The organism is Streptomyces sp. NPDC002104, assembly GCF_053593795.1.
Genome location: NZ_JBSFDF010000050.1, coordinates 1 through 57,671 on the forward strand (window position 1 = coordinate 1; position 57,671 = coordinate 57,671).

At 71.0% G+C, this 57,671-nt stretch carries 43 protein-coding genes (1 of these 43 running past the window's edge); 34 read left to right on the plus strand and 9 right to left on the minus strand.

All coding sequences use genetic code 11. The annotated features are described in order from the left end of the window. The first annotated feature begins 287 nt into the window (after positions 1–287). The 12 genes from ACWCP2_RS30725 to ACWCP2_RS30780 all read left to right on the plus strand — a co-directional run bounded on the left by ACWCP2_RS30725 (position 288) and on the right by ACWCP2_RS30780 (position 12,894). The gene (locus ACWCP2_RS30725; protein WP_450911827.1) at positions 288–623 is read left to right on the plus strand and encodes a (2Fe-2S)-binding protein; all 336 of its coding nucleotides are present in this window, start codon (positions 288–290) and stop codon (positions 621–623) included. Further along, positions 604–2,001, plus strand: coding sequence for an FAD/NAD(P)-dependent oxidoreductase (locus ACWCP2_RS30730; protein ID WP_450911828.1), 1,398 nt, complete (start codon positions 604–606; stop codon positions 1,999–2,001). Before ACWCP2_RS30725 ends, ACWCP2_RS30730 begins: the two co-directional genes overlap by 20 nt. An 87-nt stretch (positions 2,002–2,088) precedes the next feature. Next, on the plus strand, positions 2,089–3,018 hold the full coding sequence (locus tag ACWCP2_RS30735) for a dihydrodipicolinate synthase family protein (protein WP_450911829.1): 930 nt from the start codon (positions 2,089–2,091) through the stop codon (positions 3,016–3,018). A gap of 52 nt (positions 3,019–3,070) precedes the next feature. Then, the gene (locus ACWCP2_RS30740; protein ID WP_450911830.1) at positions 3,071–4,075 is read left to right on the plus strand and encodes a proline racemase family protein; all 1,005 of its coding nucleotides are present in this window, start codon (positions 3,071–3,073) and stop codon (positions 4,073–4,075) included. Beyond that, positions 4,072–5,103: a proline racemase family protein gene (locus tag ACWCP2_RS30745; protein WP_450911831.1), complete on the plus strand. Its 1,032-nt coding sequence runs from the start codon at positions 4,072–4,074 to the stop codon at positions 5,101–5,103. Before ACWCP2_RS30740 ends, ACWCP2_RS30745 begins: the two co-directional genes overlap by 4 nt. A 23-nt stretch (positions 5,104–5,126) precedes the next feature. After that, the gene (locus tag ACWCP2_RS30750) at positions 5,127–6,059 is read left to right on the plus strand and encodes an ornithine cyclodeaminase family protein (RefSeq protein WP_450911870.1); all 933 of its coding nucleotides are present in this window, start codon (positions 5,127–5,129) and stop codon (positions 6,057–6,059) included. 74 nt (positions 6,060–6,133) lie between these two features. Next, complete coding sequence (locus ACWCP2_RS30755; RefSeq protein WP_450911832.1) at positions 6,134–6,865, plus strand: GntR family transcriptional regulator; 732 nt, start codon at positions 6,134–6,136, stop codon at positions 6,863–6,865. A gap of 228 nt (positions 6,866–7,093) precedes the next feature. Continuing rightward, positions 7,094–8,857, plus strand: coding sequence for an ABC transporter substrate-binding protein (locus ACWCP2_RS30760; RefSeq protein WP_450911833.1), 1,764 nt, complete (start codon positions 7,094–7,096; stop codon positions 8,855–8,857). A 2-nt stretch (positions 8,858–8,859) separates the two neighbouring features. Then, positions 8,860–9,825 carry an ABC transporter permease gene (locus ACWCP2_RS30765; RefSeq protein ID WP_450911834.1) on the plus strand — a complete coding sequence of 322 codons (966 nt, stop codon included), beginning with the start codon at positions 8,860–8,862 and terminating at the stop codon, positions 9,823–9,825. Further along, complete coding sequence (locus ACWCP2_RS30770; protein WP_450911835.1) at positions 9,822–10,808, plus strand: ABC transporter permease; 987 nt, start codon at positions 9,822–9,824, stop codon at positions 10,806–10,808. Before ACWCP2_RS30765 ends, ACWCP2_RS30770 begins: the two co-directional genes overlap by 4 nt. Beyond that, positions 10,808–11,884, plus strand: coding sequence for an ABC transporter ATP-binding protein (locus ACWCP2_RS30775; RefSeq protein ID WP_450911836.1), 1,077 nt, complete (start codon positions 10,808–10,810; stop codon positions 11,882–11,884). Before ACWCP2_RS30770 ends, ACWCP2_RS30775 begins: the two co-directional genes overlap by 1 nt. Next, entirely contained in the window at positions 11,881–12,894 is a 1,014-nt protein-coding gene (locus ACWCP2_RS30780; protein ID WP_450911837.1) for an ABC transporter ATP-binding protein, read from the plus strand. Before ACWCP2_RS30775 ends, ACWCP2_RS30780 begins: the two co-directional genes overlap by 4 nt. Before the next feature lie 96 nt (positions 12,895–12,990). Here ACWCP2_RS30780 and catA read toward each other — a convergent pair whose 3' ends face one another. Both catA and ACWCP2_RS30790 read right to left on the minus strand, forming a co-directional pair. Beyond that, on the minus strand, positions 12,991–13,650 hold the full coding sequence (catA, locus tag ACWCP2_RS30785) for a type A chloramphenicol O-acetyltransferase (protein WP_450911838.1): 660 nt from the start codon (positions 13,648–13,650) through the stop codon (positions 12,991–12,993). Positions 13,651–13,767: 117 nt separating this feature from the next. Further along, positions 13,768–15,888, minus strand: a complete 2,121-nt coding sequence (locus tag ACWCP2_RS30790) for a prolyl oligopeptidase family serine peptidase (protein WP_450911839.1) — start codon at positions 15,886–15,888, stop codon at positions 13,768–13,770. Between the two features lie 111 nt (positions 15,889–15,999). Between ACWCP2_RS30790 and ACWCP2_RS30795 the strand changes: the two genes are divergently transcribed. Further along, positions 16,000–17,559, plus strand: coding sequence for an MFS transporter (locus tag ACWCP2_RS30795; protein WP_450911840.1), 1,560 nt, complete (start codon positions 16,000–16,002; stop codon positions 17,557–17,559). A 15-nt stretch (positions 17,560–17,574) separates the two neighbouring features. Here the strand turns inward: ACWCP2_RS30795 and ACWCP2_RS30800 are convergent, their stop codons facing one another. Continuing rightward, positions 17,575–18,972 carry a cytochrome P450 gene (locus ACWCP2_RS30800; protein WP_450911841.1) on the minus strand — a complete coding sequence of 466 codons (1,398 nt, stop codon included), beginning with the start codon at positions 18,970–18,972 and terminating at the stop codon, positions 17,575–17,577. A gap of 322 nt (positions 18,973–19,294) precedes the next feature. Between ACWCP2_RS30800 and ACWCP2_RS30805 the strand changes: the two genes are divergently transcribed. After that, complete coding sequence (locus ACWCP2_RS30805; protein ID WP_450911842.1) at positions 19,295–19,927, plus strand: ADP-ribosyltransferase; 633 nt, start codon at positions 19,295–19,297, stop codon at positions 19,925–19,927. 151 nt (positions 19,928–20,078) lie between these two features. After that, the gene (locus ACWCP2_RS30810; RefSeq protein WP_450911843.1) at positions 20,079–20,597 is read left to right on the plus strand and encodes a proline dehydrogenase; all 519 of its coding nucleotides are present in this window, start codon (positions 20,079–20,081) and stop codon (positions 20,595–20,597) included. Positions 20,598–20,711: 114 nt separating this feature from the next. Here the strand turns inward: ACWCP2_RS30810 and ACWCP2_RS30815 are convergent, their stop codons facing one another. Together ACWCP2_RS30815 and ACWCP2_RS30820 are read right to left on the minus strand one after the other, a co-directional pair. Next, positions 20,712–22,241: a helix-turn-helix domain-containing protein gene (locus ACWCP2_RS30815; protein ID WP_356510236.1), complete on the minus strand. Its 1,530-nt coding sequence runs from the start codon at positions 22,239–22,241 to the stop codon at positions 20,712–20,714. Between the two features lie 89 nt (positions 22,242–22,330). Continuing rightward, the gene (locus tag ACWCP2_RS30820) at positions 22,331–22,825 is read right to left on the minus strand and encodes a MarR family winged helix-turn-helix transcriptional regulator (RefSeq protein WP_450911844.1); all 495 of its coding nucleotides are present in this window, start codon (positions 22,823–22,825) and stop codon (positions 22,331–22,333) included. Between the two features lie 101 nt (positions 22,826–22,926). Between ACWCP2_RS30820 and ACWCP2_RS30825 the strand changes: the two genes are divergently transcribed. Then, positions 22,927–23,796: a haloalkane dehalogenase gene (locus ACWCP2_RS30825; RefSeq protein ID WP_450911845.1), complete on the plus strand. Its 870-nt coding sequence runs from the start codon at positions 22,927–22,929 to the stop codon at positions 23,794–23,796. 79 nt (positions 23,797–23,875) lie between these two features. Here ACWCP2_RS30825 and ACWCP2_RS30830 read toward each other — a convergent pair whose 3' ends face one another. Next, positions 23,876–25,834: an amidohydrolase gene (locus ACWCP2_RS30830; RefSeq protein WP_450911846.1), complete on the minus strand. Its 1,959-nt coding sequence runs from the start codon at positions 25,832–25,834 to the stop codon at positions 23,876–23,878. A gap of 143 nt (positions 25,835–25,977) precedes the next feature. Between ACWCP2_RS30830 and ACWCP2_RS30835 the strand changes: the two genes are divergently transcribed. The 5 genes from ACWCP2_RS30835 (at position 25,978) to ACWCP2_RS30855 (ending at position 33,648) form a co-directional block, all read left to right on the plus strand. Next, positions 25,978–27,075, plus strand: coding sequence for a LacI family DNA-binding transcriptional regulator (locus ACWCP2_RS30835; RefSeq protein ID WP_450911847.1), 1,098 nt, complete (start codon positions 25,978–25,980; stop codon positions 27,073–27,075). 154 nt (positions 27,076–27,229) lie between these two features. After that, positions 27,230–29,944: an aconitate hydratase AcnA gene (acnA, locus tag ACWCP2_RS30840; RefSeq protein ID WP_450911848.1), complete on the plus strand. Its 2,715-nt coding sequence runs from the start codon at positions 27,230–27,232 to the stop codon at positions 29,942–29,944. Between the two features lie 319 nt (positions 29,945–30,263). After that, complete coding sequence (gene ngcE / locus ACWCP2_RS30845) at positions 30,264–31,715, plus strand: N-acetylglucosamine/diacetylchitobiose ABC transporter substrate-binding protein (RefSeq protein ID WP_450911849.1); 1,452 nt, start codon at positions 30,264–30,266, stop codon at positions 31,713–31,715. A 43-nt stretch (positions 31,716–31,758) separates the two neighbouring features. After that, positions 31,759–32,703, plus strand: coding sequence for a carbohydrate ABC transporter permease (locus tag ACWCP2_RS30850; RefSeq protein WP_450911850.1), 945 nt, complete (start codon positions 31,759–31,761; stop codon positions 32,701–32,703). Positions 32,704–32,715: 12 nt separating this feature from the next. Next, a complete protein-coding gene (locus ACWCP2_RS30855; RefSeq protein WP_450911851.1) occupies positions 32,716–33,648 on the plus strand; it encodes a carbohydrate ABC transporter permease in 933 nt (310 codons plus the stop codon). Here ACWCP2_RS30855 and ACWCP2_RS30860 read toward each other — a convergent pair. Next, positions 33,641–34,372 carry an MgtC/SapB family protein gene (locus tag ACWCP2_RS30860; RefSeq protein WP_450911852.1) on the minus strand — a complete coding sequence of 244 codons (732 nt, stop codon included), beginning with the start codon at positions 34,370–34,372 and terminating at the stop codon, positions 33,641–33,643. The two genes, ACWCP2_RS30855 and ACWCP2_RS30860, sit on opposite strands and share 8 nt — an antisense overlap. A gap of 33 nt (positions 34,373–34,405) precedes the next feature. Further along, positions 34,406–37,126 (minus strand): magnesium-translocating P-type ATPase, encoded by a 2,721-nt coding sequence (gene mgtA, locus ACWCP2_RS30865; RefSeq protein WP_450911853.1) that lies wholly within the window; start codon positions 37,124–37,126, stop codon positions 34,406–34,408. Between the two features lie 609 nt (positions 37,127–37,735). Between mgtA and ACWCP2_RS30870 the strand changes: the two genes are divergently transcribed. The 7 genes from ACWCP2_RS30870 to ACWCP2_RS30900 all read left to right on the plus strand — a co-directional run bounded on the left by ACWCP2_RS30870 (position 37,736) and on the right by ACWCP2_RS30900 (position 46,751). Continuing rightward, positions 37,736–38,950, plus strand: a complete 1,215-nt coding sequence (locus ACWCP2_RS30870) for an ROK family transcriptional regulator (RefSeq protein ID WP_450911854.1) — start codon at positions 37,736–37,738, stop codon at positions 38,948–38,950. 118 nt (positions 38,951–39,068) lie between these two features. Next, complete coding sequence (locus tag ACWCP2_RS30875) at positions 39,069–40,184, plus strand: substrate-binding domain-containing protein (RefSeq protein ID WP_450911855.1); 1,116 nt, start codon at positions 39,069–39,071, stop codon at positions 40,182–40,184. Between the two features lie 176 nt (positions 40,185–40,360). Beyond that, positions 40,361–41,149 (plus strand): ATP-binding cassette domain-containing protein, encoded by a 789-nt coding sequence (locus ACWCP2_RS30880; RefSeq protein WP_267752825.1) that lies wholly within the window; start codon positions 40,361–40,363, stop codon positions 41,147–41,149. Then, positions 41,146–42,417 (plus strand): sugar ABC transporter permease, encoded by a 1,272-nt coding sequence (locus ACWCP2_RS30885; protein ID WP_450911856.1) that lies wholly within the window; start codon positions 41,146–41,148, stop codon positions 42,415–42,417. The genes ACWCP2_RS30880 and ACWCP2_RS30885 overlap by 4 nt, the downstream gene beginning before the upstream one ends. 265 nt (positions 42,418–42,682) lie before the next feature. Continuing rightward, entirely contained in the window at positions 42,683–44,599 is a 1,917-nt protein-coding gene (dxs, locus tag ACWCP2_RS30890; protein WP_450911857.1) for a 1-deoxy-D-xylulose-5-phosphate synthase, read from the plus strand. Positions 44,600–44,700: 101 nt separating this feature from the next. Continuing rightward, complete coding sequence (locus tag ACWCP2_RS30895) at positions 44,701–46,215, plus strand: amino acid permease (protein WP_450911858.1); 1,515 nt, start codon at positions 44,701–44,703, stop codon at positions 46,213–46,215. Positions 46,216–46,235: 20 nt separating this feature from the next. Then, positions 46,236–46,751: a GNAT family N-acetyltransferase gene (locus ACWCP2_RS30900; RefSeq protein ID WP_450911859.1), complete on the plus strand. Its 516-nt coding sequence runs from the start codon at positions 46,236–46,238 to the stop codon at positions 46,749–46,751. Positions 46,752–46,823: 72 nt separating this feature from the next. Here the strand turns inward: ACWCP2_RS30900 and ACWCP2_RS30905 are convergent, their stop codons facing one another. After that, positions 46,824–47,900 (minus strand): LCP family protein, encoded by a 1,077-nt coding sequence (locus ACWCP2_RS30905; RefSeq protein ID WP_450911860.1) that lies wholly within the window; start codon positions 47,898–47,900, stop codon positions 46,824–46,826. 259 nt (positions 47,901–48,159) lie between these two features. Between ACWCP2_RS30905 and ACWCP2_RS30910 the strand changes: the two genes are divergently transcribed. From ACWCP2_RS30910 to ACWCP2_RS30935, 6 genes are all read left to right on the plus strand, one after another. Further along, complete coding sequence (locus ACWCP2_RS30910) at positions 48,160–49,662, plus strand: hypothetical protein (protein ID WP_450911861.1); 1,503 nt, start codon at positions 48,160–48,162, stop codon at positions 49,660–49,662. A 216-nt stretch (positions 49,663–49,878) separates the two neighbouring features. After that, positions 49,879–51,060 (plus strand): CDP-alcohol phosphatidyltransferase family protein, encoded by a 1,182-nt coding sequence (locus ACWCP2_RS30915; protein ID WP_450911862.1) that lies wholly within the window; start codon positions 49,879–49,881, stop codon positions 51,058–51,060. Next, positions 51,057–55,496, plus strand: a complete 4,440-nt coding sequence (locus ACWCP2_RS30920; RefSeq protein WP_450911863.1) for a bifunctional glycosyltransferase/CDP-glycerol:glycerophosphate glycerophosphotransferase — start codon at positions 51,057–51,059, stop codon at positions 55,494–55,496. Before ACWCP2_RS30915 ends, ACWCP2_RS30920 begins: the two co-directional genes overlap by 4 nt. Positions 55,497–55,515: 19 nt before the next feature. Continuing rightward, on the plus strand, positions 55,516–56,295 hold the full coding sequence (locus ACWCP2_RS30925) for a rhamnogalacturonan acetylesterase (protein ID WP_450911864.1): 780 nt from the start codon (positions 55,516–55,518) through the stop codon (positions 56,293–56,295). Between the two features lie 8 nt (positions 56,296–56,303). Then, positions 56,304–57,032, plus strand: coding sequence for a hypothetical protein (locus ACWCP2_RS30930; protein ID WP_450911865.1), 729 nt, complete (start codon positions 56,304–56,306; stop codon positions 57,030–57,032). Beyond that, positions 57,025–57,671, plus strand: partial view of a phosphodiester glycosidase family protein gene (locus tag ACWCP2_RS30935; protein WP_450911866.1) — the 5' portion only. Its footprint extends 613 nt past the window's final position; the window shows 647 of its 1,260 coding nt (coding positions 1–647); its start codon is at positions 57,025–57,027; the stop codon falls past the right edge of the window. Before ACWCP2_RS30930 ends, ACWCP2_RS30935 begins: the two co-directional genes overlap by 8 nt.

Genomic DNA, 57,671 nt, shown 5'->3' on the forward strand with positions numbered 1-57,671 from the left:
GTGGTCCCAGCCTCCGGCCCCGGGGGTCTTGAGTACCGGCCGGGGTGTGTCTTTTCAGCCGTCCGGCGTTTGAGGACCGGGGTCTGGGGCGGAGCCCCAGGTCTTTGGGGGTCCGGGCGCAGCCCGGTGCCCCCCCCATTCAGCCTCGCCGGCGTTTGAGGCGCGGGTCAGGGCGGAGCCCTGGGAACGGTGGAAGGGCGGGTAGGGGAACTCCGCCCCGCAGGGCAACCGGGCACCGTGGTGCGGAGCCTGTCAGAGGGTCAGTGGAACTGAGGAGGTCGGAAGCGATGAGTGAAGCGACGAGGGGGCGGCGAAGGTCGCCCCGCGGGCTGGTGGGCGGCGCCCCCGTGGAGACGTGGAGCCTCCGCTTCGACGACCGCGAGCTCCCGGCCCAGTCCGGGCAGAGCATCGCCGCCGTCCTCTGGTCCGCCGGCATCCTCGCCTGGCGCACGACCCGTGCGACCGCCGCCCCCCGCGGAGCGTTCTGCGGGATCGGGAGCTGTTACGACTGCCTCGTCACCGTCAACGGCCGCCCGAACCAGCGCGCGTGCCTCGTGCCCGCCCGCCCGGGCGACCGCGTCACCACCCAGGAAGGGACCGGCCGTGACGACCTCGCCGTGTGATCTCGCCGTCGTCGGCGCCGGCCCCGCCGGCCTCGCCGCCGCGGTCACGGCCGCCGGGCTGGGCCTGCGCGTCGTCCTGCTCGACGCGGGGGAGCGGCCCGGCGGGCAGTACTTCCGTCACCCCGCGCCCGGACTCGGCGCGGCCCGTCCCGAGGCGCTGCATCACGGATGGCCGGACTTCGCCTCGCGCGAAGCCGCCCTGCGCGGTCATGTGGCGGCCGGCCGGATCACTCATCTGCCGCAGCACCACGTCTGGACGGTGGTCCCGGAGGGTCCCGGCTGGGTCCTGCACGCCGTCGTCGGCCCCGACGAGGATCCCGCCGCGGTCCGGGCCCGGGCCGTTCTGCTCGCCACCGGTGCCTACGAGCGTCAGCTCCCCTTCCCCGGCTGGACCCTGCCCGGGGTCGTCGGGGCCGGCGGGGCCCAGGCGATGCTCAAGGGCGGGCTCGTGCTTCCGGGCAGCCGGGTGGTCGTCGCCGGGAGCGGGCCCCTGCTGCTCGCCGTGGCCGGCTCGCTCGCCGCCGCCGGAGCGCGGGTTCCGGCGGTCGTGGAGGCGGCCGCGTACACCGGCTACGCCGCCCATGTCCCCGCCCTGCTCCGCAACCCCGGGAAGCTCGCCGAAGGCGCCACGTACGGCGGGGCGTTGCTCCGGCACGGGGTGCGCGTGCTCATCCGGCACGCCGTCACCGAGGCCCACGGCACGGACCGGGTCGAGGCCGTCACCGTGGCCCGTCTCGACCGTGACTGGCGCCCGGTCCCCGGCACGGGCCGCCGCATCCCCTGCGACGCCGTGGCCGTCGGCCACGGGCTCGTGCCCCAGCTGGAACTGGCCACCGGTATCGGCTGCGCCACCCGCCTGGGGCAGGACGCCACCGTCGCTCTGGAGGTGGACGCCGGGCAGCGCACCTCCGTCCCCGGGATCTGGTCCGCCGGGGAGACCTGCGGCATCGGGGGCGCCCAGCTCGCGCTGGCCGAGGGGGAGATCGCCGCCCACTCGGTCGCGGGCCGGCCGGTTCCCGCGCGCCTCGCCCGTACCCGTACGAGGCTGCGCGCCTTCGCCGCCGCGATGGCCGGCGCGCACCGCCCGGGCCCCGGCTGGACCGGCTGGCTGCGCGAGGACACCGACGTGTGCCGCTGCGAGGAGGTGCCGGCGGGCCGGATCCGGGAGGCCGTCGAAGACCTGGGGGCACGGGACGCCCGTACGGTCAAACTCCTCACCCGGGCCGGGATGGGCTGGTGCCAGGGCCGGATGTGCGGCCCGGCCGTGGCGGCCCTCGCGGGGACCGGTCCGGCGCCCGACCGCAGGCCGCTGTCGTGCCCGGTTCCGCTCCGGCACCTCGCCGCGCTTCCCCCCGAGCCCGCCCCCGAACTTCCCTGACGGGACCGCCGACAGGGCGGCCGCACCTCTTGTGGCCACGTCGTACGCACTAGTAAAATGTCACACATCACTCTAGGGAGCCTTCACATGACCCACGCGCACACCCCCGCGCCCGCCGGTTCGGACCCCCGCACCCGCCCCTGGCACGGCATCATGGTCGCCACCACGCTGCCCCTGCGGGAAGACCTGAGCGTCGACCACGACGCGTACGCCGAGCACGTGGCCTGGCTGATCGCGGGCGGCTGCGACGGCGTCGTCCCCAACGGCTCCCTCGGCGAGTACCAGACCCTCACCGACGAGGAGCGCGCCGCCGTCGTCCGTACCGCCGTCGAGGCCGCCGGTGACGGCGCCCGCGTGATGCCCGGAGTCGCCGCCTACGGCAGCGCCGAATCCCGCCGCTGGGCCGAGCAGGCCGCCGAGGCCGGCTGCGGATCCGTGCTCCTGCTGCCGCCGAACGCCTTCCGGGCCGACGCGGACGCCGTGCGCGCCCACTACGCCGAGGTCGCCCGGGCCGGCGTGCCCGTGGTCGCGTACAACAACCCCATCGACACCAAGGTGGACCTCGTCCCGTCCCTGCTGGCCCGGCTGCACGCCGACGGCTCCATCGTCGCCGTCAAGGAGTTCAGCGGAGACGTGCGGCGCGCCTATGAGATCGCCGAACTCGCCCCGGGACTCGACCTGTTGATCGGCGCGGACGATGTGCTGCTCGAACTGGCCCTGGCCGGCGCCGTCGGCTGGATCGCCGGCTACCCCAACGCGCTCCCGCAGGCCTGCGCCACCCTCTACCGCGCCGCCGTCGCGGGAGACCTCGACACCGCCCTGCCGCTCTACAAGTCCCTGCACTCCCTGCTGCGCTGGGACTCCAAGACCGAGTTCGTCCAGGCCATCAAGCTCTCCATGGACCTCGCCGGCCGTCCCGGCGGTCCCGCCCGCCCGCCCCGCTTCCCGCTCACCGGCGAGACCGAGGCCGGCGTCCGGGCCGCCACCGAGAAGGCGCTCGCCGAGGGCCTCAGGTAACCCAGCCGAAAAGTCCGAGAGCCCGAGAGTCCGAGAGTCCGAGGGGGACTTGATGCGCACCCGAAACGTCTACCACGCGGTGGACTCGCACACCGAGGGCATGCCCACCCGGGTGATCACCGGGGGAGTCGGGGTGGTCCCCGGCGCCACCATGGCCGACAAGCGGCTCCACTTCATCGAGCACCTGGACCACCTGCGGACCCTGCTCATGTACGAGCCGCGCGGCCACTCCGCGATGAGCGGCGCCATCCTGCAGCCCCCCACCCGCCCCGACGCCGACTTCGGCGTGCTCTACATCGAGGTGTCGGGCCTGCTCCCCATGTGCGGGCACGGTACCATCGGGGTCGCCACCGTCCTGGTCGAGACGGGCATGGTGCCGGTCGTCGAGCCGGTCACCACCGTCCGCCTCGACACCCCGGCCGGGCTCGTCAGCGTCGACGTCCGGGTCGAGGACGGGGCGGCCACCGCCGCCACCTTCACCAACGTTCCCGCCTTCTGCGTGGGCCTCGACCTCAAGGCCGAGGTCCCCGGACACGGCACGGTCACCTACGACCTCGCCTACGGCGGCAACTTCTACGCCTTCGTCGAACTCGACTCCCTCGGGCTCCCCTTCGACCAGGAGCGCGGGGACGACCTGCTCGCCGCCGGCCTGGCCCTCATGGAGGCGGTCAACGCCTCCCCGGACCGGCCCGTCCACCCGGAGAACCCCTCCATCGCCGGCCTCAAGCACGTCTACCTCGCCGCCCCCGGCTCCGACGCCCGCCGCTCCCGGCACGCGATGGCCATCCACCCCGGCTGGTTCGACCGCTCGCCGTGCGGTACGGGAACCAGCGCGCGCATGGCGCAACTGCACGCCCGCGGACTCCTGCCCCTGGACACGGACTTCGTCAACGAGTCCTTCATCGGCACCGAGTTCACCGGCCGCCTCATCGGCGAGACCACCGTGGGCGGCCGCCCGGCCCTCGTGCCCACCGTCACCGGCCGGGCCTGGATCACCGGCACCGCCCAGTACTTCCTCGACCCGTCCGACCCGTTCCCCGGAGGGTTCCTGCTGTGACCGTCGTACGCACCGTGGACTACCACACCGCCGGCGAGCCCTTCCGCATCGTCGACCTCACCTCCGGGGAAGCGCCGCCCGTGCCCGGGGACACCGTCGCCGAGCGCTGCGCCACCCTCATCGGACCGGGGGGATCGGGCACGGCCCCCCGGCGCGGCCCCCTGGACGAGGTGCGGCGGCTCCTCGTGCAGGAGCCGCGCGGGCACGCCGGGATGTACGGGGGCTTCGTGGTCCCGCCCGACGACGACGGGGCCCACTTCGGGGTGCTGTTCTGGCACAAGGACGGCTACTCCACCGCCTGCGGCCACGGCACCATGGCGCTCGGCGCCTGGGCCGTGGACACCGGCCGGGTCGCCGCCCCGGACGACGGGGACGTCCAGGTACGGATCGACGTGCCCTCGGGGCGGGTCGCCGCGACCGTGCACCGCGCGGCGGGCCGCACCACCGGGGTCACCTTCCGCAACGTCCCGGCCCGCGCCACCGCCCGCAAGGTGCCCGTCGCCACCACCCTCGGCATGGCCGAGGTGGACATCGCGCACGCCGGGGCCTGCTACGCCTCCCTGCCCGCCCGGGACCTCGGCCTCGACGTCACCACCGCCTCGCTGCCCGCGCTCGTGCGGGCGGGCAGGGAGATCCGGGCCGCCCTCGCCACCCACCCCGGCACCTGGCACCCGGACGGGCCCCTCCTCTCCGGGGTGTACGGGGTGACCCTGTACGAGGAGCTCCCCGACACCCCCTTCGGGCCGCACCAGCGCAACGTCACCGTCTTCGCCGACGGGCAGACCGACCGCTCGCCCTGCGGTTCCGGCACCTCGGCGCGGCTCGCCCTGCTGGCCGAGGACGGGCGGCTGGGGGAGGGGGAGGACCTGCTGCACGAGTCGGTCGTGGGCACGGTGTTCACCGGCCGCGTCGCCGCGCGGGGACCGGCCGGCGTGGTCACGGAGGTCACCGGTACGGCGTACCGCACGGGCGAGCACCTCTTCAGCGTGGACCCGCAGGACGCGCTCGGCACCGGGTTCCTGCTGTGATCCCCCAGCTGTCGGGCGCCGAGATGGCCGGGCTGCTGACCCCGGCCGCCGCCGCGGACGCGCTGGCCGGCGTCCTGCGGGCCGGGCTGGACCCGGAGGCCTGCCCGCCGCGCAGCGCCCTGCCGGTGCCCGGCGGCGGGGAGCTGCTGCTGATGCCGGCCGCCACGGGGGCCTACGCCGGCGTGAAGGTGGCCGGGGTGGCCCCGGGGAACCCGGCGCTCGGGCTGCCCCGGATCACCGGGTCCTACCTCCTCCTGGACGGGCCCACCCTGCGCCCCCTCGCCCTGCTCGACGGGGCGGCGCTGACCACCCTGCGCACCCCGGCCGTGTCGGCGCTCGCGCTGCGCCACCTGGCCCCGGCCGGGCGGCCGCTGCGGCTGCTGCTCTTCGGATCGGGTCCACAGGCGTACGGGCACCTCGACGCGGTGCACGCGCTGCGGCAGCTGGCGGAGGTGGTGGTCGTGGCCCGTGCGGGGTCCGCGGCGGGCGCCGCCGGCGCGGAGAAGCTGGCGGCGCACGCGCGGGGGCTGGGCGTGCCCGCCCGGCCGGGGGTGGCGGCGGAGGTGGCCGACGCCGATCTGGTGATCTGCTGCACCACCTCCCGCGAACCCCTCTTCGACGGGCGGCTGATCGCGCCGGGAGCCACCGTGGTCGCGGTCGGCTCGCACGAGCCGGACGCCCGCGAGGTGGACACGGCGCTGGTCCGGCGGGCGGCCGTCTACGTGGAGTCGCGGGCGGCGGCCCTGCGCGAGGCGGGGGACCTGCTGGTCCCGGAGGCGGAAGGGGCCATCGGCGCCGGTCATATCAGCGGCACCCTGGCCGACCTGGTCGCGGGCCGGATGCCGGGTGCGGGGACGGCGAGTTGTCCACAGCTCTTCAAGAGTGTGGGCATGGCCTGGGAAGATCTCGCTGTGGCGGTGGCCTTGTTCGAGGCCGCGGGGAGCGGTGTCCACTGAGGAGCGAGCGCAACGTGACATTGTACGCTGTTCCTCCGCACGCCACTGGTGTGAGCGGTCTCGGAGGAAATGCAATGGGTGACCTGAAGCAGCACAGTCTCATCAAGGCTCAGGAACGGCTCCGCGACCAGGTCGGCCACGCCCTGCGGGCAGCCCTGATAGCGGGTGAACTGCGCCCCGGGAGCGTCTACTCCGCGCCCGGCCTCGCGGCCGAACTCGGCGTCTCGGCCACCCCGGTGCGCGAGGCCATGCTCGACCTGGCCCGCGAGGGCCTGGTGGAACCGGTCCGCAACAAGGGCTTCCGCATCACGGAGGTCAGCGAGCGCGATCTGGACCAGTACACCGAGCTGCGCACGATGATCGAGGTCCCGACCATCGGCCGGATCACGAAGATCGCCACGCCCGAGGCCCTGGAGGCCCTGCGCCCCATCGCGCAGGAGATCGTCACCAGCGCGCGCGAGCACAACCTCATCGGCTACCTGGAGGCCGACCGCCGCTTCCACCTCACCCTCCTCGGCCTCTCGGGCAACGACCGCCTGGTCGAAACGGTCGGCGACCTGCGCAAGCGCTCCCGGCTGTACGGCCTGACGGGCCTGGACGAGGCCGGCAAGCTGGTCTCCTCCGCCGAGGAGCACCTCGAGCTCCTGGACCTGATGCTCAGCGGCGACGCGGAGGCGGCCGAAGCCTGCATGACCCGCCACCTGGGCCACGTCCGCTCCCTCTGGGCCCAGGGCCGCGACGAACCGGTGGGCCGCCCGAAGGGCCGCCTGGGCGCGAACACCGGCACCCTGGGCACGACGGGCTGACCGCCCGCGCCCGGCCTGGGCAAGGCCGGGGCTCAGCGGCCCCGGCCGGAGCGGCGGGGCCGGCTCGGCCGTGGCGCCGGCGGAGGTAGAACACCCAGTCGGCCGCCGGGATTTGGACACGGCTGGATAACGGTGGATCTCGCCGGGGTCCAACCCCTTGTCAGTACAATTTCACATTACTATGTTACCGGTCACATCGTAGAGCGCGGCCCTTCACTGGAGTGACCCATGACCAAGCGCACCCAACTCGCCCTCGCCACCGCCCTGGTGGCCGCACTCGCACTCGGCGCCTCGGGCTGCTCCGACCCCAAGAAGGGCTCCGCGTCAGGGGCCGGCTCAGGGGCCGGCGCCTCCAACCCCGCCTCCGCCAACGACGGGAAGATCCTCGGCGGCACCCCCGTCAAGGGCGGCACGCTCACCGTCCTGTCCAACCAGGACTTCGCCCACCTCGACCCCGCCCGCAACTGGGTCATGCCGACCATGGACTTCGGCACCCGCCTCCTCTACCGCACCCTGGTCACCTTCAAGGCCGAGCCGGGCACGGCGGGCAGCGAGCTCGTCCCCGACCTCGCCACCGACCTCGGGACCCCCTCCAACGGCGGCAGGACCTGGACCTTCACCCTGAAGGAGGGCGTGAAGTACGAGGACGGATCGCCCATCAAGGCCCAGGACATCAAGTACAACGTCGAGCGCTCCATGGCCCCCGACCTCACCGGCGGCCCCGACTACGCCGCCCAGTACCTCGCCGGCGCCGAGGGCTACAAGGGCCCGCTCCAGGGCAAGCACCTCGACTCCGTCAAGACCCCCGACGACCGCACGATCGTCTTCGAACTGAAGCGGCCCGTCGCCGAGTTCTCCGCCACCGCGACCCTCCCCACCTTCGCCCCGGTCCCCGCGTCACAGGAGAAGGGCACGCAGTACGACGCCCGCCCGTTCTCCTCCGGCCCGTACAGGATCGAGTCGTACGACCGCGACAAGAAGCTCGTCCTGGTCCGCAACGAGCACTGGGACGCGAAGACCGACACCGTGCGCAAGGCCTACCCGGACAAGTTCGTGGTCGTCATGGGCCTCAAGGGCGGCCAGATCGACGACCGGATCATCGCCGGGGAGGGCGCCGACGCCTCCTCCGTCCAGTGGTCCGACATGCGGCCCGAGAGCGCCCCCAAGGTGCTGCCCAAGCCGGAGATCAAGTCGCGGCTGCTGGCCGAGTCCCAGGGCTGTACCGAGATGCTCCAGATGAACAACTCCCGCGCCCCCTTCGACGACCCGAAGGTCCGCGAGGCACTCCAGTACGCCGTCGACAAGGAGGCCGTGGTCACCGCGGGCGGCGGCCCGGCGCTCAACGAGGTCGCCACCGCCTACCTGCCGCCCGCCCTCTCCGGCGGCAAGCAGGCCGACACCCTGAAGATCGCACCGGCCGGCGACCCCGCCAAGGCCAAGGAACTCCTCAAGGCCGCGGGCAAGGAGACCCTGAAGGTCACCCTGGCCGTCTCCACCGGCGACAAGGGCAAGGCCGAGGCCGTCCAGCAGGGACTGGCCCGCGCGGGCGTCGAGGTCGTCATCGACACCGTCGACCCGGGCGCCTACTACGACGTCATCGGCGACACCACCACCGCCCCCGACCTCGTCCTGTCCGGCTGGTGCCCCGACTACCCCTCCGGCTCCACCTTCCTCCCCTTCGTCTTCGACGGCCGCACCATCAAGGCCAAGGGCAACTCGGGCAACTACTCCCAGTTCAAGGACGACGCGACGATCAAGCGCATCGACGAGATCAACGCCATGGCCGACGCCAAGCAGGCCAACCAGGCCTGGATCGACCTCGACGCCGAGATCATGAAGAAGTCCCCGGCCGTCCCCGTCCTGCTGGAACGCAAGCCGCTGCTCGTCGGCACCAACATCGCCGGAGCCTTCGGCCACCCCGTCTGGGTCGGCCAGCTCGACTACGCCACCATCGGCCTCAAGGACCCGGCCAAGAGCCAGGGCCAGGGCTGAAGATGACCGCCGCCAGCGCCGTCCCGCCCGCACCGGCGACGGACGCGGCGGCGGCCAAGGAGATCCCTCCCGGCAGCAGCCCCTGGCAGCTCGCCCGGCGGGAACTCCGCCGCCGCCCCGCCGTCCGCGTCAGTCTCTGCGTCGTCCTGCTCTTCGTCCTGATGGCCGCCACCGCCCCCTGGCTGGGCGCGCTGGGCGGCTGGTCCCCGGACGAGTTCGACAAGTCCGCCATCGACCCCTACCTCGGCGGCCAGCCGCTGGGCTCCTTCGGCGGGATCAGCCCCGACCACTGGCTCGGCGTGGAACCCGTCAGCGGCCGCGACCTGTTCGCCCGCGTCGTCCACGGCGCCCAGGTCTCGCTGCTCATCGCCTTCACCGCCACCGCCATCGTGGTCGTGGCGGGCACCGCCGCCGGAATCGCCGCCGGCTACTTCGGCGGCCGCACCGACGCCGTCCTGTCCCGGCTGATGGACCTGACGATGTCCTTCCCGTCCCTCATCTTCATGATCGCGATGCTGTCGGTGGCCAAGGACGTCAACCGCATCGTCCTCATGACCGTCGTCATCGGCGTGTTCGGCTGGCCCGGCGTCGCCCGCGTCGTCCGCGGCCAGGCCCTCTCCCTCAAACACCGCGAGTACGTGGACGCCGCCCGCGTCGGCGGGGCGAGCTCCTGGCGGATCCTGACCCGCGACATCCTGCCGGGGGTCTCCGGTCCGGTCATCGCCTACACCACCCTGCTCATCCCCGGCATGATCAGCACCGAGGCCGCGCTCAGCTACCTCGGCGTGGGCGTGCGCCCGCCCACCCCCTCCTGGGGCCAGATGATCGCCGAGTCCGTGGCCTTCTACGAGACCGACCCCATGTACTTCGTCATCCCCAGCCTCTTCCTCTTCCTCGCGGTCCTCGCCTTCACCCTGCTCGGCGACGCCCTGCGCGACATCCTCGATCCGAGGGGCGGCCGGACGTGATCCTCTACCTCGCGCGCCGGCTGCTCGCCCTGGCCGGCGTCCTCCTGGCCATCGCCGCCGTCACCTTCCTCATCTTCTACGTGCTCCCCTCCGACCCGGCCGCGGCCGCCTGCGGCAAGACCTGCAGCGCCGAGCGGCTGGCCGACGTACGCGCGTACCTCGGCCTCGACCGGCCGCTGTGGCGGCAGTTCGGCGATTTCCTCACCGGGATCTTCACCGGACGCACCCTCGGCACCGGCCAGTACGCCGTCCAGTGCGACTTCCCCTGCCTGGGCTACTCCTACGAGAACTCCCTGCCCGTGTGGGACCTGCTGATGGACCGGCTCCCGGTCTCCGCCTCCCTCGCCGTCGGCGCCGCCGCCCTCTGGCTCGTCCTCGGCCTCGGCGCGGGAGTCACCGCCGCCCTGCGCAAGGACACGGCCACCGACAAGGCCCTCATGGTCGGCGCGGTCGCCGCCGCCTCCCTGCCCGTCTACTTCACCTCCGTGATGCTCATCTACGGAGTCATCCGCATCGCCGGGCTCCTGCCCTACCCCACCTACCAGGCCTTCACCGACAACCCGCTCGCCTGGGCGAGCAACCTGCTCCTGCCCTGGACCGCGCTCGCCCTGCTCTACGCCGCCATGTACGCACGCCAGAGCCGCGGTTCGATGATCGAAGCGATGGCCGAGCCGTACATCCGCACCGCCCGCGCCAAGGGAATGCCCGAGCGCACCGTCGTGGTGAAACACGGACTGCGCTCCGGGATGACCCCGATCCTCACCCTCTTCGGCATGGACCTCGGTGGCCTGCTCGCCGGCGCCGTCATCACCGAGTCCATCTTCGGACTCCCGGGCATCGGGCGGCTGTTCTACGGGGCCCTGGTCAGCTCGGACCAGCCCGTGGTGCTCGGAGTCACCCTGCTGGCCGCCTTCTTCATCGTCGTCGCGAACCTCGCCGTCGACCTCCTGTACGCCGTCGTCGACCCGAGGGTGAGGTACTGATGGCTCCGTCTCCCGAAGCGCCACCGCTGCTCCAAGTCCGGGACCTGCACGTCATCTTCACCACCCCGCGCGGCACGGTGCGCGCCGTCGATTCCCTCGGCTTCACCGTCGAGGCCGGCCGCACGCTCGGCATCGTCGGAGAGTCCGGCTCGGGCAAGTCCGTCACCTCCCTCGCCGTCATGGGCCTGCACCGGGGCGCCGAGATCGGCGGCTCCATCGCCCTGGAGGGACAGGAGCTGACCACCAAGTCCGAGAAGGAGCTCTCCACGCTGCGCGGCCGCAAGATGGCCATGATCTTCCAGGACCCGCTGTCCAGCCTGCACCCCTACTACACGGTCGGCGAGCAGATCGCCGAGCACTTCCGGGTCCACTTCCGGGCCGGCCGGGCCGCCGCGAAACGCCGCGCCGTCGACATGCTCGGCGAGGTCGGCATCCCCGAACCCGCCCGCCGGGCGGGGGAGTACCCGCACCAGTACTCCGGCGGCATGCGCCAGCGCGCGATGATCGCCATGGCACTGGCCTGCGAGCCCGACCTGCTCATCGCCGACGAGCCCACCACCGCCCTCGACGTCACCGTGCAGGCCCAGATCCTGGAGCTGATCGCCGGGCTCCAGCAGGAGCGCGGACTCGGCGTCGTCATGATCACCCACGATCTGGGCGTGGTCGCCCGGGTCGCCCACGAGGTGCTCGTCATGTACGGCGGCCGGGCAGCCGAACAGGCCCCGGTGGACGCCCTGTTCGCAGACCCGGCGCACCCGTACACCCGCGGGCTCCTGGACTCCCTGCCCCGCCTGGACGACGCCGACGACGCGCCCCTGCGCGCCATCCCCGGCTCCCCGCCCTCCCTGCTCGCCCCCGCCCCCGGCTGCGCCTTCGCCCCGCGCTGCGGGGTCGCCGCCGCGGGCGGGGAGGCGGAGGGGGAGCGCTGCCGGACCGAGCGGCCCGAACTCGCGGCGTACGGGTCCGGCCGAAAGGCGGCGTGCCACTTCGCCGGCGGCGCGATCCCGTCCGCCGCGGGCCCGCCGGGGCCGCGGGCCACACCCGGCGAGAACGCTGCCCAGGGGGTGTCCCGATGAGCGGGACAGCGGCCCCGGCGCGGGGCCCCGCCATGGCGGCCCGAGAGGAACAACCTCTCCTGCGCGTGCGCGAGCTCACCATGACCTTCCCCGGCAAACGCACCGCGACCGGACGCCGGGGGGCGCCCGTGCGCGCCGTCGACGGAGTCTCCTTCGACCTGGAGCCGGGCCGGACCCTGGGCCTCGTGGGGGAGTCGGGCTGCGGGAAGTCCACCACCGGGCGGATGCTCGTCCGGCTGCTGGAACCGACTTCCGGAAGCGTGGAGTTCGACGGCACGGACATCAGCCGGCTCTCCCAGCGCGCCCTGCGCCCGCTGCGCCGCGACCTCCAGATGGTCTTCCAGGACCCGCATTCCTCCCTCAACCCCCGCCAGACGGTGGCCCGGATCATCTCCGACCCCCTGCTGGTGCGGGGGTCGGGCGCGGCGGACGCCCGCCGCCGGGCCGCCGGCCTGATGGAGCTCGTCGGGCTGATCCCGGAGCACATCGACCGCTATCCGCACGAGTTCTCCGGCGGTCAGGCCCAGCGCATCGGCATCGCCCGGTCGCTCGCCACCAACCCCCGGCTGATCGTCGCCGACGAACCGGTCTCGGCGCTCGACGTCTCCGTGCAGGCACAGATCGTCAACCTGATGGAGCGGCTGCGCGCCGAACTGGGCCTGGCCTACGTGTTCATCGCGCACGACCTCTCGGTCGTCAAACGGGTCAGCGACCGGGTCGCCGTCATGTACCTCGGCCGGATCGTGGAAATGGGCGACAAGAAGTCGCTCTACGAGAACCCCCAGCACCCGTACACCAGGGCGCTGTTGTCCGCCGTCCCGCTGCCCGACCCGGCGGCGGAACGGCGGCGCGAGCGGATCGTGCTGCTCGGCGACCCGCCGAGTCCGGCCGCCCCGCCCCCGGGCTGCACCTTCCACCCCAGGTGCCCCGTGGCGCAGGAGATCTGCCGCACCGAACGGCCGCTGCTGCGGACGGTCGCCTCCCGCGAGGTGGCCTGCCACCTGGCCTAGGCCGTCTCTTTCGGATCTAGCCGCGCACGCCCGGGGGACCGGCGGGGAACCCGGGTACGGGGGAGGGCCCCGGAGCGACGATCTCGCTCCGGGGCCCTACTCCACCCAGGCCGGGTCGTCGAAGAGGGCCTGCACCTCGCCGACCAGGCGCGCCGTGTGGAATCCGTCCGCGGCGGCGTGGTGCACCTGGACGGCGAGGGGGAGCAGGGTGCGGCCGTCCCGCTCGGTGTACCGGCCGAAGGTGAAGATCGGCGCCAGGTGGTCCCAGCCGTCGCCGATGGTGAGGTTGAACCCGGTGAAGGAGGCCCAGGGCAGGCTCGACACGTCGAACGCGTTGGCCGGAGGCTCCCCTTGGGGGAAGAACTCCGTGGCGCGACCGTGTTCCGCCAGCAGCGGGGCGGCGGCGTCGTGGAAGGCGCCGAAGTCGGGGTCGTGGGGTGCCCATACGTTCGCGAATGTCTCGCGTTCCGGGTTGAAGATGGTGAAGGCCGGGTGCACGACGGGCCAGACGGCCGGGTCGCCCGAGGCGGTCAGGCACATCCTGAACTCCTCGTGCCGGTTGACGACCGTCGAGAGCGCCCAGATCTGGGCGGGGTAGGTCTTGCGCCGCGAGGCGCGCAGCGCCGCCGCGAAGGCGGTGGCGTCGAGCTCCACCGTCATCGAGTACGTGCACGGAACGCGCCGGCGGTAGTGCTCGAAGTGCTGCCGGCGCGGCCACGTGTCGAGGTCGATCGGAATCGGAAGGGGAGCAGGCATCGGGCCAGCCTGGCAGAGGGGCCGGTGCCCACGGAATCGATTTCCGGGGGCCCGGGCGTGCGGCCCGGGGCGGGGCCGCACGGTCCTCCCGGGCCGGGCCATGCGGCACGGCTCGGCTCAGGCCAGGCCCAGCTCCTTGCGGAAGAACTCCAGCTCCAGCGCCATGATCTTCTCCCGCACCCCGCCCGGGGTCATGTGGGTGACCCCCGGCAGCGCGAGGAGCTGGTGCGGGCGGCCCGCGTCGGTCAGGGCCTGCGAGAGCCGCAGGGTGTGCGAGGGGTGGACGTTGTCGTCGGCCAGCCCCGTGACCAGCAGCAGCGGCCGGCGCAGCCCCGCCGCGTCGGCGAGCAGGCTGTCCCGTTCGTACGCGTCACCCGACCGCGGCTGGTCCTGGGGCAGCCCCAGGTACCGCTCGGTGTACGCCGTGTCGTACTGCCGGAAGTCGGTCGGCGCGGCCCCGGCGGCCGCCGCGTGGAAGACGTCCGGGCGGCGCAGCACCGCGAGCGCCGACAGGTACCCGCCGTAGGACCAGCCGCGGATGCCCACCCGGGTCAGGTCGAGGTCGCCGTGGCGCGCCCCGAGCGCCCGCAGGGCGGCGACCTGGTCCTCCAGGGTGACCTCGGAGAAGCCCCGGTGCATGGCGTGCGTGTGGCGCGGAGAGACGTAGGCCGTGCCGCGGTTGTCGACGGTGACCACGGCGAAGCCCTGGTCGGCCCACCACTGCCGGTGCTGCCAGCGGCGCGGCTCGGCGCTGACGTCCTGCATGCCGGGGCCGCCGTAGCTGTCCATCAGGACGGGCAGCCGGGTGCCGGGGACGTGCCCGCGCGGCAGGACCAGGGCGGTGGGCACCGCGTGTTCGGTGACCCGCTCCAGCACCGGGACCACCCGGTACGGCAGCGGCTGCGACAGGTCGCCGGGGACGAACTCGCGCCCGTCGGGGCTCCGCAGGACGCGCCGGATCCCGTCGGCGTCGGCGGAGGTGAGCAGCAGCGCCCCCGCCGCGGCCTGGACGGAGTGCACCCCGGGCCCGTCCGCGAGCGGGGTCAGGGCGCCCGTGTCCGGGTCCAGCAGGAGCACCTGCTGCTCGGAGGGGTCGCGCTGCCCGGCCTCGATCAGCAGGAGGTTCCCGTGGGCGCCGGCCACCCTGCGGACCTGGAGCCCGTCCCCGGTGAGGAGCGCGCCGTCCAGCGCCAGCGCGCGGGCGGCCCCGCCGGGGGTGTCGGCCGAGGTGAGCATCCGGCCGTCGGCCAGGCGCGCCGGGGTGCCGGGGAGCAGGGGGTCCACCCACTGGGGGTGCGTGGTGCGCGACAGCTCCCGGGTCCGGCCGGTGTCCGGGTCGGCGCGGAGCAGCAGGACGGTCTGCTGGAGCCGGTCCTGCACGGTGAGCAGGATCTCGTCGGGCCCGGTGTCACCCGGGTGCCATTGGGCGTCGGAGACGTACGGGTATGTCCCGGCGTCCCAGTCGAGCCGTACGGCGGCGTCCGGGCCCGGTCCGAGCACCCACAGCTGCACGTCGGCGTTGGGGCCGCCCGCTTCGGGGTACGCGAAGTCCTCGGCCGGCAGCTCCGGGTGCGCCGGGTCGGCGAACCAGCGCCGCTGGAGGGCGGATTCGTCGACGCGGGCGGCCAGCAGGCGCTCCCCGTCGGGGGACCACCAGTGCCCCCGGTGCCGGCCGAGTTCCTCGGCGGCGGCGAACTCCGCCACGCCCCAGCGGGCTTGGTCGTCGGGGCCGACCCGGCCGCCGGGCACGGTGTGCAGGGCGTCGCCGGTGACGTAGGCGACGCGCGAGCCGTCGGGGCTCGGGCGCGGATCGAAGACGGGCCCCGCGGTGGGGATCTCCTCGGGCCGCGCGGGCGCTCCGGCGTCGCCCGCGCGGGCGCCTTCGTACACGGTCCGGTACAGGCGGCCGTAGAGGGCGAACACGGCGGTGCGCCCGTCGGCGGAGAGCGCGTACGAGCCGATCCCGGCGGCGACGAGCCGCGAGCGTTCGCGCAGCCGGCGCTCGGCGGCGGGGAGGGGCGCGGGCTCGGGGGACAGCACGCGGGGGTCGGCGAGCAGGGTTTCGGCGCCGGTGGCGGTGTCCAGGACCCAGAGGCTGTCGAAGGGATCGGTGGGGCCGCTGGAGCGGAGGAACCACAGGAGCCGGCCTTCGTCGCCGAAGGAGAAGGCACGGGGGGCGCCGTGGGTGAACCGGGCGGTGCTCGCGGAGAGCCTGAGGAAGTCATCCATGCGATCCATGGAGACAGTGTGCCATGTGAAATACTACACGACATATATCACACAACACATGCCACATGGCCTAGGCCGTTCGAGTGGTGACACCCCCGGTACAGGTTTAGCGTCGAAAAAGTGGACCCGAACGCTACGCCCAGCACCAGCACCGGGACCGAAGGCACGGTCCGGGGCACCGAAGGCCGTCACGGACTAGCTCTGTTCGTGCTCGCCTCGTGCCAGCTCATGGTCGTTCTCGACATCACCATCGTGAACATCGCGCTGCCGCACATCCAGACCGCACTCGACTTCTCCACCGAGAGCCTGTCCTGGGTCGTCAACGCCTACACCCTCACCTTCGGCGGGCTGCTGCTCCTCGGCGGCCGCACCGGCGACATCCTCGGCCGGCGGCGCGTCTTCATCTTCGGTGTCCTGCTCTTCGGCCTGGCCTCGCTGCTGGGCGGATTCGCCCAGAACGCGGGCCAGTTGATGGGTGCCCGAGCCCTCCAGGGCGTCGGCGGCGCCATCGCCTCCCCGACCGCCCTCGCACTGATCACCACGACCTTCCGCGAAGGACCCGAACGCAACCGGGCCTTCGGCGTCTTCGCCGGCGTCTCCGCCGGCGGCGGCGCGATCGGACTGCTGGCCGGCGGGGTGCTCGTCGAATGGCTCAACTGGCGCTGGGTGCTCTTCGTCAACGTGCCGATCGCGCTGCTGATCGCGCTGGTCGCCCCGAGGGTGATCCGTGAATCCCCGCGCCGGCCCGGTCACTTCGACCTCGCGGGCGCCCTGCTCTCCACCATCGGCATGGTGGCCCTGGTCTACGGATTCATCCGCGCGTCCCAGGACGGCTGGCGGGACGGGCTGACGCTCGGCTCCTTCGCGGTGGCCGTGGTCCTGCTGAGCCTCTTCGTCGTCAACGAACGGCGCTCGCCCCAGCCCATCACCCCGCTGCACATGTTCGCCGACCGCAACCGGGCCGGTACGTACGCGATCATGCTCTTCTTCGCCTGCGCGATCTTCGGCATGTTCTTCTTCCTGACCCTCTTCGTGCAGAACGTGCTGGGCTTCAGCCCCCTGCGGGCCGGACTCGCCTTCCTGCCGGTCAGCGCGATGATCGCGGTGACGGCGGGGATCACCTCCCAGGGGCTGCCGAAGTTCGGGCCCAAACCGTTCATGGTGACCGGCTCCCTGCTCGCCGCCGCCGGCCTGGCCTGGCTCACGCAGACCGACATCCACTCGACGTACCTCGGCAGCATCCTGGGACCCATGCTGCTGTTCGCCGCGGGCATGGGCATGCAGTTCGTGTCCCTGACCCTGATGGCGCTCTCGAACGTCCCCGACCGGGAATCGGGCGCGGCCTCCGGACTCCTGAACGCGATGCAGCAGATCGGCGGTTCCCTGGGCCTGTCGATCCTGGTCACGGTGTTCGGCACGGCCAGCCGCAACGAGGCCAGGGACCAGGCGGGCAGCTTCCTGCGCACCGCCACACCCGAGCAGAAGCTCTTCTTCGCCAGGACCAAGCAGTACCCCAAGCCCTGGAGCGACCAGGTCCTCACCTCCGGCGTCAGCGCCGCCTTCGTGGCGGCAGCCGCGTTCACCCTGGTCACGGCGCTGATCGCCCTGTTCGTCATCCAGGTCCGGCCCTCGGACCTCGCCCGCCTCCAGGGCAACCACACACCGGCGGCGGGCGCCTGACCCCTCCGGGGCCCCTCAGCTGCCCAGGCGGCGGATGCGGCAGCGCGCCGGACCGGTGGCGCGCAGGGTGATCCCGGCGACGACGGGGATCTCGGTGTCCACCGCCTCGAACTCGTAGGCCCGGAGCAGCATCGCCAGCGCGATCACCGACTCCAGCATGGAGAAGTGCTGGCCGATGCAGGCGCGCGGGCCGCCGCCGAAGGGCAGCCAGGCGTAGCGCGGCCGCGCCGCCTCCGCCTCCGGGGTGAACCGGTCCGGATCGAAGCGCTCCGGGTCCGGCCAGTAGCCGGGGTGGCGGTGGATCACCCACGGCGCGACGATCACATCGGCGCCGGCCGGGATGGTGTGCCCGTCCACCTCGGCCGCGGCGACCGAGCGGCGGCCGAGGACGGGGGCGGCCGGGTAGAGCCGCATGGCCTCCTTGAGCACCTGGGTGAGGTACGGGAGCCGGTCGAGGTCGGCGGCCCCGGGCGTACGGTCGCCCAGCACCTCGGCGATCTCGGCGCGGGCCCGGTCCTGGAACCCGGGATGGCGGGCCAGCAGGTGGAGGGAGAAGGCGAGCGAGGTGGCGGTCGTCTCGTGCCCGGCGAGCAGGAAGATCAGCACCTGTTCGCGCAGCTCGGTCGCGTCGAACTCCCCGTCGTCCTCGCTGCTCGCGGCGGCGAGCAGCGACAGCAGATCCTCCCCTTCACCACTGCTGCTGCCACTGCGGCGCTCGGCGATGATTCCGTCGCAGACCGCGTACAGCTCGTCCATCGCGGCGGCCGCCCGCTTGTTGCCCGGAGTGGGCCAGTCCCGGGGGACGTTGACGGGGGAGTAGCCGCGGCGCATCACATAGGCGGTGATGACCGGGAAGGACCGGTCCACGACGTCGGCGGTGGCGTCCACGTCCGTCCCGAAGAGGATCCGGGACACGGCGCGCAGCGCGAGCGTCATCATCTCGTCCGCGACGTCGACGACCCCGCCCGGGGCCGCCTCCCAGGCGGCGAGGGTGGACGCGGTCTCGGTCGCCACCGCGTCCGCGTACCCGTCCACCCGGCGCTTGGTGAACAGCGGCTGCACCAGCCGCCGCTGGCGCAGGTAGTCCTCGTCCTGGCTGGTGAGCAGCCCGTTGCCGAGGGCGTCGCGCACCTCCTGGTAGAGGGCGTTGTCCTTGCGGAAGTTGGCCGCCTGCGAGGCCAGGACCTGCTGCGCCCCCTCCGCCGAGAACACGCAGTGCAGCTCGGTGCGCAGCCCCGGCGGACCGGCCGTGATCCGCACGACGTCGCCGTGCCGCTGCTGCGCCCGCCGGTACGTACCGAGGGCGTCCGACTTCAGGTCGGCGAGCGACCCGAGGAGCGGGGCGCCTTCCAGGCGGGGTGTCCCCGTACGGTCGCTGATACCTGCCCGTGGTGCTCGCGCTGCTGATGCCATGGCTCCGCCCTCAGAACTGTGCCGAACTGTGCCGAACTCCGCCGACAGGCCGATTCTGAGGGCGGCGGCCCACGGGGCGGGAGGCCCGCCGGAGCATCAGGCCGAATATCGCCCCCGCCGGACCGGGGCGGCGCCGGCGCGGCGGCCCCGGCGCCGCATGGTGGGGGCGCCGAGGTCCCCGGGGCCGCGGACGGGCCGCCGCCGAAGGATCGTTACGCCACCAACTCGCCCTCCCGTCAAGCCAGTCGGACCTCCAGAGCGACACGCTCACCATCGGGTGAGGATGCCCGTGCGGCCGGCGCGGGGCCGCGACAGTGGGCGCATGATCATCTCTGCCCTGCGCCGTCGAGCCGCCGTCCTCGCGACGGCCCTCGCCGCCGCCCTGCTCCCCCCGGCCTCCGCGTCCGCCGCCGCCCCGGCCGCCGCCCCCGGATCGCTCCACGCGGCGGCTCCCGCGAACTCCTGCCCCCGGGTCCAGAACCACCTCTTCGCCGCCGCCGACGAACGCGTGGAGGTGGAGCGCATCACCCCCTCCCCGTCCTGGAGGATCAACTGCAAGCAGCTCTACCGCTCGGACGGCCGCCCGCCGTCGGTGGTCTTCGAGGAGGGCTTCCTCCCGAGGGACACCCTGAACGGCCAGTACGACATCGAGAGTTACGTCCTGGTCAACCAGCCCTCCCCGTACGTCTCCACCACCTACAACCACGACCTCTACAAGTCCTGGAAGAGCGGCTGGAACTACTACATCGACGCCCCGGGCGGGGTGGACGTCAACCAGACCATCGGCGACACCCACAAGTACGCCTCCCAGGTCGAGGTGGCCTTCCCGGGCGGCATCGCCCGCGCGTTCATCGTGGCCGTCTGCCCGGTGGACACGGTGAAGAAGGTGGAGATCATGGACCGCTGCGAGGACAACCCGTACTACGAACCCTGGCGCACCAACTACCCCGGCTGATGGCCCCCTTGCCGGTGCGGCCGGCCGGAGGGCCGGCTTTCGGGCCGCCGCGGCCGTGGCCGGCCGCACCGGCTCGCACACCGGTCCGTCCCGCCCGGTCGGCGAGACCCCCGCCGACGGGGCGAACGGCGAGAACGGCAGACTGGGGCCCATGGACTCAGGACTTGCCGCCCTGCTGGGTGCCGCCGTTGGTTCCGTCACCACCCTCGGGGCCGCGATCGTCAACGGCCGTGCTCAGGCCCGGTCCCAGCACGCCCAGTGGAGCCGTCAGCATCGCCGCGACGCGTATGCGGGCTACCTCGGCGCCCTCCATGACCGCGACATGGCCATGGACGCCGTTCTCGACGCGCTGCGTGCGGATCGGCCCGACCTCCCCGATGTGGACGAGAAAACGGGCCGCTTCGTCACCCTGGCCCGGGAGGTCCACCGCGCCGGCGAACTCGTCATCCTCGAAGGCCCGGCGTCGCTCGCGCAGGCCGCCGAACGCGTGGCCCAGGCCTCCAGTGCTCTCTCGCACGTCGTGCGGCGCATGGCTGAGAACGCCCACGCGGGAATCACCGCGCACAAGGCCGAGGACACCGCCCTTGCCGCCGAACGGGAGCGGGCCCTCTACCAAGCGGTCAAGGACTTCCGCCTCGCGGCCCGCGGCAGCATCGACGGAACCCGCTGACCCGGCGTTCCAGGCGGTCCCGGGCAGGTCCCGGGAGCATGACGAAGGCCCCGCCGCGGAGTTCACGGCGAGGCCTTCCTCGTGTGCGGGTGCGTGGAGGGCCGGGACCGGGACCTAGATGTCCCTGAAGATCTCGATCTGGGCGCCCACCGAGTTGAGGCGCTCCGCCAGTTCCTCGTAGCCGCGGTTGATGACGTAGACGTTGCGCAGGACCGAGGTGCCCTCGGCCGCCATCATCGCCAGGAGGACGACCACCGCCGGGCGCAGGGCCGGCGGGCACATCATCTCCGCCGCGCGCCAGCGGGTGGGGCCCTCGACCAGGACGCGGTGGGGGTCCAGGAGCTGGAGGCGGCCGCCGAGGCGGTTGAGGTCCGTGAGGTAGATCGCGCGGTTGTCGTACACCCAGTCGTGGATCAGGGTCTGGCCCTGGGCCACGGCCGCGATGGCGGCGAAGAAGGGGACGTTGTCGATGTTCAGCCCGGGGAAGGGCATCGGGTGGATCTTGTCGATCGGCGCTTCGAGCTTCGACGGGCGGACGGTGAGGTCCACCAGGCGGGTGCGGCCGTTGTCGGCGGTGTACTCGGGGGAGCGGTCGTGGTCGAGGCCCATCTCCTCCAGGACCGCGAGCTCGATCTCCATGAACTCGATCGGGACCCGGCGGATGGTGAGTTCGGATTCCGTGACGACCGCCGCGGCCAGCAGGCTCATCGCCTCGACCGGGTCCTCCGAGGGGGAGTAGTCCACGTCCACGTCGATGTTCGGGACGCCGTGGACGGTGAGGGTCGTGGTGCCGACGCCGTCGACCCGGACGCCGAGCGCCTCCAGGAAGAAGCACAGGTCCTGGACCATGTAGTTGGAGGAGGCGTTGCGGATGACGGTGGTGCCGTCGTGCCGGGCGGCGGCCAGCAGCGCGTTCTCGGTGACGGTGTCCCCGCGCTCGGTCAGCACGATCGGGCGGTCCGGGGAGACCCCGGACTCGACCTGGGCGTGGTAGATGCCCTCGGTCGCGGTGATGTCCAGGCCGAAGCGGCGCAGGGCGATCATGTGCGGCTCGATGGTGCGGGTGCCGAGGTCGCAGCCGCCCGCGTAGGGCAGCTTGAAGTGGTCCATCCGGTGGAGGAGGGGACCGAGGAACATGATGATGCTGCGGGTCCGGCGGGCCGCGTCCGCGTCCATGGCGTCCATGTCGAGGCGGGCCGGCGGTACGAGTTCCAGGTCGACGCCGTCGTTGATCCAGCGCGTGCGGACGCCGATGGAGTTCAGGACCTCCAGGAGGCGGTAGACCTCCTCGATGCGGGCGACCCGGCGAAGGACCGTACGGCCCTTGTTGAGCAGGGAGGCGCACAGCAGGGCCACGCACGCGTTCTTGCTCGTCTTGACGTCGATGGCGCCGGACAGGCGGCGGCCGCCGACCACGCGCAGGTGCATCGGGCCGGCGTAGCCGAGGGAGACGATCTCGCTGTCGAGGGCTTCCCCGATGCGCGCGATCATCTCAAGGCTGATGTTCTGGTTGCCGCGCTCGATCCGGTTCACGGCGCTCTGGCTGGTGCCGAGGGCGTCCGCGAGCTGACTCTGTGTCCAGCCCCGGTGTTGCCGGGCGTCACGGATGAGCTTGCCGATGCGTACGAGGTAGTCGTCTGCCATGGGTGCACCGTATCTCAGATATGAGATGTTGATCGAGTCGGGTGTGGCAGACGGGTGGCGGTGGGGCGCGGGTGGGCCGCCGACGGGGGTTACCGGTCGTCAGCTTCCATCGTGGGGCCGCCGGGTGCGTGGTGCGCGACGAGCCGGACGAGCAGCTCGACGAGCTGCTCGCGCTCCTGTGGGGACAAAGGGGACAGAAACTCCTCCTGGGCCGCGGCGAGCAACTGCTCCAGCCTGCGCAGCCGGCGCCTCCCGGCGGTCGTGAGGGTGATGACGTTGCGCCGCCGGTCGGCGGGGTCGGGGGTGCGCTCGACCAGTTCGCGCGCGGCGAGTTCGTTGATGACGGCGACCAGGTCGCTGCGGTGGATGGTGGTGCGGCCGCTCAGGGCCGCCTGGCTGGCGGGTCCGAACTCGTCCAGGGCGACCAGGGTGGCGTAGTGCCATTTGTGCGCGTCTGCCCCGCCCAGTTCCTCGGTGACGAGCCGGGAGGCGTGCGCCGAGGCCTGTGAGAGCAGTCGGCTGGGCTGTTCGCGCAGTCGCGCCGGGAGGGCGGGGGCGTCCCGGCCTTCTTCTTCCGTGGTCATGCCGGGATCGTACCCCTTGCGTTCGTGGCACTAACGATTTATTTTCGTTGGTGTCACGAACGTTAGTCACGCCAACGAATGACGAAACGGATGGTCCCGCCATGCCCGTCACCCGCGTACTCGACTCGACGATGTACTACGAGGAGCTCGGCGCCCCCGACGGCGTCCCCTTCGTCTTCCTGCACGGCAACCCGACCTCCTCCCACCTGTGGCGGCGCGTGCTGCCCCGGATCGGGGGCGGGGTCCGCGTCCTCGCCCCCGACCTCATCGGGATGGGCCGCTCCGGCAAGCCCGGCGGCGCGTACCGCTTCGCCGACCACGCCCGCTACCTCGACGCCTGGTTCGAGGCCCTGGGGATCGGGGAGGCCGTCCTCGTGGGCCAGGACTGGGGCGGCGCGCTCGCCTTCGACCGGGCCGCCCGCCACCCCGGGACGGTCCGCGGCCTCGCCTTCATGGAGACGATCCTGCGGCCGGTGGGCTGGTCGGAGTTCCCGGCCCCCGCCCGCCCCCGCTTCGAGGCGCTGCGCACCCCGGACGTGGGGGAGGAACTGGCCCTCGACCAGAACCTCTTCATCGAGGACAGCCTGCACAGGACGGTCCTGACCCCGCTCTCCGCCGCCGACCACGCCGTCTACGCCGCCCCCTACCCCACCCCCGACAGCCGGCGGCCCCTGCTGCAGTGGGGGCGCTCCATGCCGATCGACGGGGAACCGGCCGACGTCACCGCCCGGGTGGAGGCCTACGGCGACTGGCTCGCCGGCAGCCCCGGAGTGCCCAAGCTGCTGCTGACCTTCGACGGCTCACCCACGCTGATGATCACCCCGGAGCTGGTGAAGTGGAGCGAGGAGAACATCTCCGCGCTGGAGACCGAGTACTGCGGCGCCGCCGCCCACCTCTGCCCGGAGGACCGGCCCGAGGAGATCGCCGCCGCCGTCACGGCCTGGGCCGCCCGCCACGGCCTGTCGGGCTGAGCGGCCGGGGCCCGGGGGCGGGGCACCCGGGGCGGGCGCCCGGGGCGGGGGCCCGGAAGGACCCCCGCCCCGGGCCCCCTCAGTGCCCGCAGGCGTGGTGCCGGCCCTTGCCGCCACCGCCGCCGCCACCGTCACCGCCGTGGACCGAGGCGTACGAGGCCGGGCGCGCGCCCGCCGCCGCGGCGCGGGCCAGCCGGGCCGCGGCCGCCCGGCCCGCCGCCGAATCCGCCTCGTGCACCACGCGGCCGCCGGCCAGGGTCATCCGTACGCCCGTCCCGCTGATGTCGGCCACCGGACAGCGCGTCACGTCCCGGTCCAGGAGCACCAGGTCGGCCGCCTTGCCCGGCTCCACGGTGCCGGTCAGCTCCTCCTGGCGCAGCTGCCACGCCGTCCCCGAGGTGTGCATCCGCAGGGCGGTGTCCCGGCTCAGGGCCTCTTTCTCCCGGTACAGCTCGCCGGCGCCCGCCGCGCCCTGCCGGTCGATCGCGGTCCGGAGCTGGTTCCACACCTGGAGCGCGTCCACCGGCCAGTCCGAACCGCCCGTCAGCCGTGCGCCCGCCTTCTCCAGGCTGCGCGCCGGGTACAGCCACCGGTGCCGCTCGGCCCCGATGTAGGGGAGCAGCGCCTCCACCGTCCAGGTGTCCCGGGTGGCCCACTGGAGCTGCATGCACGCCGCGACCCCCAGTTGCGCGAAGCGCCGCAGGTCGGCCGGGTCGACGATCTGCAGGTGCGCCACCGCGTTGCGGGCGTCGCGCTGCCCGGTGACCCGCCGGGCGTACGCGTACCCGTCCAGAGCGGTGCGCACCGCCCGGTCCCCGAGCCCGTGGGCGTGCATCTGCCAGCCCGCCCGGTTGAAAGCGGCGCTGAGCCGGCCGTAGTCCGCCGCCGAGGTGTAGAGCTCGCCCCGGTTCGCGGTCGGCCTGCCGTTCCCGTCGAGGTACGGCTCCAGCAGGGCGGCCGTCTGTGCCGGGTACTCGATGACCCCGTCCAGGAACACCTTGATCATCCCGAACCGGAGCCCCCGTACGCCCCCGAACTCCCGGCGCAGGCCCCGCGCGTACGCCAGTGAGCCCGCCGGGTCCCTGGCCTGGTCGGCGTCGAGCCGGATCGCGGGGACGATCCGCTGCGGCAGCCTGCCCGCCGCGGAGAGCGCCTGGTACAGCTCCAGCTCGTGCCGCCCCACCAGGGCGTCCATCATCGTGGTGACCCCGGACGCGGCGGCCAGCCCCAGCACCTCGGCGCAGGCCGCGACGAGTTCGGCGCGGGTGTGCTCGGGTATCAGGTGCCTCACCAGGTCCTGGGCGTCGTCCTTGAGCACGCCCGTCGGCTTCCCGTCGGCGCCCTTGACCACCTTGCCGCCGACCGGGTCGGGCGTGGCCGCCGTGATCCCGGCGATGTCCAGAGCCCGCTGGTTGGCCCACAGGTTGTGCCCGTCGCCGCCGATCAGGGCCACCGGACGCCGGGTCGGGAGCTTGTCCAGGACCGAGTGGTGCGGGGCGGTGCCCGTGGGGAGCAGCCCGACCGGGTTCCAGTCCTCCACCACCAGCCAGCCGTCGGGCTCGGCGCCCGCGCCGCCGGTGTCGGCGAGGAAGCCGGTCAGGATCTCCAGGAGCTCGGCCGCGGTGGTCTCCGCGCTCTCCAGCGAGGGGGACAGCGAGCGTTCGCCGGCCCCGAGCGGGTGGACGTGGCCGTCGTGGATCCCGCTCATCACGGTGGTGCCGCGGGCGTCGACCACCTCGGTGTCCCGGCCCACGTACCGGCGCAGCGCGGCGTCGGTCCCGGTGGCCAGGATCTTGCCGTCCCGGCCGACCGCGACGGCCCGTACGGGCGCCCGGTGGCCGGTCCCGGTGACCCCCGTGAAAACCGAGGCGTTACGGATCACCAGCGCGGCCGAGTTCCGCCCGCCGGCGTGCGGGGCGGAGGCGGCCGAGGCGGGCCCCGCGCCCAGCAGACCCGCGGCGCCCGCGGCCCCGGCGGCCGCGAGGAGCCCGCGGCGCGACAGCGGGGACGACGACGGGGACGACGACGGGGACGGCAACGGGGACGACGACGGGGAAGACAGGGGCCGGGGGGAAGGAGAAGACCGCATGCACACTCCAAAGGTTGGCGTGGCCAGGACGTTGTGTGATTAAGGGCTTAACCAGAAGCCGCCTCCGGCGACGAAATCCGTACGATGGCGCCGTGCCCGACCCCCTGCACGCATTCGGCCACGTCCCGATGCCCCTGCCCCCGCCCCCGCCGGTCCCCGGTCCGACCCTCGCCGACATCGCCCGCGCCGCCGAGGTCTCCACCGCGACCGTCTCCCACGCGCTCAACGGCACCGGCCGCCTCGGCGAGTCCACCCGCCGCCGGGTGCGCGAGGTCGCCGGCGCCCTCGGCTACGGAGGCCGGCGCGGCCCGCACAACCGCAGCCTGGGCATCGCGGTGACCACGTACGCCGGCTTCGCCTGGGACTTCGCGGGGATCGCCTACTACGCCCGGCTGCTCATCGCCGCCACCTCGGCGGCGCACTCCCACGGCTACGCCCTGACCACGCTGCCCGCCGACCGCGGCGCCGAGCCGCTGTGGCACACCCTGGCGGTGGACGGGATGCTGCTGCTCGACAGTCCGGCCGACGACCCGGTGCTGCGCGCCCTGCGGGCGCGTGGGCTCCCGGTGGTCTTCGACGGGCCCCCGGCCGATCCGCGGCCGGACGACGTGTGGGTGGACAACGACCACACCGCCACCACCCACGAGGTGCTCGACCACCTGACGGCCTCCGGCGCCCGGCGGATCGCACTGCACGCGGGCTACGGCCGGGAGTTCTACACGGGGGCCGTCACGTCAGCCTATGAACACTGGTGCGCCGAGCGGGGCCGGACTCCGCTCGTGATCCCCTTCGCCCCCGATGACGAGCCGGGGCACGCCTTCGACCCGGCTTTCGCGGGGCCGGACCGGCCCGACGCGGTGTACTGCGTGTACGACCCGGGGGGCCGGCAGGTGCTGGCCGCCGCCGCCCGCCACGGGATCCGCATACCCGGCGGCGCTGCGGGCACAGAACCGGACGGAGGACCGGGGGACGGGGGCCTGCTGCTGGTCTGCGCCAGCGAGGATCCGGCGTACGCCGAGAACGAACCTTCCGTGACCACCGTCACCTTCGATCCGGAGCGGATCGCCGAAACGGCGGTTTCGTCCCTGGTCAAGCTCATCGAATCCGGACATGCGCCGTCCCCCGGGCGACGCGTCGTTCCGGCGGGGCTGAGGGTGCGTGCCTCGTCCCGCCCCCCTGGCATGTACTAGAGTTATCTCGACATCGAGATATCTGCCCCGGACGTGCCGCAGCCGCCCCGCTGGTAAGGGTTACCTAACTTAGCCTCACCTTAGCGGAAAGGCCAGAGTGCCTCGCGGCAGGATTGCGGCAATACGCGCGAATTCATGCATGAAGGAGACTGTCGTGTCGGCGAACAGCTTCGACGCCCGCAGCACGCTGCAGGTGGGCGACGAGTCGTACGAGATCTTCAAGCTGGACAAGGTCGAGGGCTCCGCCCGCCTTCCCTACAGCCTGAAGGTCCTGCTGGAGAACCTGCTCCGTACCGAGGACGGCGCGAACATCACCGCCGACCACATCCGGTCGCTCGGAAACTGGGACTCGCAGGCCCAGCCCAGCGAGGAGATCCAGTTCACGCCGGCCCGCGTGATCATGCAGGACTTCACCGGCGTCCCCTGCGTCGTGGACCTCGCCACCATGCGCGAGGCCGTGAAGGCCCTCGGCGGCGACCCGGCGAAGATCAACCCGCTCTCGCCCGCCGAGATGGTCATCGACCACTCGGTCATCGCCGACAAGTTCGGCACGGCCGACGCGTTCGCCCAGAACGTGGAGCTGGAGTACGGCCGCAACAAGGAGCGCTACCAGTTCCTGCGCTGGGGCCAGACCGCCTTCGACGACTTCAAGGTCGTCCCCCCGGGCACCGGCATCGTCCACCAGGTCAACATCGAGCACCTGGCCCGCACGGTCATGGTCCGCAACGGCCAGGCGTACCCCGACACCCTCGTCGGCACCGACTCGCACACCACCATGGTCAACGGCCTGGGCGTGCTGGGCTGGGGCGTCGGCGGCATCGAGGCCGAGGCCGCGATGCTCGGCCAGCCGGTCTCCATGCTGATCCCGCGCGTCGTGGGCTTCAAGCTGACCGGCGAGCTGCCGGCCGGCACCACCGCCACCGACCTGGTGCTCACGATCACCGAGATGCTGCGCAAGCACGGCGTCGTCGGCAAGTTCGTCGAGTTCTACGGTGAGGGCGTCGCCGCCACCTCGCTGGCGAACCGCGCCACCATCGGCAACATGTCGCCGGAGTTCGGTTCCACCGCCGCCATCTTCCCGATCGACGGCGAGACCCTGAAGTACCTGCGCCTGACCGGCCGCGACGCCCAGCAGGTCGCGCTCGTCGAGGCCTACGCCAAGGCCCAGGGCCTGTGGCTGGACCCGGCCGCCGAGCCGGACTTCTCCGAGAAGCTGGAGCTCGACCTCTCCACGGTCGTCCCCTCCATCGCCGGCCCCAAGCGCCCGCAGGACCGCATCATCCTCGCGAACGCCTCGCAGCAGTTCGCGCAGGACGTGCGCAACTACGTCAACGACGACGAGGAGTCCGGCAAGGAGTCCTTCCCGGCGTCCGACTCCCCGGCCACGTCCAACGGTGTGCCCACCAAGCCCACCCCGGTGACCCTGGCCGACGGCACCTCCTTCGAGATCGACCACGGCGCCGTCACCGTCGCCGCGATCACCTCGTGCACCAACACCTCGAACCCCTACGTCATGGTCGCCGCGGCGCTCGTGGCGAAGAAGGCCGTCGAGAAGGGCCTGACCCGCAAGCCGTGGGTCAAGACCACCCTGGCCCCGGGCTCGAAGGTCGTCACCGACTACTTCGACAAGGCCGGCCTGACCCCGTACCTCGACAAGATGGGCTTCAACCTCGTCGGGTACGGCTGCACCACCTGCATCGGCAACTCGGGTCCGCTGGAGGAGGAGATCTCCAAGGCGATCAACGACGCCGACCTCGCGGTCACCTCGGTCCTCTCGGGCAACCGCAACTTCGAGGGCCGCATCAACCCCGACGTCAAGATGAACTACCTGGCCTCCCCGCCGCTGGTCGTCGCGTACGCCATCGCGGGCTCCATGAAGGTGGACATCACCCGGGACGCCATCGCGACCGACTCCGAGGGCAAGCCGGTCTTCCTGAAGGACATCTGGCCCACCGAGGCCGAGGTCAACGACGTCGTCGCGAACGCGATCGGCGAAGACATGTTCAGCAAGTCCTACCAGGACGTCTTCGCGGGCGACGCCCAGTGGCAGGCGCTGTCCATCCCGACGGGCAACACCTTCGAGTGGGACCCGCAGTCCACCTACGTGCGCAAGCCCCCCTACTTCGAGGGCATGACGATGGAGACCACCCCGGTCTCCGACATCGCCGGCGCCCGTGTGCTGGCCAAGCTGGGCGACTCGGTCACCACCGACCACATCTCCCCGGCCGGCGCCATCAAGGCCGACACCCCGGCCGGCAAGTACCTCACGGAGCACGGCGTCGAGCGCCGCGACTTCAACTCGTACGGTTCCCGCCGCGGCAACCACGAGGTCATGATCCGCGGTACGTTCGCCAACATTCGCCTCCGCAACCAGATCGCGGCGGGCACCGAGGGCGGCTTCACCCGCGACTTCACCGTCGAGGGCGCCCCGGTCGCCTTCATCTACGACGCCTCGCAGAACTACCAGGCCGCCGGCATCCCGCTGGTCATCCTGGCGGGCAAGGAGTACGGCTCCGGCTCTTCGCGCGACTGGGCGGCCAAGGGCACCGCGCTGCTCGGCGTCAAGGCCGTCATCGCCGAGTCCTACGAGCGCATCCACCGCTCCAACCTGATCGGCATGGGCGTCCTGCCCCTGCAGTACCCCGAGGGCGTCACGGCGGCCTCGCTGGGCCTCACCGGCGAGGAGACCTTCTCCTTCACCGGTGTGGAGGAGCTGAACAACGGCACCACCCCGCGCACGGTCAAGGTGACCACCGGCACCGGCGTGGAGTTCGACGCGGTCGTCCGCATCGACACCCCGGGCGAGGCGGACTACTACCGCAACGGCGGCATCATGCAGTACGTGCTCCGCAACCTCATCCGCGGCTGAGCACTGAGCACATAGCGCATACCGGCACCAAAGGGCCGTACCTCCGTTAAGGGGGTACGGCCCTTCCGTTTCTGCGGGCGGCTCCGACGGTCCAGGTCAGGTGACGGTGAGGTCTCAACTCGGAAAAGCCGGGGACGATACCGGTACATGATCTTGCTCACAGGAGCGGAAGTGGACTATACCTGTGCCCGTCCGGGTCACCGCGAAACGAGCGGCTCCGGACGGGGGGATGGCGGGGACCTGCGGTGATGTCCGCTGGGCGGCAGCAGTCGCACTTTCCGTCCTCCTTCACACTCCTGACGAAGGCGAGGACTTGAGCATGGGATCCACCTCCGCCCACGGCGAGAACAGCAACGGTGAGGGCTTCGGCCGCCGGGACCTGATCAAGCGCTCCGCGGCACTCGGCCTCATCGCGGTTCCGACGATGAGCTTCCTGTCCGCCTGCGCCTCCGGCTCCGACGAGACGACCAAGGGCAACGGGTCCAAGGTGGCCGTCACCAAGGAGAACCCGTTCGGCGTCGCCAAGGGCGGCAAGCTCGACGTGGTCGTCTTCAAGGGCGGTTACGGCGACGACTACGCCAAGGCCTGGGAAGCTGCGTTCGACAAGAAGTGGGGCACCACTTCCTCGCACCTCTCCACCCAGGAGATCACCTCCAAGCTGCAGCCGCGCTTCAACGGCGGCAACCCGCCGGACGTCGTCGACGACTCCGGCGCCCAGCAGATCAAGCTGGACGTGCTCGCCAAGGGCAACCAGCTCGCCGACCTCACCGTGGTGCTCGACGCCCCGTCGCTCGACGACCCGTCCAAGAAGGTCCGGGACACGCTGATGCCCGGGACCATCGAAGGCGGCATGATCGGCGGCAAGTTCGTCGCCCTGCAGTACGTCTACACCGTCTGGGGCCTGTGGTACTCGGGCAAGCTCTTCAAGGAGAAGGGCTGGACCGCGCCGAAGACCTGGCCCGAGTTCATGGACATCTGTCAGAAGGCCAAGGCGGCCGGCATCGGCGGTCTGGCCCACCAGGGCAAGTACCCGTACTACATCAACGTCGCCATCATGGACCTGATCGCCAAGAAGGGCGGCCTGGATGCCATGAAGGCGATCGACAACCTGGAGCCGAACGCCTTCGCGAACAACCCGGTGGCGCTGGAGGCCGTCGAGGCGATCTACGAGATCGTCGAGAAGGACCTGCTGATGCCGGGTACCAACGGCCTGACGCACACCGAGTCCCAGACCCAGTGGAACCAGGGCAAGGCCGCCTTCATCACCTCCGGCTCCTGGCTGGAGAACGAGCAGCTCAAGCAGACCCCGGAAGACTTCGACATGCAGTTCCTGCCGATGCCGGTGCTGCCCGGCTCGAAGCTGCCCTTCGAGGCCATCCGCGCCGGTGCCGGCGAGCCCTTCATCGTCCCGGAGAAGGCGGCCAACAAGCCCGGCGGCCTGGAGTTCCTCCGCTCGATGCTGTCCCGCGAGTGGTCGACCCTGTTCGCCCAGCAGGCCAACTCCCTCACGGTCCTCAAGGACGGCGTGGACCCGGCGGTCAAGCTCCGCCCGGGCACCCAGTCGGCCGTCACCGCCCTCAAGGCGGCCGGGGACAACACCTTCAACTACCGCTACGCGGACTGGTACAGCGAGATGGGCACGGAGCTCGAGAACGCGTCCAATGAGCTGATGGCCAAGCGCATCCAGCCCAAGGAATGGATCAAGCGGGCCCAGGCTGCGGTAGACAAGGCCACGAAGGACCCGAACGCCAAGAACAACAAGCGCAGCTGACACCGCGTCCACCGGGCACCCGGAAACATCAGGGACGGACACCATGAGCCACGTAGCGAACAGCAAGGGGCGGGGCGGCTTCATCGCCGGCTTCCTCATCCTGCCCCTCGCGTTGTACCTGACCTTTGTCATCTGGCCGTACATTCAGACGTTCGGCTATTCCTTCACCAACTGGACGGGTCAGTCACCGACCTTCGACTTCGTCGGGCTGGACAACTACTCGGCCCTGCTGAAGGACGAGGTCTTCCGCGGCGCACTGCTGCACAATCTGCTGCTCCTGGTGTTCGTCCCGACGATCACCATCCTGATCTCCCTGTTCTTCGCCTTCATGCTGAACGCCGGCGGGCGCGGCGGAGCCGGCGGGGTCCAGGGTGTGGCGGGCTCCGCCCTGTACAAGGTGATCTACTTCTTCCCGCAGGTCCTCTCCCTCGCCATCCTCGCGGTGCTCTTCGGAGCCGTGTACCGCAGCGACGAGGGAGGGCTGCTGAATGGATTCCTCACCAAACTGGGCCTGGTCGACCCGGCCCACCCCATCGAATGGCTCAACGAGCCCAGCTTCGTCCTCTGGTGCATGCTGCTCGTCGTGGTCTGGCACGGGGTCGGCTTCTACCTCGTCCTCTTCTCGGCCGCCATGCAGTCGGTCCCCAAGGACATCTACGAAGCCGCGCTGCTCGACGGCGCGAAGCGCGCCCAGACCTTCTTCAAGGTCACGCTGCCTCTCCTGTGGGATTCTGTACAGACTTCCGCGGTCTATCTGGGCATCGCCGCGATGGACATGTTCGTCCTCGTGTCGACCATGACCTCGGGCCAGTTCGGCGGCGGACCGGACCACCACAGCGAGGTCATGGCGACGGTGCTGATGCGTAACTTCCTCTACTTCGGCAAGGCCGGCTACGCCTGCGCCATGGGGGTCGTGATGCTCGTCCTCACCCTGATCCTCTCCGCCATCACGCTGCGGGCCACTCGCCGCGAGCACGTCGAGTTCTAGCGGGAGACCACGATGACCACAGTTGTCAAAGCACCGGGCGAGGCGGCAGCCGAGAAGAAGCGCTCCGCCGCCACCGGGCACCCCCGCGGGAAGAACAAGAGCGGTTCCGACGGCATGGTGCTCAACGTCTTCTCGCACGGGTTCCTCGCCGTGTGGGCGATATTGATCATCCTGCCCCTCGTCTGGCTGGTGCTCGGTTCGTTCAAGACCGATGTGCAGATCGGCGAATCGGCCCTGAGCTGGCCGGCCAACTGGCACTTCGACGCCTTCCCCCGCGCCTGGAACAAGGGCATCGGGGACTACTTCGCCAACACGCTGATCGTGATGGTGTTCTCGGTCCCGCTGACGATGCTGCTCGGCTCGATGGCCGCGTACGTCCTGGCCCGCTACCCCTTCCGGGGGAACCGGCCGATCTACTACTTCTTCGTCAGCGGGGCCATGTTCCCGGTCTTCCTGGCGCTCGTCCCGCTGTTCTTCATGGTGAAGCGGCTGGACATGCTCAACACCTTCCAGGGCCTGATCCTGGTCTACGTGGCGTACTCCATGCCGTTCACCGTCTTCTTCATGCACTCGTTCTTCCGGACGCTGCCGACGGCCGTGCACGAGGCGGCGGTGATCGACGGGGCCTCGCACACCCGGATCTTCTTCCAGGTGATGATGCCGATGGCCAAGCCCGGCCTGATCAGCGTCGGGATATTCAATGTCCTGGGCCAGTGGAACCAGTACATCCTGCCCTCCGTGCTGATGCAGCCGCAGACCGGCTCGGACCCCGAGCGCTACATGCTCACCCAGGGCCTGATCCAGCTGCAGTACCAGATGGGATACGAGACGGACCTGCCGGTGCTGTTCGCCGGTGTGACCATCGCGATGATCCCGATGCTGGTGGTCTACCTGTCCTTCCAGCGGCAGATCCAGGCCGGACTGACGTCCGCCACGCTCAAGTAGCGCCGGCGGAGGGGTCGGGAACCACCGACCAGCTGACCGCCGAGACGGAGGGGTCGAGAGAGAGGTTGCTGACGGCTTCCTCGAGCATCCGGCCCCCCTCGCCCTCGGCGGTCAGCAACGCCGACACCGTCACCAGGCCGGCCTCCGGGCCGTCCTGGCTGCGGATCGAGCGCAGCTGGTAGCCCGGCCGGCCCAGCGCGTCGACCAGCCGGTGGCGGATGTGGGCCTCCTCCGCCTCCAGGCACACGGCCTCGAAGTGGAAGTCGGTGGCGACCTCGGCCCCGCCCCCCGGCTCGCGGTCCATCCGCCGGCCCAGCGGGCGCAGCAGGAGGTTCGCCCCCACCACGCCCACCGTGCCGCAGGCCGCCAGGACGAACATCCCGGTGCCCGCCAGGCAGCCCACGGCCGCCGAACACCACAGGGTGGCGGCCGTGTTCAGGCCCCGCACGCTCAGCCCGTCGCGCATGATCACGCCGGCGCCCAGGAAGCCGATCCCCGAGACGATCTGGGCGGCGACCCGCGAGCCGTCGTACTGGACCTGCGAGACCTCGCTCATGAACCCGTACTGCGAGAGCAGCACGAACAGCGCGGCTCCGCCCGCCACCAGGGCATTGGTCCGCAGGCCCGCCATCCGGGCCCGCCACTGCCGTTCCAGGCCGATGGCCGACCCGAATCCGAGCGCCGCGACCAGGTGCCCGGCCATCTCCCATTCGGTGAGCATCATCGGCCTTCTCCCCTCTTTCCTGTCCGCCGGCCCTCAGAGCCAGGTGCCGAACCTGCGGATGTACACGGTCTTGAGCAGCTGCGTGAGCGTGCAGTACGCCAGCAGGACGCCGATCAGCCACGGGAAGTAGCTCGCCGGCAGGGCCACGAAGCCCAGCGAGGGGGCCAGCGGCGAGAAGGGCAGGAACAGCCCCGTCAGGACACCGAGGACGGTCATCACCATCACCGGCCAGGACGCGCGGGACTGGATGAAGGGGATCCTGCGGGTACGGATCATGTGGACGATCAGGGTCTGCGAGAGCAGGCCCTCGATGAACCAGCCGGACTGGAAGAGCGCCTCGTGCTCCTTGCTGTTGGCGCCGAACACGTGCCACATGACCACGAACATCGTGATGTCGAAGACGGAGCTGATCGGGCCGATGCAGACCATGAAGCGGCCGATGCCCTTGGCGTCCCAGTTGCGGGGCTTGCGCAGGTACTCCTCGTCCATCCGGTCCCAGGGCGTGGCCAGCTGGGAGATGTCGTAGACCAGGTTCTGGACCAGCAGCATGATCGCCATCATCGGCTGGAAGGGGATGAAGGCGCTCGCCACCAGCACCGAGAAGACGTTGCCGAAGTTGGAACTGGCCGTCATCTTGATGTACTTGATCGTGTTGCCGAAGGTGGTCCGGCCCTGGACCACGCCCTGTTCCAGAACGGTCAGGTCCTTCTCCAGCAGGATGATGTCGGCGGACTCCTTGGCGATGTCCACGGCGGTGTCCACCGAGATGCCGACGTCCGCGTCGCGCAGCGCCGCCGCGTCGTTGATGCCGTCCCCGAGGAATCCGACCGTGTGGCCGTCGGCCTGCAGGGCCCGCACGATGCGGGCCTTCTGGACCGGGTTCACCTTGGCGAAGACCGTCGTACGGGCGGCCAGCGCGCGCAGCTGCGCGTCGTCGAGGGGGTCGGTCTCGGCGCCGCCGACCACGTGGCCGACGGTGAGGCCGACGTCGGCGCAGACGCGGGCGGCGACGAGCTCGTTGTCGCCGGTGATCACCTTGACCGCGATGCCCTTGTCGGCCAGGCCCTGCAGGGCCCGGGCGGCGTCGGCCTTCGGCGGGTCGAGGAAGGCGAGGAATCCGACCAGGGTCAGCCGGTCCTCGTCGGCGACGGTGTAGGTGTCGCGCGGCGAGTCGATCGTGCGGGTCGCGACGGCGAGGACCCGCAGGCCCTGGCGGTTGTTGTCCTCGGCGATGCGGCCGACGTGCCACCGCAGCTGCTCGGTCAGCTCGACCTTGCGCCCGCGGTCCGTCATGTGGGTGCAGAGGTCCAGGACTTCCTCGACCGCGCCCTTGGTGATCATGACGTGCTCGGCGCGGCCCGACCCGTTCAGGAGGCTGTTGCGGTTCAGGATCACGGACATCCGGCGGCGGGCGAAGTCGAAGGGGATCTCGTCGACCATCGAGAAACGGGCATCGACGACAACCTCCTCGGCCTCGCCCACGCGGTCGATGACCGCCTGGTCCATCAGGTTCTTCAGGCCGGTCTGGAAGTGCGAGTTGAGGTACCCGTACTCCAGGACCTCGTTGTCCTCGTCGCCGTGCACGTCGAGGTAGCGGTCCAGGACGATGCGGTCCTCGGTGAGGGTGCCGGTCTTGTCCGTGCAGAGCACGTCCATGGCGCCCAGGTTCTGGATCGCGTTGAGCCGCTTGACGACGACCTTGCGCTTGGACATCGCGACGGCGCCGCGGGCCAGGTTGGCCGAGACCACCATCGGCAGCATCTCGGGGGTCAGGCCGACCGCGACGGCGATGCCGAAGAGCAGGGCCTCGTTCCAGTCGCCCTTGGTGACGCCGTTGAGGACGAACACCACCGGGACCATGACGAGCATGAAGCGGATCAGCAGGAAGCTGACCTTGCGCACGCCGGTGTCGAAGTTCGTCTCCGGGCGTTCGCCGACCAGGGAGCCGGCCATCGAGCCGAAGTAGGTGCCGGCCCCGGTGGCGACGACGACTCCGGTCGCGGTCCCGGAGGTCACCGAGGTGCCCATCAGGCAGATGTTGTCGGCCTCGACGGGATCGGAGGTCTCGCACTGGCCCAGGTCGTCCGTGCGGGTGTCGGCCTTGGCGACGGGCAGGGACTCGCCCGACAGGGCGGCCTGGCTGACCATCAGGTCCTTGGAGGTGATCAGGCGCAGATCGGCCGGGATCAGGTCGCCGGCGGCCAGCTTGACCACGTCACCGGGGACGACCCGGTCCATCGGGATCTCGAAGGTGGTGGGCCCCGAGCCGCTGCCGGCCCGGCGCTGCACCGCGCAGGTGGTGGTGACGAGTTGCTTCAGGGCGTCGGCGGCACGGCCCGAGCGGTACTCCTGCCAGAAGCGCAGCAGTCCGCTGACCGTGATCATGACCGAGAGGATGATGACGCTCGGCGACTCGGGGTCCTGCCAGTGGATGAGGCAGGCGAGGAAGACGAGGACCCCGATGAAGGGGTTCCAGTACGCCTTCGCCAGCTGGACGAACCACAGGGGCGCGCGCTCCTGGGCGACGGCGTTCGCGCCGTGGCGCTCGAGGCGCAGCGCGGCCTCGTCGTGGGTGAGGCCGTTGCGGGAGGCGTCCACGTCCTGGAGGACCTGGACGGCCGGGCGGGCGCTGATCCCGGCGAGCCGCTCGCCGACGGTCCGGGTGCGGGCCTCCAGCTCGGCGGCCTTGCGCTCGCGGCGGGCCCGGCCCGGCGGTGCGAGCTTCGTGGGGGTACGGGGGGTGAGCATGGTCATGACGAAAACCTCCCTCCACGGTGTCCGGGCAGCACGGAGCCGCACGGTCACGTGGAGTGATCATGGGTCGGCGCGAGGCGGCGCGTACGGCCGCGGGGCACGCCGGTGGGCATGGATGACGCGCGCCCGACGGAGACGTCAGGACGTGCGGAAGGGGTTACCGGGGTGGCGAAGATGAATGCAGAAACGCACGGAGGCGGCTCGGGGCCGCGGGCGTGCACACTCGAAGAGAGACCGGCCGCTCAGGGAGCTCAGCCGAAGAGAGCGCTGCAAGGACTTCGATCGGGACTCATCCCGAACACCTCCTCGCGTCGCGCTTCACGTACAGAGGGCGCCCGGACCCGGCCGTGAAGGCCGTGGAAGGTCCTGAAGACCAGCGCCACGGCGACCGTAGCACGATCAGGATGGAGGTTTCTCTCATACTTATGACCGGTAGTGGCCGATTCGTGCTGAGGCGGCCTCTTGACGTCACGAGGCGCAAAGGCTCGACTTAAGGTTCACAAGTTGGAGAGACGCCGGGGTCTCGTGTCAGCCGGAGCGCGCAGCCGCTGACGGCCCCGGCCGGGGGGCGACGGCTTGCCGTTGCTTATGGGCAGGAGTGGATGAGTCGTGCAGACTCCCGGATCGCAGTCTTCGCTGCATCGAGCCAACCTGGAGCGCGTCGTACGGGCGGTGCGGCTCGCCGGTTCGCTGACCCAGGCGGAGATCGCCCGGAGCACCGGACTGTCGGCGGCCACGGTCTCGAACATCGTCCGGGAGCTCAAGGAGGCCGGGACCGTCGAGGTCACGGACACCTCCGCCGGGGGCAGGCGGGCCCGCAGCGTCTCGCTCAGCGGTGACGCCGGCATCGTGATCGGCGTCGACTTCGGCCACACCCACCTGAGGGTGGCCGTGGGGAACCTGGCCCACCAGGTGCTGGCCGAGGAGTCCGAGCCGCTGGACGTGGACGCCTCCTGGGTCGACGGTTTCGACCGGGCGGAATCCCTGGTGGGACGGCTCGTCGAGGGTATCGGGATCGGCCGGGACAAGGTCATCGGGGTCGGGCTCGGCGTGCCGGGCCCCATCGACCTGGAATCCGGCACCCTGGGGTCCACCGCGATCCTGCCGGGGTGGGCCGGGATCAACCCGCGGCGCGAGCTCTCGCAGCGCCTGGGCGTACCCGTCTACGTGGACAACGACGCGAACCTCGGGGCGCTGGGGGAGCTGGTCTGGGGGAGCGGGCGCGGGGTCAAGGACCTGGCGTACATCAAGGTGGCGAGCGGTGTGGGCGCCGGTCTCGTGATCAACGGGCAGATCTACCGCGGACCCGGCGGCACGGCCGGCGAGATCGGGCACATCACGCTGGACGAATCGGGCCCGGTCTGCCGCTGCGGCAACCGCGGCTGCCTGGAGACCTTCGCCGCGGCCCGGTACGTGCTGCCGCTCCTGCAGAGCAGTCACGGACCGGAGTTGACGATGGAGCGGGTGGTGGAGCTGGCCCGTGACGGGGACCCCGGCTGCCGCCGGGTCATCACGGACGTGGGCCGCCACATCGGCAGCGGGGTGGCCAGTCTGTGCAACCTCCTGAACCCGAGCCGGGTGGTCCTGGGCGGCTCGCTCGCGGACGCCGGTGAACTGGTCCTGGCCCCCATCCGTGAATCCGTGGGGAGGTACGCGATCCCCAGTGCCGCCCGGCAACTGTCGGTGCTCACGGGGTCCCTGGGCGGGCGGGCCGAGGTGCTGGGAGCGCTGGCCCTCGTACTGAGTGAGATGGGCGATTCGACGCTTTTGGCGGAAAATGGGAGTGGGGTGCGAGCTCCCGCCGTCATGTCTTCAGTTAGATAACGGATGGCACCGTTGTCATCTCGTTAAGGATTCACTCCTTGACGGCAAACTTGCGGCCGGGGTTGACTCACATCCACCTCGGCCGCAGTGCTGCGGCCTCGTCAGGGAGGTTCAAGTAATGAACACGCGTATGCGCAGAGTTGCCGTCGCCGTCGCCGCCGGCACCATGGCCGTCTCGCTCGCCGCTTGTGGCAGCGCGAAGGAGTCCGGGGACAAGAAGGACAACGCCTCCGGAGCCGTCAAGGGCGGCGCGGTCAAGGTCGGGCTGCTCCTGCCGGAGAACCAGACCGCGCGTTACGAGAAGTTCGACAAGCCGCTCATCGAGAAGGCGGTCAAGGACCTCACCGCGGGCAAGGGCGAGGTCGTCTACGCCAACGCGAAGCAGGACGCGACCACGCAGAACTCGCAGGTCGACACGATGATCACCAACAAGGTGAACGTCCTGATCATCGACGCGGTGGACTCCAAGGCCATCGCCGGCTCGGTCAAGAAGGCCAAGGAGGCCGGCATCCCGGTCGTGGCCTACGACCGCCTCGCCGAGGGCCCGATCGACGCCTACACCTCCTTCGACAACGAAGAGGTCGGCAAGGTCCAGGGCAAGGCGCTCCTGGAGGCTCTGGGCACCAAGGCCAAGGACGGCCAGATCGTCATGATGAACGGCTCGGTCACCGACCCGAACGCCGCGCTGTTCAAGAAGGGCGCGCACTCCGTCCTCGACGGCCAGGTGAACGTCGGCAAGGAGTACGACACCGTCGAGTGGAAGCCGGAGAACGCCAACACCAACATGGCGGCCGCCCTCTCGGCGCTCGGCAAGGACAAGGTCATCGGCGTCTACTCCGCCAACGACGGCATGGCCGGCGGCATCATCACCGCCCTCAAGGCGGCCGGCGTCAACCCCCTGCCCCCGGTCACCGGCCAGGACGCCGAACTCGCGGGTGTGCAGCGGATCGTCGCGGGCGAGCAGTTCATGAGCGTCTACAAGCCGTACGCCCCCGAGGCCGAGGCCGCCGCGAAGATGGCCGTCGCCCTCGCCCAGGGCGAGTCGATCGCCACCACCGCCACGGCCAAGGTCGACAGCCCCACCACCAAGGGCGTCCCGTCCCTGCTGATCCCGGTCGTCTCGCTGACCAAGGCGAACGTCAAGGACACCGTCATCCGTGACAACGTCTACTCGGTCGACGAGATCTGCACCGACAAGTACGCGGCGGCCTGCGCCACCGCCGGCCTGAAGTAGGGCCCCCGCCGCTCGGTCCGCCGAGCGGCCCCCATGCCTGTCCGGCGCTCCCGCCTCCATCCCGCCACCGGCGGGGCGCCGGACAGAAACGTTTCTCTCAAGCACCTTCGTTTCACTCAAATCCCCCGTGGTCCTGCTCTTTTGCACGACATCCCCGCCGGTCAGGCGGCAAGGAGATGGTTCATGTGTCCGCTGCGCCCGTACTGGCGTTGCGCGGGGTCTCGAAGCGGTTCGGCGCCGTTCAGGCCCTCACCGACGTAGAACTCGAGATCCACTCCGGCGAGGTGGTCGCCCTCGTCGGCGACAACGGCGCCGGTAAGTCCACGCTGGTCAAGACGATCGCCGGCGTGCACCCCATCGATGACGGAGTCATCGAGTGGCAGGGCCGTCCGGTCTCGATCACCAAGCCCCACGACGCCCAGAACCTGGGCATCGCGACGGTCTACCAGGACCTCGCGCTGTGCGACAACATCGACGTCGTCGGCAACCTCTTCCTGGGACGCGAGCTCAAGCGCCGCGGCATCCTCGACGAGGTGGAGATGGAGCGGCGCGCACGCGAGCTCCTGACCACCCTGTCCATCCGGATACCCAGCGTCCGCATCCCCATCGCCTCGCTCTCCGGCGGCCAGCGCCAGACCGTGGCGATCGCCCGCTCCATGCTGGGCGAGCCCCAGCTCGTGATCCTCGACGAGCCCACCGCCGCCCTCGGCGTCGAGCAGACCGCACAGGTGCTCGACCTCGTCGAGCGGCTGCGCGAGCGCGGTCACGCCGTCATCCTCATCAGCCACAACATGGCCGATGTGAAGGCCGTGGCCGACAAGGTGGCCGTCCTGCGGCTGGGCCGCAACAACGGCGTCTTCTCCGTGAAGGACACGTCGCAGGAAGAGATCATCTCCGCCATCACCGGTGCCACGGACAACGCCGTGACCCGCCGGGCGGCCCGCACCGGGGAGGCCCGCAAGTGAGCACCCAGCACATAGACCCCGTCAATCCGGCCGCCGCCCACGACGCCATCCCGGCCGTGGACCCCCGCCTGCTCGTACGCGAGCAGGGTTTCGCCGGGTACGTGAACGAGTTCGGCCGCAAGCTCAAGGCGGGCGACCTGGGCTCCGTGCCCGTCGTCCTGGGCCTGATCATCATCTGGAGCATCTTCCAGGGGCTGAACTCGAACTTCCTCGGCCCCGAGAACCTCACCAACATCGCGATCACGATGACGGCCACCGGCATGATGGCGGTCGGCATCATCTTCGTCCTGCTGCTCGGCGAGATCGACCTCTCGGTCGGCTCGGTCAGCGGAGTCTCCGGCGCCATCGTGGCCGTCCTGTCGGTCACCCACGGCGTCAACGAGTGGCTGTCCATCCTCGCGGCGATCGTCGGAGGCGCCCTGATCGGCTCCCTCCACGGCTTCTTCTTCGCCAAGATCGGCGCCCCGGCCTTCGCCGTCACCCTGTCGGGCCTGCTCTTCTGGTCCGGCGCCATGCTCCAGATCCTCGGCAGCAACGGCACGATCAACCTCGACTCCGAGGGCGTGGTCGGGCAGCTGACCACGTACTTCTTCTCGGACGTGGCCGTCGGTTACGGGCTCGCCGCCCTCGCCGTGGTGGGCTATTTCCTCGCCACGTACTCCGACAACCGGCGCCGCGCCGCCGCGGGGGTCCCCTCCCGGCCGCTGGGCGAGCTCCTGCTGCGCACCGGGCTCCTCGCCGTGTTCACCTTCGGCCCGGCCGTGGTGTTCAACCAGTACAAGGGCCTGCCGCTGGCGGTCGTGCTCTTCGTGCTGGCCCTGGTCGCCACGGACTTCGTCCTGCGGCGCACCACCTTCGGCCGCCAGGTCTTCGCCCTCGGCGGCAGCGTCGAGGCCTCCCGGCGCGCCGGCATCAACGTCAACCGGGTCCGGATCACGGTCTTCGCGATCGCCGGCACCTTCGCGGCGATCGGTGGCCTCTTCTGGGCCTCCAAGATCGCGGCGGCCAACCAGAGCGCCGGCGCCGGCGACCTGCTGATGAACGTGATCGCGGCGGCCGTCATCGGCGGCACCAGCCTCTTCGGCGGCCGCGGCCGGACCTGGAACGCCCTCCTCGGCGTCATGGTCATCACCTCCATCCAGTACGGTCTGGCACTGGAGGGAATCGCGACGCCGATCCAGTACATGATCACCGGCGCGGTCCTCCTGGCCACCGTGGTGATCGACTCGGTCACCCGCAAGACGCAGAAGACGGCCGGGCGCGCCTGACCGGCGTGCACGGAGCGTGCCGCGGCGGTGAGACGCGGCGGTAAGAACCGTCACAGTGCCCGGTGCCACTTCGTGTGGCGCCGGGCACCTGTGCGTAGGCATGTCCGTACACATGTGCGGGTATAGCCCCGTTTGGGGGGTGTGACTCCGTGCTGATGTGTACAGGTATGACAAAGGTGTGACCTGACCGGGACCGCGCTTCACTGTCGCCCAAGCAGCGAACATTAGACTCGGCAGACCAGCAAGCGACTGCAAGGAGGCACGGGTGCTGCTGACCCGCATCAAGGGACCGCGCGATCTGGACCGGCTCAGCCAGGAGGAGCTCGAGCGGCTCGCCGCCGAGATCAGGACCTTCCTCGTCGACGCCGTCTCCAAGACCGGCGGGCACCTCGGCCCCAACCTCGGTGTCGTAGAGCTGACGATCGCTCTGCACAGGGTCTTCGACTCGCCCAAGGACAAGGTCCTCTTCGACACCGGCCACCAGGCCTACGTGCACAAGCTGCTCACCGGCCGCCAGGACTTCGGCGGCCTGCGCACCAAGGGCGGCCTGTCGGGCTACCCCTCGCGCGCCGAGTCCGAGCACGACGTGATCGAGAACTCGCACGCGTCCACCGTGCTCGGCTGGGCCGACGGCTTCGCGAAGGCCAACGAGGTGCTCGGCAAGGAGGACCACCACGTCGCCGCGGTGATCGGCGACGGGGCCCTCACGGGCGGCATGGCCTGGGAGGCGCTGAACAACATCGCCGCCGCCAAGGACCGCCCCCTGGTGATCGTCGTCAACGACAACGAGCGCTCGTACGGCCCCACCATCGGCGGCCTCGCGAACCACTTGGCGACCCTGCGCACCACGGACGGCTACGAGCGCTTCCTGGCCCGCGGCAAGGACCTCCTGGAGCGCACCCCGGTCGTCGGGAAGCCCCTCTACGAGACCCTGCACGGGGCCAAGAAGGGCCTCAAGGACTTCATCGCCCCGCAGGGCATGTTCGAGGACCTGGGCCTGAAGTACATCGGCCCCATCGACGGCCACGACATCGAGGCCCTGGAGTCGGCCCTGCAGCGCGCCAAGCGCTTCAGCGGCCCGGTCATCGTGCACTGCCTCACCCAGAAGGGCCGGGGCTACGAGCCGGCCGTCCAGGACGAGGCGGACCGTTTCCACGCGGTCGGCGTGATCCACCCGGACACCGGCCTGCCGGTCTCCACCGACGCCGCCAGCTGGACCTCCGTCTTCGCCGACGAGATGGTCAAGCTCGGCAGGGAGCGCAAGGACATCGTCGCGATCACCGCGGCCATGCTCCAGCCCGTCGGCCTGAAGAAGTTCGCCGACGCCTACCCGGACCGGATCTTCGACGTCGGCATCGCCGAGCAGCACGGTGCCACCTCGGCGGCGGGCCTGGCCTCCGGCGGCGCCCACCCGGTCTTCGCGGTGTACGCGACCTTCCTCAACCGCGCCTTCGACCAGGTCCTGATGGACGTCGCCCTGCACAAGTGCGGGGTCACCTTCGTCCTGGACCGCGCCGGTGTCACCGGCACCGACGGCGCCTCCCACAACGGCATGTGGGACATGTCCATCCTCCAGGTGGTCCCGGGCCTGCGCCTGGCCGCCCCGCGCGACGCGGAGCAGCTGCGCGCCCAGCTCAACGAGGCCGTCCTGGTCAAGGACGCGCCGACCGTGGTGCGCTTCTCCAAGGGCGTCGTCGGCCCGGCCGTCCCGGCCGTCGGGCGGATCGGCGGCATGGACGTGCTGCGCCGTCCGGCCGACGAGGTCACCCGGCCGGACGTACTGCTCGTCTCGGTCGGCGCGCTGGCCCCCATGTGCCTGGAGATCGCGGATCTGCTCGACAAGCAGGGGATCTCCACGACCGTGGTCGACCCCCGCTGGGTCAAGCCGGTGGACGAGGCCCTGGCCCCGCTCGCCGACCGCCACCGCGTGGTCGTGACCGTCGAGGACAACAGCCGCAGCGGCGGTGTGGGCTCCGCCGTCGCGCAGGCACTGCGGGACGCGGGGGTCGACGTACCGCTGCGTGACTTCGGCATTCCGCAGCGCTTCCTGGACCACGCGACGCGCAAGGAGGTCATGGCCGAGATCGGTCTGACCGCCCCGGACATCGCGCGGCAGGTCACCGGCCTGGTGGCCAAGCTGGACGGGCGCTACGACAGCGAGCCGGCCGCCACCGTCGACTGATCATCTGCGGTTGCACGTCACGGGCCGGGAGGTTCACCCTGGGAGGGTGGGCCTTCCGGCCCGTTTCGTTTCGATGCGGTCTGCCCTGCGGAGGTGCGTCGGTGAGCAGGAACCTGAACGGTCCCTTCCGTACGAAGTCTGTCGAGCAGTCGATCCTCGACACGGAAGAGCCGGAACACGCGCTCAAGAAGTCGCTCTCCTCCTGGGACCTGACCGTCTTCGGCGTCGGCGTGATCATCGGCACCGGCATCTTCGTCCTCACGGGCAAGGTCGCCAAGGAGACCGCCGGCCCCGCCACCGCCCTCGCGTTCGTCGCCGCCGGCATCGTGTGCGCGCTCGCCGCCCTGTGCTACGCCGAGTTCGCCTCGACCGTGCCGGTGGCCGGATCCGCGTACACCTTTTCGTACGCCTCGATCGGCGAGCTGCCCGCCTGGATCATCGGCTGGGACCTCGTGCTGGAGTTCGCACTCGGCACCGCGGTCGTGGCCGTCGGCTGGTCGGGGTACGTCCGCTCGCTCATGGACAACGCCGGGGTCCACCTGCCCGCCTCGCTCCAGGGACCCGACGTTCCGGGCGGCACCTTCGACCTGCTCGCCTTCGTCCTGGTCCTGGTCCTCACCGTGATCCTGGTCGTCGGGGTGAAGCTGTCCGCGCGGATCACCGCGGTGGTCGTGGCGATCAAGGTCACGGTGGTGCTCGTCGTGATCATCGCGGGCCTGTTCTTCATCACGAAGTCCAACTACACGCCGTTCATCCCGCCGGCCGAACCCCAGACGGGCGGCTCCGGACTGGACGCCCCCCTCGTCCAGCTCCTCTTCGGCTACGAGCCCACCAACTTCGGCGTCATGGGCATCTTCACCGCCGCCTCCGTGGTCTTCTTCGCCTTCATCGGCTTCGACGTGGTGGCCACCGCCGCCGAGGAGACCAAGCTGCCGCAGCGGGACATGCCGCGCGGCATCCTCGGCTCGCTGATCATCTGCACCGTGCTCTACGTGGCGGTCTCGATCGTGGTGACCGGCATGCAGAACTACAAGGAGCTCTCCGTCAGCGCCCCGCTGGCCGACGCCTTCAAATCCGCCGGCCATCCGGTCTACGGAGGCATCATCAGCTTCGGCGCCGCCGTGGGCCTGACCACGGTCTGCATGATCCTGCTGCTCGGCCAGACCCGGGTGTTCTTCGCGATGAGCCGCGACGGGCTGCTGCCGCGCTTCTTCTCGCGGACCCACCCGAAGTTCCGTACGCCCTACCGCCCGACGATCCTGCTCGGCGGCATCATCGCGGTCGTCGCCGGGTTCACCAGCATCAACGAGCTGGCGACCCTGGTGAACATCGGCACGCTCTTCGCCTTCGTGGTCGTCGCGCTCGGCGTGATGGTCCTGCGCCGCACCCGCCCCGACCTGCACCGGTCCTTCCGCACCCCGTGGGTGCCCTTCGTGCCGATCGTGTCGATCGCCGCGTCGGTCTGGCTGATGCTGAACCTGCCGGCCGAGACCTGGCTGCGGTTCGGGATCTGGATGGTCATCGGCTTCGTCGTCTACTTCTTCTACGGAAAGCAGCACAGCCGCCTGGGCCGGGGCGAGGGCATGACGGCGAACCCGGCGCGGGAAGGGCGCTGAGCACGTCCTACGGTGAGGCCATGGAGATCACCGTGGGACTGGAACCCTGGACGGAAGACGACTACTGGCTGCTGCTGCGCAAGAACGAGCCGGCCATGACGGAGCACCTGGGCGGTCCGGAGACCGAGGCCAGGCTCCAGGACCGCCACCGGCGCTACCTGGCGCTGAGCGCGCGGGAGCCGGGGGCCGGGCGGATGTTCCGGGTCGTCGCCGAGGGGGAGAGCGTGGGCAGCATCGGCTTCTGGGAGCGGGACTGGCAGGGCGAGGAGGTCTACGAGACCGGCTGGAGCATCCTCCCCGAGTTCCAGGGCCGCGGGCTCGCGGCCCGCGCGGCCCGGGCCCTCGTCGCCCACGCGGGCGTCCACGGCACCCGCCGCCACGTGCACGCCTTTCCGTCCGTCGACCACCCGGCCTCCAACGCGGTGTGCCGCGCGGCGGGATTCGTCCTCCTCGGGGAGGTGCGGTTCGAGTACCCGCCGGGGCAGTGGCACGCGAGCGGGAACTGGCGCGCGGCGCTGGGCGGCGGCGGTTCGTAGACGGGAAGGCTTGAGCCCCGACCCCCCACGGGGGCCGGGGCTCATCGATGCACGAGCCGGGGGCGGCGGCGGTCAGCCGCCCGTGGCGGGGGACTTCTTGGCCGCGGCCGGGATCGGGCGGTCGTTGCGCAGGGCCTCCCACAGCTGGCCGGACTGCGGCTCGGCTGCGATGACGCGGTTCCTGTCGACCTTGTCGTAGGCGACCGGCAGCATGATCGTCTCCATGGTCTCCGGATCCACGCCCTTCATGCTCTGGGCGAAGTCCGACAGGCCCTTGAGGGAGTCGAGTTCGGAGTCCGTGGTCAGTGCCTTGGTGCCGGCGTCGGCGAGCTTGTAGAGCCGGGCCGGGCTGCTGAGGACGTCCTGCTTCTTGATCTCCGACAGCATCGCGATCATGAACTTCTGCTGGAGGTCAATGCGTCCGAGGTCGCTGCCGTCGCCGTAACCGTGGCGGGTGCGAACGAACTTGAGCGAGTCCGTGCCGTTCAGGCGGTGCGTGCCGGCGTCGAGGTTCAGGCCGCCCTTGATGGGCTTGTCGAGAGTGACGTCCACACCGCCGAGCGCGTCCACGAGCTCCTTGAAGCCGGCGAACTCCACCTTCACCAGGTGGTCGACGCGGATGCCCGACATCGTCTCCACGGTCTTGACGACACAGGCGGGGCCACCGGTCCCGATGACGCTGTTGATCATGACGCGGTTCGCGCCCGCGATCGACTTGCCGTTCTTGTCCTTGCACTCCGGCCGGGTCACGAGGGTGTCGCGGGGGATGCTGATCGCGGTGGCCTTCTTACGGCCCTCGGGTATGTGCACCAGCATGTTGGTGTCCGAGCGCTGGCCGCTGACGTCGCCGTGATCGAGTTCACCGTTGGCGCCGTCGCGCGAGTCGGAGCCGAGCACCAGGATGTTCTGCCCGCTCTCCGGGACCTTCGCGGGCCGGTTGTCGGCACCGATCGTCTGGTTCAGGTCGACGCTGGCGATGTTCTTGTTGAGGTGGTTGTACGCCCACCAGCCGGTGCCTGCCGCTCCGAGCAGCAGCAGGACGAACACCACCAGGACGATCTTCATGACGCGGCGGCCGCGTGACCTGGGCGGACGCACCCCGCGCCGCCCGCTGTTCCGATGGCTGGGCGTGGCGGTCTGTTGGGTCATACTGCTCGAATCCTCGGGGCCTCGGTCGGCTGACTGACGGCGCGGTGGGCCGGATGCCGCTGCACTATAGGCAGATTTCCAACTCGAACGGGAGAGCGCCTATCGTTCCGGGGTCGGTACGGAGTGCATGAGCGCAGCCGCGAGGGGAATGGGGAGCGAGCCAATGGTCCGAGCGACCGGACGCCGGGCGAGACGCGGCGCCACGTCCCCCGAGCAGCCGTCGGGAGCCCCCCGTACGGGGCCGGCCCGGACCGCTCCAGTGGCGATCGTCGTGGCCGCGCCCGGTGACGCCGTCCCCCTGATCGCCTCGGAGCCCGACGGCTCGGTGATCGAGATCGTCTGCCTCGACGGAGCCGGCGAAGGCGAGCACCGTGCTCTGGAGGCGGCCGTGGCGCAGGCGCGCCGGCGCGGCTGCCGGTTCTCCGGGGACCCCTTCGTCCTGGACACCGCGGCGGGCAACCTCACGGGGCAGATCCTCGACGTGTTCCGCGAGACCGGCCCCGTCCGCGTCCGCACCCTCGACCCGGACCCCATGCACGTCAGCTACGACAAGGAGCGCAAGCTCCCGATCGTCACCGAGCCGCCGGCCCGCGGGAAGGCCGCGCGCAGCGCCCTGCGGGCGGCCCGCCGCTACCAGCGGGAGGCCGGCGTCCCCGTCTTCGTGGACTGCCGTGCGGCCGGTACGGATCCGGGGCTGCCCCCCGAGTCCGCCGGCCGGTACCCGCTGCCGTCCCGCTGGCTGGTCAGCGGGACCGACGGCCGGCTGACCGCGTACCTGCCCACGGCCGCCGGCGTCGTCCGGTGGACGGAAGGCCGCACCGAGGCCGAGGGGTGGAGCGGACCCGAGCTGCTCGAAGGGCCGGACCTCATGCCGGGGCTGACCGTGGTGCGGGGCCCCGAGGGGTACGCGTACCTGATCGGCATGCGCCGGACCAGCCGCAAGGACGGCGGCACCGAGATCGACGTGGTGTGCGCCGCCCAGTACCAGACCGGCCGGCCCCTCGGGCCCTGGGTCTCGCTCGGCAACCCCCACGGCACGTGGCAGGCGGTCCGCTCCATCGGCTTCCCGGTGGCCGCCTTCGCCGCCGACGGCTTCATGCACGTGTTCGTCCGCAACTTCGGGCGGGGCGTCAACGTGCGCACCCAGTCGCCGAAGGGGGCCCTGAGCGGCTGGGAGGCCCTGCGCGGGCGCAAGCTCTCCGACGAGATGGCCGCCTTCGCCTCGCCCGACGGCGGTGTGCACCTGGTGGCCCGGACCCATGGGGCCGACGCCGCCGTGCACTGGTACCGCGAGAGTGCGGCGTCGGGCTGGCAGGAGAATCCCCGGATCCCGGTGAGCATCCGCGCGGGGAGCCTTTCGGCCGCCCCGGAATCGGGGCTGGTGCGCTTCCGCTACGGGGCCACCAACGAGGTCTGCGTCTGGTGGCCGGGCGCCCATGCGCCGATGGGCCTCGGCGGACCGGACGGGGACGGACCGGTCGCCGGGGTGGTGGGGGCCGACATCCAGGGCTGGGGCTGCACGGTGCTCGTGCGCGGCGGCGACGGGGGAGTGCCGGCGATCGGCGCGCACCCGGACGGCCGGCCGGACACCGGGGTGTGGTGGTCGCCGTCGGGGGAGCGCTCCATCGTCCCGCCCGCCGCGGCCTTCGACAGCCAGGGCCGTGTGGTGATCGTCACGGTGGGAACGGACGGACGGCTGCGCGTCGCCCGGCAGCAACTGGGATCCGATGGCCTGGAGTTCACCTCCTGGCGTGTCCAGTAAGGGCGTTTCGTCGGGCCGTGTAGGGGTTTGCCGGACGAGGCTGCCGACTTCCGGCCTAGCTCGCGTCTGTAGCGTCTTGCTAAAGTCTGAAGAACGCCCTTTACCTGAACCGTAAGTGAATGGTTGGCGTCGCTGACCGCCATAAGCCGTCACACGTGATCACAGGATGAAGGTTCTGCCTGTACATCCCGTGCCGGTGTCGATGACTGAGGGGTTATGACCAAGCTGTCACTGAAGGCGGTCCAGAAGCTCACCTGCAAGAAGCGGGACGCCTGGTGGACGGTCCTTCTGGTCGACCCGATAGCGACCCGCCTCGTCTGCGTGCTGGCGCGATGGAACTTCGTCACGCCGAACCGCGTGACGTGGGCCGCGCTCTTCGTCGGCCTGGGTTCGGCGTACTTCTTCTTCCAGGGTGACTGGGTCTCGCTGTGCATAGGCGCCGCCCTGTACCACCTCAGCTTCATCCTCGACTGCATCGACGGCAAGCTCGCCCGCCTCAAGGGCAACGGCACCATCTTCGGCGGCTGGCTCGACTACGTCTTCGACCGCATCCGCGTCCTGATCTGCGCCCTGGCCCTGATGGGCGGACAGTTCGTCAAGCACGACGAAGAGATCTACCTGCTCGCGGCCCTCGTCGTGATCTTCCTCGACATGCTCCGCTACGTCGACGCCCTCCAGATCTACAAGATGCGCATGTCCATGCGCGCCAAGATCGCCGCCGTCACCCTCGCCCGCCAGGCGGAACAGGGAGTCGAGGAGGAGGAGCGCAAGGTCGTCTTCATCGAGGACCTGCTGCGCGAGAACCCCCTGGGCCAGGCGGACGAGCTCAAGCGCCAGAGCACCGACACCGAGCAGGCCGAGGTCATCGACCTGCACGAGCAGTTCCGCGAGAAGTTTCCCTGGTACGCGCGCGTGCGCCACGCGCTGGTGCAGAGCCGCATCCGGCCGCACCTCATCAGCGGCATCGAGTTCCAGATGTTCATCTTCATCGTCGGACCCGTCATCGGCCACATCCTGTGGACCACGACGGTGTCGGCCGCGCTGATGGGCGGCTTCGAGCTCGTCATCATGTTCAAGTTCTGGCTCTCCACCCGGGACTTCACGCGCACGATGGAACGCCTCGACCCCGCCAACATCCCGACGCGCGCCGGCTCCATCGCCGAGCACCTGCACGCGGGACGCCACCGCCGCCGGGGCGAGGACGCCCTGCGCGAGGTGGAGGAAGCCGCCCAGCGCTTCCCCGCCCCCGAGCCGTACGAGGACCCCGGCTTCGTGCCGTACCCCGCGCCCTACCCGGACGAGTACACGGGCACGGCAACGGACACCATGCAGCTCTCCAGGATTCCGGCCCAGGCGCTGGGTCCCGGCTACGTCGAACCGGAGCACTACTCTCGATGAGCTTCCCGGTCGACATATCGCACTACGGCGTCACCATCGTCATACCGGCCTTCAACGCCAGTGCCACCCTCGCCCGGGCCATGCAGTCGGCCCTGGCGCAGACGCACCGCGCCGTCGAGGTGCTCGTCGTCGACGACCGTTCCACCGACGGCACCCTCGCCCTCGCCCACCAGTTCGCGGCCCAGGACGGACGCGTCCGGGTCATCGAGCGGCCGCAGAACAGCGGCGGTTGCGGAGCCCCCCGCAACAACGGCATCGAGGCGGCCTCGGGGCAGTTCGTCATGTTCCTCGACGCCGACGACGAACTCCCGCTCAAGGCGGCCGAGACGCTCCTGTCCTCGGCGCTCGTGACGGGCTCGGAGATCACCGCCGGCCGGGTCGTGCGCATCAACCACGCCACGGACGAGGTCACCGTCTGGCAGCCCCAGCTGTACCCGGCCGACCAGACGGTCGCGGGCCTGGGCGGCATGCCCGAGCTGATCGACGACCCGATCGCCGCCGGAAAGCTGTACCGCCGCGACTTCCTCGACAACCACGGGATCCGCTTCCCCGAGGGCGTCTACTTCGAGGACACCTACTTCTCCACGGTCGCGAACTTCCACGCGCGCTCCTTCACCCTCCTCGCCACCCCGGTCTACCGGTGGATGTGGGAGCGGGAGTCCGACCAGCCGTCGATCACCAACCGCCGCCACGAGCTGCGCAGCATCCGCGACCGCGTCCTGGTGCACCAGTACACCGACAGCTTCCTGCGCAGCGTCGGCCGCCCGGACCTGCTGGCCCGCAAGGGCGCCAAGTTCCTCTCGCACGACCTGCGGCTGTACACGCCCGAGCTGCGCACCGGCGACCAGGCCTTCCACACCGGATTCCTCTCGGCCGTCGCCCCGTACCTGCACAGCCTCGACCAGGGCACCTTCGAACTGTGCGGCCCCATGGAGCGGATCCGCGCCTTCGGCCTCATGCACGGACGCGTCGACATCGCGGTCTCGGCCTCCGACTACATGAAGCGCCGCAGCGTCATCAGCTCCGACATCGTGGAGCGCGACGGCCGGGTGTTCTGGTCCGGGTCGCTGCTCGGCTACCCCGATGCCGAGCGCTTCCTCGAAGTCACCGAGCTGGAGCTGACCGGCCACAAGCTCGGCGACTCCCGCATGTACAACAAGGCCGAGTCGATCGAGATGGTCGACGGCGAGCTGCACGTCTCCGGCGCGATCCGCAACCAGTTCAGCCGGTTCGCCGCCGACGACAAGATCGAGCTCATCGCCGTGCTGCGCCGCCGCAGCACCAAGGCCGACCACCACTTCCCCGTCTCCGGCGTGGAGATCGACCGGGACTGGATCCGGTACCACACCACGATCGACCTCCAGGCCACCCTGGACAAGACCGACCGGGTGGGCAACTGGAACTTCTTCGTCCAGCTCCGGCACGCCGGCGAGCGGGTCTCCACCGCGCTGAACATCAGCGGTGTGGACGTCACCGGCATGCGGCACTCCTGCGCCGCGGGCGTCTTCGAGGTCTACGAGACCGTCAGCGGCAACCTGGGCCTGCGCCCCGAGACCGGGGAACAGCGGGTCAAGACCTCCGAGCGGGGCACCCCCTGGCTGTGGTGGCAGAGCGCGGCCCCGACCGGCCCCGTGGAACGGCCCGAGAGCTACGCCGCCACCCTCGTCGTCCACTGCCACAACGACGAGTACCACCTGCGCGAGTTCCTCGCCTCGCTCGTGGCCCAGCGCAGCTTCGCCCGCACCCAGGTGGTGTTCGTCGACGACGGATCGAACGACAGCACCGACCGGCAGCTCGCGGCCTTCGCCGCCTACTACCCCAACGCGCACGTCGTCACCCAGCACAGCCTGGGCTCCAGCGCCGCCTTCGACCACGGCCTGCAGTACGCCACCGCCCCCTACGTGATGTTCGCGCGCGCCCGCGACATCCTCGGCGAGGACTCCATCGGCCGGCTGCTCACGGCCGCCCGCAAGGTCAAGGGCGCCGACGTCGTCGCCGGACAGGCCGACAACTTCCCCGGCCCCTGGCGCAGCGAGGACGAGCCGTGGCAGCGGTACTTCACCGCCAAGGAGCCCGTCCGACGGCTGTCCGACGCCCCGTACCTCGTCTTCTCCACCCTCCTCGGCGGGAAGCTCTTCAAGACCTCCTACATACGGCAGCACGGCTTCCGCGGCGGCCCGGGCCCGGGTGTGGAGGACGACTGGTTCACCGTCCCGGCCGTGCTCTACGCGCGGGCCGTGGCCATCGCCCCGGACGCCCGCTTCTTCGAGCGCGACGAGCAGAACCAGAACTCGCTCTTCGACTCGCCCTGGAACGACCCCGTCAAAACGGTGGACCGGGTCCGGCTCGCCGCGCACGTCCTGGCCTCGGTCCAGGGATCCCCGCCGCGGACCCTCGTCCTGGCCCAGCGCTTCGTCGTCCGTACCCTCCAGCCCTACGTGCGCAACATGCACCGCATCATGAGCCGGCCCGAGCTCGCCTCGGTGCTGCCCCTGCTGGGTTCGGTCTACAGCCAGATCCCCGACGACGTGATCCTGCAGTACGCGGTCCACCCGCAGTCCAAGGTGCAGCACCACGCGATCGTCACGGGCAACCTCGACCTCTTCGCGGACCCGCTGGGCGCGCCGGAGTACCTGCCCACCCTCTTCCTCGACGAAGAGGGCGTCTACCGCCGGCTGGTGTCCGACCCGGTGCGCACCACGCTGCTGCGCGTGCCGCGGGCCAGCGCCGTCCTGGAGACCTTCGACTGGACCGGCGGCGAGATCCACTTCGAGGGGCTCCTCGTCCTCTCCGGCGTGGACATCAACGCCCGGTACACCAACGAGCTCCAGCTGGTGCTCTCCGACGGGCGGCGCGAGGTGACGCTCCCCGTGGAGCAGAACTACCGCCGCGACCGCTGGCGCACCCGCAGGAACCAGGACTGGTTCTCCGGCTGGCGCGCCACGGCCCGCCCGGGCACCCTCGACCGGCTGGCCAACGCCGAGCTGTCCATGGTGATCCGCGTCGTCGACCAGGACCGGCACCACGACGTCCCGCTGGCGGCCCGCCAGATGCTCCACCGCTTCAAGGGCGTGCACACCCGGGGCCGGCAGCGCTTCGTGGTGTCCATCGACGACCAGGAGCACGTGACCATCCGCTGGGTACGCGGGTTCTCTGCCCGGTGCAAGGACAAGCTGCGCCGGTTCAAGTGGGAGCTGCTCGGCTCGCTGCCGGGCCGCCCGGGCTGGCGCACGCGCCTCATGTACTGGCTCACGTACCCCTACCTGCACAACCGGGGCATCTGGATCATCGGCGAGCGCGAGGACACCGCCCAGGACAACAGCTACCACCTGTTCAAGTGGATCCGGCAGAACCGGCCCAAGACCAAGGTCTACTACTCGATCAACGGCGATTCCCCCGACTGGGACAAGGTCGCCCGGTACGGGCAGGTCATCGACCGGCTGTCATGGAAGCACCGCGCCTACCTGCTCCACGCGGAGCGGCTCATCAACGCCTACGACCTGGAGGCCTACCTGGGCTTCCCCGGTCTCCTCAAGCGGGCGTTCCTGCGCGGCTACGGCGACCTGCTGCGCTACAAGCGGGTGTTCCTCCAGCACGGAGTCGTCTACAACGACGTCGTGGCCTCCATCCACGGCCAGGCCACCAACGTCGACATGGTGCTCACCACCGGGCGCAGCGAGCGCTCCTACTACGCCGAGCACTGCGGCTACGGCTACGCGCGCGTCGCGGCGACCGGCCTGCCCCGCTTCGACGCCCTGGAGCCGGTGAACGGACCCCGCCGGATCCTGGTCATGCCGACCTGGCGCCGCGACATCGTGGCGCCCTCGTACAACAAGGCGGCCAAGCCCGAGATCCCGTTCGCGGCGTCCGAGTACTACCGGTTCTTCTCCGCGCTGCTGCGCAACGAGCGGCTGCTGAGCGCGATCCAGTACTACGGCGTGGAACTGGAGTTCATGCCGCACTACGAGATCCGCCCCTACCTGAACCACTTCAAGATCGACCACCCGTCGGTCACGGTGTCGACGACGGGCCGCGACGTGCAGCTCGCGATGCGCGAGTGCTCGATGCTGGTCACGGACTACTCCTCGGTGTTCTTCGACGTGGCGTACATGGGCAAGCCCATCGTCTACACGAACTTCGACGACGAGTCCTTCTACAGCAAGCACTACAAGCGGGGCTACTTCGACCTCGCGCGGGACGGCTTCGGACCGGCCTGCCGGACGGTCGACCACGCCGTCCACGAGATCATCGCCACCATCGAGCGGCAGTTCGAGGTGGAACCGCAGTACCGTCGGCGTGCCGAGGAGTTCTTCGTCCTGCGTGACACCTCCAACTGCGAACGGGCCTTCCAGGTCATCGAGTCCATGGACGCCAACATCGTCGGCGACCAGCGGGCGCAGCTGCACCTCGGGGCACGCGGCTTCGGGGAGTTCTGAGACACATGAAGGACGCACCATGACGGCAATCTTCCTGTCCGGCGGATCGAGCGTGTGCAGCCGCCCGGGCAGCATGGCCCCCATGACCGGCTGGGGACAGGCGTTGCCGATCTTCCTTCAGGGCGCGGACGTGATCAACTGCGCCCGGGCCGGTGCCAGCACCAAGAGCTTCATGGAGCGGGGCAGGCTCGGCTGGGTCGTGGAGCACCTCCGTCCCGGCGACCTGCACCTGATCTCCTTCGGGCTCAACGAGATGAAGCCCGGCGCGGACCTGTACACCGAGGCCTTCGGCGACCACCAGGAAAACCTGCGGCGCTACGTCGTCGAGACCCGGCTGGGCGGCGCCCACCCCGTGCTCGTCCCGAGCCAGGAGCGAGCGGTCTTCGACCGGTTCGGCAACCTCCGCCGGCCGCTGCATCTCTACCCCGCGGCGATGCGCGAGGTGGCGGCGCAGATGTCCGTCCCCGTGATCGACCTCAACGAGTGGACCGTCGCCTGGTGGCGGCAGCTCGGCCCGCAGGGCTGCAAGCAGGTCTTCCTCCACCTCGAACCGGGCGAGCACCCCAACTATCCGGACGGGGTGGCGGACAACACGCACCTGCGGCCGGTGGGCGCCGTGGAGTGCGCGCGGTTCGTGGCCGGCGAGCTGCGGTCGCGCGAGCTGCTGCCCGCCCCGTTCTTCCGCAACCTGGAGAACCAGTTCGACGCGAACCAGGCCGTGCAGTTCCCCGACGACGCCGAATTCGACCGGCTCACCAAGGACCGGGTCGGCGCGGCCATCGCGGGAGCGACGGCATGAGCGAAGGCATGAGAAGCGAAGCGGCCGCCTGGTTCCCCGTGGCCCGCGCCTGGATCAGCCTGGGCGGCCTCAGCGCCGTCCTCGACCTGGCGGCCTCGGCCGACCCCGGCCGGCCCCTGGTCCCCGGCCAGGAGTTCACCCTGGCCATGACCCTGACGCCCAGCGGCGGCGCGTACCGCACGTACGGCTACGTCCTCGGTGACACCCTGGGCGACGCGGTGGTCCTCGGTGACATGGCGGGCCTGCGCCTGCTGGAGAACGGCCGCTACATGGGCTTCGCCTCCGGCACCGAGGCCGTCACCCACACCTGCACCGTCAAGGTGAAGGCGGACGCCCCCGACGGTGCGACCATGCTCCCGCGCGTGGTGGTCGGCCTCATGCCCGCCGAGGGCGACAAGCTGATCCCCAGCTCCGGCATCGAGGACCAGGGGTTCTGGATCCGCCGCCACAGCATCCCCGGCCGCGCCCTGCACCTGCCCCCCGGCGGGCAGTTCACCCTGCCCCCGGACGCCGAACACGGACTGCGCCGCACCGGCGTGGGCATCCCCCGGCAGGGCATGCTGCACTGCGCCCCCGATGGCACGGTGGTCTACCAGGCCCCCGCGGCCTACCAGGGCTACGACTTCTTCACCTGCGCATACGAGGACGCGGCGGGACACCTCGTGCACGCGCACGTCACCGTCCGGATAGGCGACCCGGGCATGTCGCCGGGGGCACTGCGTGCCGTCCATGGGTAGGCGCCTGCGACTGGCGGCCGCCCTGGCCATGGCCGTGACGCTGGCGGGATGTTCGAGCGGATCGGGGTTCCCGGAGCCGGGTCAGTCCTCACGGGCACCGGTCCCGGAAGACGCGCTGCCCGAGGGGGTCACCTACAAGGAGTTCGTCCGCAAGCTCGACGGCCGCGCGGAGTCCCACATCAGGATGCTGGCGATCCGGACCGACGCCCGGGCCAGGGTCGGGGCCGTGCACGGCAAGTCCCTCGCCCACGCCGAGACCGTACGGGAGATGGCCGAGGCCGCCGGGGCGGTGGCCGCCGTCAACGCCTCCTACTTCGACATCGCCACCGGCAAGAACTACGGCGGCTACGACGGGGACCCGCTGGGCCTGTACGCCGAGGACGGGCGGCTCCTCAGCGAGGCGACGAACGGCCGGACGGCCCTGCTGCTCGGCACCCGCGACGGTCGGCTCGACGCCCGCATCGACGAGGTCACCACGGAGGGCCAGGTGATCTCGGACGACGGCGCACGCGCGGAGCTTGACGGCATCAACCGGGTCGCGGGCCGCGTCCTGGGCTGCGGCGGCGTCGGCGGCGACCGCCTGGCCGTCACGGAGGAGCCGATGGAGGAGCCGTACGGCGGTCTGTGCCTCGACGGCGA

What these genes read in the sequence shown, in the direction of transcription:
- ACWCP2_RS30725 (WP_450911827.1), top strand. Translation starts at nt 288, where the DNA reads ATGAGTGAAGCGACGAGGGGGCGGCGAAGGTCGCCCCGCGGGCTGGTG.
- ACWCP2_RS30735 (WP_450911829.1), top strand. Translation starts at nt 2,089, where the DNA reads ATGACCCACGCGCACACCCCCGCGCCCGCCGGTTCGGACCCCCGCACC.
- ACWCP2_RS30740 (WP_450911830.1), top strand. Translation starts at nt 3,071, where the DNA reads ATGCGCACCCGAAACGTCTACCACGCGGTGGACTCGCACACCGAGGGC.
- ACWCP2_RS30750 (WP_450911870.1), top strand. Translation starts at nt 5,127, where the DNA reads ATGGCCGGGCTGCTGACCCCGGCCGCCGCCGCGGACGCGCTGGCCGGC.
- ACWCP2_RS30755 (WP_450911832.1), top strand. Translation starts at nt 6,134, where the DNA reads ATGGGTGACCTGAAGCAGCACAGTCTCATCAAGGCTCAGGAACGGCTC.
- ACWCP2_RS30760 (WP_450911833.1), top strand. Translation starts at nt 7,094, where the DNA reads ATGACCAAGCGCACCCAACTCGCCCTCGCCACCGCCCTGGTGGCCGCA.
- ACWCP2_RS30765 (WP_450911834.1), top strand. Translation starts at nt 8,860, where the DNA reads ATGACCGCCGCCAGCGCCGTCCCGCCCGCACCGGCGACGGACGCGGCG.
- ACWCP2_RS30775 (WP_450911836.1), top strand. Translation starts at nt 10,808, where the DNA reads ATGGCTCCGTCTCCCGAAGCGCCACCGCTGCTCCAAGTCCGGGACCTG.
- ACWCP2_RS30780 (WP_450911837.1), top strand. Translation starts at nt 11,881, where the DNA reads ATGAGCGGGACAGCGGCCCCGGCGCGGGGCCCCGCCATGGCGGCCCGA.
- catA (WP_450911838.1), bottom strand. Translation starts at nt 13,650, where the DNA reads ATGCCTGCTCCCCTTCCGATTCCGATCGACCTCGACACGTGGCCGCGC.
- ACWCP2_RS30790 (WP_450911839.1), bottom strand. Translation starts at nt 15,888, where the DNA reads ATGGATCGCATGGATGACTTCCTCAGGCTCTCCGCGAGCACCGCCCGG.
- ACWCP2_RS30800 (WP_450911841.1), bottom strand. Translation starts at nt 18,972, where the DNA reads ATGGCATCAGCAGCGCGAGCACCACGGGCAGGTATCAGCGACCGTACG.
- ACWCP2_RS30805 (WP_450911842.1), top strand. Translation starts at nt 19,295, where the DNA reads ATGATCATCTCTGCCCTGCGCCGTCGAGCCGCCGTCCTCGCGACGGCC.
- ACWCP2_RS30810 (WP_450911843.1), top strand. Translation starts at nt 20,079, where the DNA reads ATGGACTCAGGACTTGCCGCCCTGCTGGGTGCCGCCGTTGGTTCCGTC.
- ACWCP2_RS30815 (WP_356510236.1), bottom strand. Translation starts at nt 22,241, where the DNA reads ATGGCAGACGACTACCTCGTACGCATCGGCAAGCTCATCCGTGACGCC.
- ACWCP2_RS30820 (WP_450911844.1), bottom strand. Translation starts at nt 22,825, where the DNA reads ATGACCACGGAAGAAGAAGGCCGGGACGCCCCCGCCCTCCCGGCGCGA.
- ACWCP2_RS30825 (WP_450911845.1), top strand. Translation starts at nt 22,927, where the DNA reads ATGCCCGTCACCCGCGTACTCGACTCGACGATGTACTACGAGGAGCTC.
- ngcE (WP_450911849.1), top strand. Translation starts at nt 30,264, where the DNA reads ATGGGATCCACCTCCGCCCACGGCGAGAACAGCAACGGTGAGGGCTTC.
- ACWCP2_RS30850 (WP_450911850.1), top strand. Translation starts at nt 31,759, where the DNA reads ATGAGCCACGTAGCGAACAGCAAGGGGCGGGGCGGCTTCATCGCCGGC.
- ACWCP2_RS30855 (WP_450911851.1), top strand. Translation starts at nt 32,716, where the DNA reads ATGACCACAGTTGTCAAAGCACCGGGCGAGGCGGCAGCCGAGAAGAAG.
- ACWCP2_RS30860 (WP_450911852.1), bottom strand. Translation starts at nt 34,372, where the DNA reads ATGATGCTCACCGAATGGGAGATGGCCGGGCACCTGGTCGCGGCGCTC.
- mgtA (WP_450911853.1), bottom strand. Translation starts at nt 37,126, where the DNA reads ATGACCATGCTCACCCCCCGTACCCCCACGAAGCTCGCACCGCCGGGC.
- ACWCP2_RS30875 (WP_450911855.1), top strand. Translation starts at nt 39,069, where the DNA reads ATGAACACGCGTATGCGCAGAGTTGCCGTCGCCGTCGCCGCCGGCACC.
- ACWCP2_RS30880 (WP_267752825.1), top strand. Translation starts at nt 40,361, where the DNA reads ATGGTTCATGTGTCCGCTGCGCCCGTACTGGCGTTGCGCGGGGTCTCG.
- ACWCP2_RS30900 (WP_450911859.1), top strand. Translation starts at nt 46,236, where the DNA reads ATGGAGATCACCGTGGGACTGGAACCCTGGACGGAAGACGACTACTGG.
- ACWCP2_RS30905 (WP_450911860.1), bottom strand. Translation starts at nt 47,900, where the DNA reads ATGACCCAACAGACCGCCACGCCCAGCCATCGGAACAGCGGGCGGCGC.
- ACWCP2_RS30915 (WP_450911862.1), top strand. Translation starts at nt 49,879, where the DNA reads ATGACCAAGCTGTCACTGAAGGCGGTCCAGAAGCTCACCTGCAAGAAG.
- ACWCP2_RS30920 (WP_450911863.1), top strand. Translation starts at nt 51,057, where the DNA reads ATGAGCTTCCCGGTCGACATATCGCACTACGGCGTCACCATCGTCATA.
- ACWCP2_RS30925 (WP_450911864.1), top strand. Translation starts at nt 55,516, where the DNA reads ATGACGGCAATCTTCCTGTCCGGCGGATCGAGCGTGTGCAGCCGCCCG.
- ACWCP2_RS30930 (WP_450911865.1), top strand. Translation starts at nt 56,304, where the DNA reads ATGAGAAGCGAAGCGGCCGCCTGGTTCCCCGTGGCCCGCGCCTGGATC.